Origin of the sequence: Massilia sp. DWR3-1-1, assembly GCF_049898325.1 — a bacterium.
Taxonomy (GTDB): domain Bacteria; phylum Pseudomonadota; class Gammaproteobacteria; order Burkholderiales; family Burkholderiaceae_D; genus JAFCUW01.
In genome coordinates this window covers 57,528-113,835 of sequence record NZ_JAFCXL010000004.1, presented here as the reverse complement: position 1 = coordinate 113,835, position 56,308 = coordinate 57,528, and the positions used below count along the sequence as shown (strand labels likewise).

At 66.3% G+C, this 56,308-nt stretch carries 49 protein-coding genes and 1 pseudogene; 14 read left to right on the top strand and 36 right to left on the bottom strand.

The window, feature by feature from the left end; genetic code table 11:
- Window positions 1-497 precede the first annotated feature (497 nt).
- The 4 genes from ACP7EY_RS05900 (at window position 498) to ACP7EY_RS05885 (ending at window position 6,449) form a co-directional block, all read left to right on the top strand.
- Window positions 498-1,322, top strand: a complete 825-nt coding sequence (locus ACP7EY_RS05900) for a universal stress protein (protein WP_426191439.1) — start codon at window positions 498-500, stop codon at window positions 1,320-1,322.
- A gap of 7 nt (window positions 1,323-1,329) precedes the next feature.
- The gene (locus ACP7EY_RS05895; protein ID WP_426191437.1) at window positions 1,330-3,417 is read left to right on the top strand and encodes a copper-transporting P-type ATPase; all 2,088 of its coding nucleotides are present in this window, start codon (window positions 1,330-1,332) and stop codon (window positions 3,415-3,417) included.
- 111 nt (window positions 3,418-3,528) lie between these two features.
- Complete coding sequence (locus ACP7EY_RS05890) at window positions 3,529-5,046, top strand: basic amino acid/polyamine antiporter (RefSeq protein WP_426191435.1); 1,518 nt, start codon at window positions 3,529-3,531, stop codon at window positions 5,044-5,046.
- A gap of 50 nt (window positions 5,047-5,096) precedes the next feature.
- The gene (locus ACP7EY_RS05885) at window positions 5,097-6,449 is read left to right on the top strand and encodes a DcaP family trimeric outer membrane transporter (protein WP_426191433.1); all 1,353 of its coding nucleotides are present in this window, start codon (window positions 5,097-5,099) and stop codon (window positions 6,447-6,449) included.
- Here ACP7EY_RS05885 and ACP7EY_RS05880 read toward each other — a convergent pair.
- From ACP7EY_RS05880 to ACP7EY_RS05855, 6 genes are all read right to left on the bottom strand, one after another.
- On the bottom strand, window positions 6,443-7,360 hold the full coding sequence (locus ACP7EY_RS05880; protein WP_426191431.1) for a carbamate kinase: 918 nt from the start codon (window positions 7,358-7,360) through the stop codon (window positions 6,443-6,445). The genes ACP7EY_RS05885 and ACP7EY_RS05880 overlap by 7 nt on opposite strands.
- Window positions 7,357-8,355, bottom strand: coding sequence for an ornithine carbamoyltransferase (argF, locus tag ACP7EY_RS05875; protein ID WP_426191429.1), 999 nt, complete (start codon window positions 8,353-8,355; stop codon window positions 7,357-7,359). Before argF ends, ACP7EY_RS05880 begins: the two co-directional genes overlap by 4 nt.
- Window positions 8,356-8,385: 30 nt before the next feature.
- A complete protein-coding gene (locus tag ACP7EY_RS05870; protein ID WP_426191427.1) occupies window positions 8,386-9,609 on the bottom strand; it encodes an arginine deiminase in 1,224 nt (407 codons plus the stop codon).
- 122 nt (window positions 9,610-9,731) lie between these two features.
- Window positions 9,732-12,437: a cation-translocating P-type ATPase gene (locus ACP7EY_RS05865; RefSeq protein WP_426191425.1), complete on the bottom strand. Its 2,706-nt coding sequence runs from the start codon at window positions 12,435-12,437 to the stop codon at window positions 9,732-9,734.
- On the bottom strand, window positions 12,434-12,580 hold the full coding sequence (locus tag ACP7EY_RS05860) for a hypothetical protein (RefSeq protein WP_426191423.1): 147 nt from the start codon (window positions 12,578-12,580) through the stop codon (window positions 12,434-12,436). The genes ACP7EY_RS05865 and ACP7EY_RS05860 overlap by 4 nt, the downstream gene beginning before the upstream one ends.
- 165 nt (window positions 12,581-12,745) lie before the next feature.
- Window positions 12,746-13,498 (bottom strand): siderophore-interacting protein, encoded by a 753-nt coding sequence (locus tag ACP7EY_RS05855; RefSeq protein WP_426191421.1) that lies wholly within the window; start codon window positions 13,496-13,498, stop codon window positions 12,746-12,748.
- Between the two features lie 57 nt (window positions 13,499-13,555).
- Here ACP7EY_RS05855 and ACP7EY_RS05850 point away from each other — a divergent pair, with 57 nt between their 5' ends.
- From ACP7EY_RS05850 to ACP7EY_RS05835, 4 genes and pseudogenes are all read left to right on the top strand, one after another.
- Window positions 13,556-14,011, top strand: coding sequence for a MarR family winged helix-turn-helix transcriptional regulator (locus ACP7EY_RS05850; protein ID WP_426191419.1), 456 nt, complete (start codon window positions 13,556-13,558; stop codon window positions 14,009-14,011).
- Between the two features lie 536 nt (window positions 14,012-14,547).
- Window positions 14,548-15,559, top strand: a pseudogene (locus ACP7EY_RS05845) (transporter).
- A gap of 79 nt (window positions 15,560-15,638) precedes the next feature.
- Entirely contained in the window at window positions 15,639-17,336 is a 1,698-nt protein-coding gene (locus ACP7EY_RS05840; RefSeq protein WP_426191417.1) for an alkaline phosphatase family protein, read from the top strand.
- A 53-nt stretch (window positions 17,337-17,389) separates the two neighbouring features.
- Entirely contained in the window at window positions 17,390-18,754 is a 1,365-nt protein-coding gene (locus tag ACP7EY_RS05835; protein WP_426191415.1) for a glycerophosphodiester phosphodiesterase family protein, read from the top strand.
- Window positions 18,755-19,146: 392 nt separating this feature from the next.
- Here the strand turns inward: ACP7EY_RS05835 and pcaF are convergent, their stop codons facing one another.
- From pcaF to ACP7EY_RS05820, 3 genes are read right to left on the bottom strand one after another with little or no spacing between them, the layout of a single operon-like run.
- Window positions 19,147-20,349, bottom strand: coding sequence for a 3-oxoadipyl-CoA thiolase (gene pcaF / locus ACP7EY_RS05830; RefSeq protein WP_426191413.1), 1,203 nt, complete (start codon window positions 20,347-20,349; stop codon window positions 19,147-19,149).
- A complete protein-coding gene (locus ACP7EY_RS05825; RefSeq protein WP_426191411.1) occupies window positions 20,346-21,002 on the bottom strand; it encodes a 3-oxoacid CoA-transferase subunit B in 657 nt (218 codons plus the stop codon). Before ACP7EY_RS05825 ends, pcaF begins: the two co-directional genes overlap by 4 nt.
- On the bottom strand, window positions 20,999-21,664 hold the full coding sequence (locus ACP7EY_RS05820; protein WP_426191409.1) for a 3-oxoacid CoA-transferase subunit A: 666 nt from the start codon (window positions 21,662-21,664) through the stop codon (window positions 20,999-21,001). The genes ACP7EY_RS05825 and ACP7EY_RS05820 overlap by 4 nt, the downstream gene beginning before the upstream one ends.
- A 183-nt stretch (window positions 21,665-21,847) precedes the next feature.
- Between ACP7EY_RS05820 and ACP7EY_RS05815 the strand changes: the two genes are divergently transcribed.
- From ACP7EY_RS05815 to ACP7EY_RS05795, 5 genes are all read left to right on the top strand, one after another.
- Window positions 21,848-22,672 carry an IclR family transcriptional regulator domain-containing protein gene (locus ACP7EY_RS05815; RefSeq protein WP_426191407.1) on the top strand — a complete coding sequence of 275 codons (825 nt, stop codon included), beginning with the start codon at window positions 21,848-21,850 and terminating at the stop codon, window positions 22,670-22,672.
- A 143-nt stretch (window positions 22,673-22,815) separates the two neighbouring features.
- Complete coding sequence (locus tag ACP7EY_RS05810) at window positions 22,816-23,970, top strand: thiolase domain-containing protein (RefSeq protein ID WP_426191405.1); 1,155 nt, start codon at window positions 22,816-22,818, stop codon at window positions 23,968-23,970.
- Window positions 23,967-24,401 (top strand): Zn-ribbon domain-containing OB-fold protein, encoded by a 435-nt coding sequence (locus tag ACP7EY_RS05805; protein WP_426191403.1) that lies wholly within the window; start codon window positions 23,967-23,969, stop codon window positions 24,399-24,401. Before ACP7EY_RS05810 ends, ACP7EY_RS05805 begins: the two co-directional genes overlap by 4 nt.
- Entirely contained in the window at window positions 24,398-25,813 is a 1,416-nt protein-coding gene (locus tag ACP7EY_RS05800) for a 3-oxoacid CoA-transferase (RefSeq protein WP_426191402.1), read from the top strand. The genes ACP7EY_RS05805 and ACP7EY_RS05800 overlap by 4 nt, the downstream gene beginning before the upstream one ends.
- 83 nt (window positions 25,814-25,896) lie before the next feature.
- The gene (locus ACP7EY_RS05795; protein ID WP_426191400.1) at window positions 25,897-27,207 is read left to right on the top strand and encodes an MmgE/PrpD family protein; all 1,311 of its coding nucleotides are present in this window, start codon (window positions 25,897-25,899) and stop codon (window positions 27,205-27,207) included.
- A 61-nt stretch (window positions 27,208-27,268) separates the two neighbouring features.
- Here the strand turns inward: ACP7EY_RS05795 and ACP7EY_RS05790 are convergent, their stop codons facing one another.
- From ACP7EY_RS05790 to ACP7EY_RS05680, 23 genes are all read right to left on the bottom strand, one after another.
- Window positions 27,269-28,339, bottom strand: a complete 1,071-nt coding sequence (locus tag ACP7EY_RS05790; RefSeq protein ID WP_426191398.1) for a maleylacetate reductase — start codon at window positions 28,337-28,339, stop codon at window positions 27,269-27,271.
- A gap of 51 nt (window positions 28,340-28,390) precedes the next feature.
- Entirely contained in the window at window positions 28,391-29,854 is a 1,464-nt protein-coding gene (locus ACP7EY_RS05785; protein WP_426191396.1) for an aldehyde dehydrogenase family protein, read from the bottom strand.
- 198 nt (window positions 29,855-30,052) lie between these two features.
- Window positions 30,053-31,057: a hydroxyquinol 1,2-dioxygenase gene (locus tag ACP7EY_RS05780; RefSeq protein WP_426191394.1), complete on the bottom strand. Its 1,005-nt coding sequence runs from the start codon at window positions 31,055-31,057 to the stop codon at window positions 30,053-30,055.
- Window positions 31,058-31,083: 26 nt separating this feature from the next.
- Window positions 31,084-31,584: a hydroxyquinol 1,2-dioxygenase gene (locus ACP7EY_RS05775; protein ID WP_426191392.1), complete on the bottom strand. Its 501-nt coding sequence runs from the start codon at window positions 31,582-31,584 to the stop codon at window positions 31,084-31,086.
- A gap of 134 nt (window positions 31,585-31,718) precedes the next feature.
- Window positions 31,719-32,021, bottom strand: a complete 303-nt coding sequence (locus tag ACP7EY_RS05770) for a Dabb family protein (RefSeq protein ID WP_426191390.1) — start codon at window positions 32,019-32,021, stop codon at window positions 31,719-31,721.
- A 1-nt stretch (window position 32,022) separates the two neighbouring features.
- Window positions 32,023-32,955 (bottom strand): dioxygenase, encoded by a 933-nt coding sequence (locus ACP7EY_RS05765; protein WP_426191388.1) that lies wholly within the window; start codon window positions 32,953-32,955, stop codon window positions 32,023-32,025.
- Between the two features lie 58 nt (window positions 32,956-33,013).
- Window positions 33,014-33,964 carry a LysR family transcriptional regulator gene (locus tag ACP7EY_RS05760; protein WP_426191386.1) on the bottom strand — a complete coding sequence of 317 codons (951 nt, stop codon included), beginning with the start codon at window positions 33,962-33,964 and terminating at the stop codon, window positions 33,014-33,016.
- Window positions 33,965-33,970: 6 nt separating this feature from the next.
- Window positions 33,971-34,471 (bottom strand): flavin reductase, encoded by a 501-nt coding sequence (locus tag ACP7EY_RS05755; RefSeq protein WP_426191384.1) that lies wholly within the window; start codon window positions 34,469-34,471, stop codon window positions 33,971-33,973.
- 125 nt (window positions 34,472-34,596) lie between these two features.
- The gene (locus ACP7EY_RS05750; protein WP_426191382.1) at window positions 34,597-36,006 is read right to left on the bottom strand and encodes a 3-oxoacid CoA-transferase; all 1,410 of its coding nucleotides are present in this window, start codon (window positions 36,004-36,006) and stop codon (window positions 34,597-34,599) included.
- Between the two features lie 112 nt (window positions 36,007-36,118).
- Complete coding sequence (locus tag ACP7EY_RS05745; RefSeq protein ID WP_426191380.1) at window positions 36,119-37,615, bottom strand: bifunctional 3-(3-hydroxy-phenyl)propionate/3-hydroxycinnamic acid hydroxylase; 1,497 nt, start codon at window positions 37,613-37,615, stop codon at window positions 36,119-36,121.
- Entirely contained in the window at window positions 37,612-38,145 is a 534-nt protein-coding gene (locus tag ACP7EY_RS05740) for a VOC family protein (protein ID WP_426191378.1), read from the bottom strand. Before ACP7EY_RS05740 ends, ACP7EY_RS05745 begins: the two co-directional genes overlap by 4 nt.
- A gap of 22 nt (window positions 38,146-38,167) precedes the next feature.
- Window positions 38,168-38,740 carry a carboxymuconolactone decarboxylase family protein gene (locus tag ACP7EY_RS05735; protein ID WP_426191376.1) on the bottom strand — a complete coding sequence of 191 codons (573 nt, stop codon included), beginning with the start codon at window positions 38,738-38,740 and terminating at the stop codon, window positions 38,168-38,170.
- A gap of 2 nt (window positions 38,741-38,742) precedes the next feature.
- Window positions 38,743-39,573, bottom strand: a complete 831-nt coding sequence (locus tag ACP7EY_RS05730) for an SDR family NAD(P)-dependent oxidoreductase (RefSeq protein ID WP_426191374.1) — start codon at window positions 39,571-39,573, stop codon at window positions 38,743-38,745.
- Between the two features lie 11 nt (window positions 39,574-39,584).
- Window positions 39,585-40,310, bottom strand: a complete 726-nt coding sequence (locus ACP7EY_RS05725; protein ID WP_426191372.1) for a dienelactone hydrolase family protein — start codon at window positions 40,308-40,310, stop codon at window positions 39,585-39,587.
- The gene (locus ACP7EY_RS05720) at window positions 40,307-41,068 is read right to left on the bottom strand and encodes a carboxymuconolactone decarboxylase family protein (protein WP_426191370.1); all 762 of its coding nucleotides are present in this window, start codon (window positions 41,066-41,068) and stop codon (window positions 40,307-40,309) included. The genes ACP7EY_RS05725 and ACP7EY_RS05720 overlap by 4 nt, the downstream gene beginning before the upstream one ends.
- Complete coding sequence (locus ACP7EY_RS05715) at window positions 41,068-42,318, bottom strand: acyl-CoA dehydrogenase family protein (RefSeq protein WP_426191368.1); 1,251 nt, start codon at window positions 42,316-42,318, stop codon at window positions 41,068-41,070. Before ACP7EY_RS05715 ends, ACP7EY_RS05720 begins: the two co-directional genes overlap by 1 nt.
- Complete coding sequence (locus ACP7EY_RS05710) at window positions 42,315-43,580, bottom strand: acyl-CoA dehydrogenase family protein (protein WP_426191366.1); 1,266 nt, start codon at window positions 43,578-43,580, stop codon at window positions 42,315-42,317. Before ACP7EY_RS05710 ends, ACP7EY_RS05715 begins: the two co-directional genes overlap by 4 nt.
- A gap of 189 nt (window positions 43,581-43,769) precedes the next feature.
- On the bottom strand, window positions 43,770-45,032 hold the full coding sequence (locus ACP7EY_RS05705) for an MFS transporter (protein ID WP_426191364.1): 1,263 nt from the start codon (window positions 45,030-45,032) through the stop codon (window positions 43,770-43,772).
- 39 nt (window positions 45,033-45,071) lie between these two features.
- On the bottom strand, window positions 45,072-45,668 hold the full coding sequence (locus tag ACP7EY_RS05700; protein WP_426191362.1) for a carboxymuconolactone decarboxylase family protein: 597 nt from the start codon (window positions 45,666-45,668) through the stop codon (window positions 45,072-45,074).
- A gap of 21 nt (window positions 45,669-45,689) precedes the next feature.
- The gene (locus tag ACP7EY_RS05695; protein WP_426191360.1) at window positions 45,690-47,018 is read right to left on the bottom strand and encodes an MFS transporter; all 1,329 of its coding nucleotides are present in this window, start codon (window positions 47,016-47,018) and stop codon (window positions 45,690-45,692) included.
- A 119-nt stretch (window positions 47,019-47,137) separates the two neighbouring features.
- Window positions 47,138-47,779 (bottom strand): NADPH-dependent F420 reductase, encoded by a 642-nt coding sequence (locus ACP7EY_RS05690; RefSeq protein ID WP_426191358.1) that lies wholly within the window; start codon window positions 47,777-47,779, stop codon window positions 47,138-47,140.
- A gap of 44 nt (window positions 47,780-47,823) precedes the next feature.
- Window positions 47,824-48,675, bottom strand: a complete 852-nt coding sequence (locus tag ACP7EY_RS05685; protein WP_426191356.1) for a fumarylacetoacetate hydrolase family protein — start codon at window positions 48,673-48,675, stop codon at window positions 47,824-47,826.
- Between the two features lie 163 nt (window positions 48,676-48,838).
- On the bottom strand, window positions 48,839-49,453 hold the full coding sequence (locus ACP7EY_RS05680) for a hypothetical protein (RefSeq protein ID WP_426191354.1): 615 nt from the start codon (window positions 49,451-49,453) through the stop codon (window positions 48,839-48,841).
- A 350-nt stretch (window positions 49,454-49,803) separates the two neighbouring features.
- Between ACP7EY_RS05680 and ACP7EY_RS05675 the strand changes: the two genes are divergently transcribed.
- Entirely contained in the window at window positions 49,804-50,610 is an 807-nt protein-coding gene (locus ACP7EY_RS05675; protein WP_426191352.1) for a helix-turn-helix domain-containing protein, read from the top strand.
- A gap of 68 nt (window positions 50,611-50,678) precedes the next feature.
- Here ACP7EY_RS05675 and ACP7EY_RS05670 read toward each other — a convergent pair whose 3' ends face one another.
- The 4 genes from ACP7EY_RS05670 to ACP7EY_RS05655 form a co-directional block, all read right to left on the bottom strand.
- Window positions 50,679-51,455 carry a helix-turn-helix domain-containing protein gene (locus ACP7EY_RS05670; protein ID WP_426191350.1) on the bottom strand — a complete coding sequence of 259 codons (777 nt, stop codon included), beginning with the start codon at window positions 51,453-51,455 and terminating at the stop codon, window positions 50,679-50,681.
- 136 nt (window positions 51,456-51,591) lie between these two features.
- Complete coding sequence (locus tag ACP7EY_RS05665; RefSeq protein ID WP_426191348.1) at window positions 51,592-53,643, bottom strand: TonB-dependent receptor; 2,052 nt, start codon at window positions 53,641-53,643, stop codon at window positions 51,592-51,594.
- A 286-nt stretch (window positions 53,644-53,929) separates the two neighbouring features.
- Window positions 53,930-54,607, bottom strand: coding sequence for a maleate cis-trans isomerase family protein (locus ACP7EY_RS05660; protein ID WP_426191346.1), 678 nt, complete (start codon window positions 54,605-54,607; stop codon window positions 53,930-53,932).
- Window positions 54,608-55,039: 432 nt separating this feature from the next.
- Window positions 55,040-55,969: a fumarylacetoacetate hydrolase family protein gene (locus tag ACP7EY_RS05655; protein ID WP_426191344.1), complete on the bottom strand. Its 930-nt coding sequence runs from the start codon at window positions 55,967-55,969 to the stop codon at window positions 55,040-55,042.
- Window positions 55,970-56,308: the final 339 nt, after the last annotated feature.

Genomic DNA, 56,308 nt, shown 5'->3' with positions numbered 1-56,308 from the left:
TCTATTTTGCATGCGGTCGACCCGCAGCGCGCATGACCCCGGGTCATCCCCGTTTCATCCCCGTTTCATGCGCAGTAGTGGCGTGGCTGGCCGCAACACATCAGTCTTGAGAGGGCCAGCCGAAGCGAACGGACGCCGACATTTGCGTCCCCGACCGTCACTTCAAGCCCGACGGCACATCCACTTCCTTGGCCCAACGGTGAGCGGACGTGGCGCTATCACGGCAGGTCCGCCGTCGCCGTGCGCGTAGGCGACATGCGCGTAGGCGACGTGCGGGTAGGCGACGTGCGCGTACGCGATGCACGGCAGCCGAGGGCAAGGCGCAAGGATGACGCATGGCGAGCCATGCGAAGACGAGGCAAGTCATCTATGACGGCCCGCCATCGCTTGCCAGGCGTCGCAGCGGCGTGCCCGGCAAGCCTAAGCGTGCATCCACACAGAAGTCGGCGGCGGTCGGGCCCATGCTGGGGTTTTCAGTCAAACCACCGAGGCCAGCCGTGACTTACAAAACCATCCTGGTACACCTGCAACTGGCCCATCCGCATGCGGCCTTGCTGGACCTGGCGGCCCGGCTGGGCGATCGCTTCGAGGCGCGCCTGGTGGGGGTGGCCGCCTTTGAGCCGCTGCAGACCATGATCGCCGAGGGCTGCGCCAGCGGCGCGCTGATCGCCGGGAAAATCGATCAATTGCGGCGCGAAACGGCCGTTGCCGAGCGCGCCTTTCACGCGGCCCTGGGCGCGCGCCCGGCAGGGGTGGCGTGGCACGCCAGCAGCGGCGGCGTATCGATCGCCGATCATGTCGTGCAACTGGCGCGCGGGGCCGACCTGGTCCTCACCGACACGGCGCCGGGCGGCTTGTTCGATACCCAGCGCCACATGCAGCTGTCGGAACTGTTGATGCGCGCCGGGCGCCCGGTGCTGATTGTGCCCGCACCCGCGGCCCCGCTGCCGCTCGCGCACGCGCTGGTGGCATGGGATGACAGCCGCGCATGCCGGCGCGCGCTCAGCGATGCACTGCCCCTGCTGGGCGCCGCGGCGCGCGTGAGCGTGGTCCAGGTCGCGCACAGCGAAGACCACGCCGCGCTGTCCGCGCAACTGGGGCAGGTGGTGGACTGGCTGCGCTCGCACGGCGTGATGGCCCGGGCGCTGCTGCTGCCAGCGGACGGCACCCCGCCGCCGCTGGTCGCCATCGCACTCGGACAGGCCTGCGACCTGATCGTGGCCGGCGCCTATGGCCACAGCCGCCTGCGCGAATGGGCGCTGGGCGGGGTGACGCGCGCCCTGGTCGAGCAGCAGCAACTCGCCGTGCTGCTGTCGCACTGAGCCTGGCATGCAGGCCGGCGCGGCGCTCTACACCTGCCCCATGCATCCGCAGGTGCGCCTGCCCGCAGCAGGCCCCTGTCCCATCTGCGGGATGGCGCTCGAAGCGCTCACGCCACCCGCCACCGGTGCGGCGAACCCGGAACTGGCCAGCTTTGAACAGCGTTTTTACTGGACGCTGCCGTTCACCGTGTGCGTGTTCGCGCTGGCGATGTTCGGCCACCTGCCCGGCCAGGCCTGGATCGAAGGGGCCTTGAGCACGCCCGTGGTCCTGTGGGGCGGCTGGCCGCTGCTCACGCGCTGGCAGCAGTCGCTGGCCAGCCTGCGGCCAAACATGTGGACCCTGACCGGCACCGGCGTGCTCGCCGCCTTCGGCTACAGCGTGGTGGCGACCGTCGCGCCGCACTGGTTTCCGGCGGCCTTGCGCAGCCACGGCGAGGTCGCCGTCTACTTCGAGTCGGCGGCGGTGATCGTGTCGCTGACGCTGCTGGGGCAAGTGCTGGAATTGCGCGCGCGCGCCCACACCTCGAGCGCGATCCGCGCCCTGATCGGCCTGGCGCCGAAAACCGCGCGCCGAGTCGGCCCCGATGGCGCCGAAGAAGAGATCGCGCTTGCCAGCGTGGCCGTGGGCGACAGCCTGCGCGTGCGACCGGGCGAAAAAATTCCCGTCGACGGCGTGGTGGTGGCGGGAGAGAGCAGCGTCGACGAAGCGATGCTGACGGGCGAAGCGCTGCCGGCCACCAAGCGCGCGGGCGATCGCCTGATCGGCGCCACCATCAATGTCGGCGGCAGTCTGCTGATGCGGGCCGCCAGGATCGGCAGCGACACCGTGCTGGCGCAGATCGTCCAACTGGTCGGCCAGGCCCAGCGCTCGCGCGCCCCGATGCAGCGCCTGGCGGACCGGGTGGCCGGCTGGTTTGTGGTGGCGGTGGCGGGCATCGCCCTGGCCACCTTCGTCGCATGGGGGCTGGTCGGGCCCGAGCCGGGCTGGCTGTACGGCCTGTTAAACGGGGTCGCCGTGCTGATCATCGCCTGTCCCTGCGCCCTGGGCCTGGCCACGCCGATGTCGATCATGACGGCGACCGGCCGCGCGGCGAGTCTGGGCGTGCTGTTTGGCGACGCCGCCGCCATCGAAGCGCTCGCCCGGGTCGACACGCTCATCATCGACAAGACCGGCACCCTCACCCAGGGCAAACCCGTCTTTCACAGCGTGGCGGCGGCGCCCGGCTTCACCGGCGAAGCGGTGTTGCAGCTCGCCGCGAGCATCGACCAGGGCAGCGAGCACCCGTTCGCGCGCGCCCTCGTCGGCGAGGCGCAGCGGCGCCGGCTGACCCTGACCGCGCCCGCCGCCTTTGCCTCGGCCAGCGGCATCGGCGTGCGTGGCGTGGTCGGCGGCCGCCGCATCACGCTGGGCGGCACGGCCCTGATGGACCATGACGGGGTGCGCTGGGCCAGCATGGCCGGCGCCGCCGAGGCCTTGCGGCTGCAGGGCGCGAGCGTCATGTTCCTCGCCGCCGACGGCGCACTGGCCGGCTTGCTGGCCTTGTCCGATCCGGTCAAACCGGACACCCGCGCCGCGCTCGAAGGCTTGCGCGCCGGCGGCCTGCGCGTCATCATGGCCACCGGCGACGGCACCACCACCGCGCAGTCGGTCGCCCGCAATCTCGGCATCGACGAGTTCCACGGCCAATGCACGCCCGCCGACAAGCTGGCCTTGGTCGAAGCGCTGCAAGGCCAGGGCAAGGTGGTGGCGATGGCGGGCGACGGCATCAATGACGCCCCCGCCCTGGCCAGGGCCGATGTCGGCATTGCCATGGGCACCGGCACCGACATCGCCATTGCCAGCGCCCACATCACGCTGGTCAATGGCGACTTGCGCGGCATCGTGCGCGCACGCCTGATCGCCCTCGCCACGGTGCGCAATATGCGCCAGAACCTCGCTTTCGCGTTTGCCTACAATGCGCTCGGCATCCCGCTGGCAGCGGGCGTGCTCTACCCGGTCACCGGCCAGCTGCTCTCGCCGATGCTGGCGGCGCTGGCCATGAGCCTCAGTTCCGTGTCCGTCATCGCCAACGCGCTGCGCCTGCGCAGGGGCTAAGTTCGGGGCCGAAAGCGCGCAGGCACACAGACCATGGACGGGCCGTGGCGCATGCTCGGCCTGCCTCGAATCAATCACCGAGCGCGTAGCCGCAACCACCAAGGATCCACCATGCCCGACGCCAGCATTGCCGCCACCGCGGCGCCAGCACCCTCGCCCGCCGCGCCCGGCCAGTCCAGCCAGGCACTGGGCCTGTTGCCGATGACCCTGCTGGTGGTCAGCGCCATGGTGGGCGGCGGCGCGTTCAACCTGCCGCAAAATATGGCGCAGCATGCACAGCTGGGCGCCATCCTGGTGGGCTGGCTCATCTCCGGCATCGGCATCTTCATGCTGGCGCGCAGTTTCCAGGCGCTCGCCGAAGCCCGGCCAGAGCTGAAATCGGGCATTTACATGTACGCGCGCCAGGGCTTCGGCAAGTATGCCGGCTTTCAGATCGCCTGGGGCTACTGGCTCTCTTCCGCCTTCGGCAATGTCGGTTTCGCGGTGCTGTTGATGGCCACCCTGAACTACTTCTTTCCGCCGTATTTCAAAGGCGGCAACACCCTGCCGGCGATCGTGCTGGGCTCGCTCCTGTGCTGGGTGATGAATGGGCTGGTCTTGCGCGGGGTGAAAAACACCGCCACCCTGAACGTGATCGGCACGGTCGCCAAGTTCGTGCCCATCGTCGTCTTCATCGGCGTGGTGGGCGTGTCGGCGCAGGCGGGCCTGTTCGGCGCTGACTTCTGGGGCCGGCTGGGCGACAACCTCGTCGCGGGTCCGGTGCTGGGCAGCGTGCTGACCCAGGTCAAGAGCACCATGCTCGTCACGCTGTGGGTGTTCATCGGCATCGAGGGCGCGGTGGTGATGTCGGATAACGCCGACGCCCGCACGGTCAGCCGCGCGACGCTGCTGGGCTTTCTCGTCACCGTGCTGCTCTACGTACTCATCTCGGTGCTGCCGTTCGGCGTCATGTCGCAGGCGCAGCTGGCGGGCATCGCGCCACCGTCGATGGCCCCCATCCTCGGCACGCTGGTGGGCAAATGGGGCGAGTACCTCGTCAACGGCGGCGTCATGATCTCGGTGCTGGCCTCGTGGCTGGTCTGGACCCTGTTGCTGGCCCAGCTGCCGTGGGCCGCCGCCAGGGACGGCACCTTTCCCCAGGCCTTCGCCCGCACCAGCAAGCGCGGCGCGGCGTCGTTCTCGCTGTGGGTGTCCACCGCCGTGATGCAGGCGGTGATGATCATGGTCTACTTCTCGGACAACGCCTGGAACACCATGCTCTCCATCACCGGCGTGCTGATCCTGCCGGCGTATATCGGTTCGACCGGCTTCCTGTGGAAGCTGGTGGCCACGGGCCGCTATCGGGCCGATGCCCAGATCGGCAAGGCCGAAGCGCTCGCGTACAGCGTGCTCGGCACCGTGTACGGCTTGTGGCTGGTGTATGCGGCCGGCCTCCAGTTCATGATTGCGGGCGCCATTTTCTTTGCGCTCGGCAATTTCGTCTTCATCCTGGCGCGCCGCGAGCATGCGCCCGGCGCAGCCGTCTTCACCCGCACCGAACTGGGCGTCGCCATCGTCGTCAGCGCGCTCGGCGTCGCCGCCGTCTGGATGCTGTTCACGGGTCGCCTGGCGCAGGTGATTTCAGCATGAAGCGCGCCGCCCTGCCCACCTATCTCCCCCCATCCAAACAGGTCCATCGCATGCAAGCTTTCCCCATCCTGACCGTCCTGGCGCTCGCGCTGGGCTTGATCGGCAAGCCCGCCCACGCCCAGAGCGACGCGGAACTGCGCACCGAACTGCGCCAGCTGCGCGCCGATGTGCAGCAGATGCACACCGAACTGGCGGCGCTCAAGGCCGGGCGCACGGTCGCCGCGGCGCTGCCGGCAATACTGGCACTACCGGCGCTGCCCACCGCCCAGGCCGCGGCCTCATCGACGAGCCGGGACGTCGGCGCGCCCGACCCGCGCATCAAGCCCAGGTACAGCGGGGCCGACGCCGTGCCCGAGAGCGCCATACCGGGCGGCATGGTGGTGCCGGGAACGCGCACCTCGATCCACCTGTATGGCTACGCCGAAGCGGACGCCGTGCACGACTTTCGCCAGTCGAGCGGCCCCGACGTGTTCACCGACCTGATGTTTCAGCCGCTCGCGCAGGCGGGCGGCCTGCGCGGGCGCACCCAGTTCACGTCCGAGACCTCGCGCATCGGCTTTGCCAGCTCGACGCCGACGGCGGCCGGTCCCTTCAAGACCACCGTCGAAGCCGACTTTTACTCGTACAGCGCCGACAACCGCAAGCGGATCCGCCTGCGCCACGCCTATGGCGAATACGGCGGCTGGCTGATCGGGCAAACCTGGTCGACCTTCATGGATGTGGACAATCTGCCGGAGACGATCGACTTCACCGGCTCCGTGGGGGCGCCGTTTTCGCGCCGCACGCTGGCCCGTTACGGCTTTGGCGACGCGCAAACGGGCGTGCGCGTGACGCTGGCGGCGGAAGATCCGGCCGACCAGTTCGGCGGCCCCAGCGCCAACGAACGGCTGCCGCAACTGGTGGCGCGCTTCGACCGCAGTTTCGCCCGCGGCGCCATCAACCTGCGCCTGCTGACGCACGAGAAGCGCTCGACGACGCAAACCCGGCGCGGCTACGGCATCGCCATCGGCGGCAACTACCAGCCGTCCCCGCAACACCTGTTCACGGCCCAGCTGACCCGCGTCGATGGCGATATCGACCAGCTCTACGGCTCAAACGGCTACGCCATCGCCATCGACACGGGCGCCATCAGCTTCGACCGCAACACGGGCCTGGTGCTCGGCTATGCGCACTTCTTCAACGACAAGCTGCGCGCCAACGCCTCGTTCGGCTACAACAACGGCAACAGCGCGCAGACAATCAACAACCGCACGCTGCGCGAGACGTTTTTCAACCTGATCTACTCGCCCATCAAGAATATCGACCTTGGCGGCGAGTGGGTCTATGGCAAACGCGAGCGCTTCGACGGCCAGGCCGGCACGCTGTCGCGGCTGGGCCTGATGGCCCGCTACAGCTTTTACTGATCGTCGGGAACGATCTCGGTGCCGGCCTCGCCGGCGAGCATGGCCTCGATCTGGTCGATCGCGCCGATTACAGCGCGCCGGCCGCTGCGTTCGACGAAGTCGCACGCCGCCTGCACTTTCGGTCCCATCGAGCCGTCGGGAAAACGGTACCGGGCCAGTTCGCGCGGCGTGGTCTTGCGCAGGGGCCGCTGCTGCGCGCTGCCCCAGTCGAGAAACACCGAGGCGACGTCGGTGGCGACGACAAAGCAGTCGACCGCCAGCTCGCGCGCCAGCAGCGCGCTGCAAAAATCCTTGTCGATCACGGCATCGACGCCCTCGAGCGCGCCGGTGGCTGTGGCGCGCGCCACCGGGATGCCGCCGCCGCCGGCGGCGATCACCAGCGTACCGTGCGCGAGCAGGCAGGCGATGGCGTCGAGCCCCAGCACGCGCAGGGGCCGCGGCGAGGCCACCAGGCGACGCATGCCGGCGCCGTCCGGCCCCATGGTCCACTGGTATTGCGCGCCGATGCGGCGCGCCTGTTCGGCGTCGTACACGGGCCCCACCGGCTTGCCCGGATGGGCAAAGGCCGGGTCGTCCGGGTCGACCTCGACCCGGGTGAGCAAGGTGGCGATCCGGCGCGAGGCGGGCAGCAGGTTGCCCAGCGCCTGCTCGAGCAGATAGCCGATCATGCCATCGGTCTGCGCCCCCAGCACGTCGAGCGGGTACACGGCCGTGGCGTCGTAGGCCATCTCCTGCAAGGCCAGCAGGCCCACCTGCGGGCCGTTGCCGTGGGTGACGACCAGCTGGTGCTGCATCGCCACCTGTGCCAGCTGGCCCGCCGCCACGCCGATGTTGGCCAGCTGGTTGGCCATGCTCAGCGCCTGCCCGCGGCGCAGCAGCGCATTGCCGCCCAGCGCGACGAGCAGCTTCATGTGAGCGTCGCCACCAGCACCGCCTTGATCGTGTGCATGCGGTTCTCCGCCTGGCTGAACACGACCGACGCATCGGACTCGAACACGGCGTCGGTCACCTCGACCTCGGTCAGGCCGAAACGCTCGTGGATCTGGCGGCCGATCTCGGTGTCGAGGTTGTGGTAGGCCGGCAGGCAGTGCATGAAGCGCGCGCGCGGCTTGCCGGTGGCCTGCATCAGCGCGGTGGTGACCTGGTAGGGCAGCAACTGCTCGATGCGCTGCTTCCACACATCCTCGGCTTCCCCCATCGACACCCAGACGTCGGTGTAGAGGAAGTCGGCGCCGGCGACCGCCTTGACGGGGTCGGTCTCGAGCGTGATGCGCGCGCCCGTCGTCAGCGCCAGCGCGCGCAGTTGCACCAGCAGTTCGGCCGGCGGCTGCAGCGCGGCCGGCGCGCCGATGCGCACGTCCATGCCCATCTTGACGCCGCCGATCAGCAAGGAGCAGCCCATGTTGAAGCGGGCGTCGCCCAGGTAGCAGAAGGCCAGTTCGTGCAGGGGCCGCTCGCCGAACTCGCGCATGGTCAGGAGGTCGGCCAGGATCTGGGTCGGGTGCGACTCGTCGGTCAGGCCGTTCCAGACGGGGATATGGGAAAAGCTGGCCAGCTCCTCGACCACGCTCTGGTGATAGCCGCGGTATTCGATGCCGTCGAACAGCCGCCCCAGCACGCGCGCGGTGTCCTTGAGCGACTCGGTGCGGCCGATGTGCGAGCTGGCCGAATCGATGTACGTGACGTGGCCGCCCTGGTCATGCATGGCCACTTCGAAGGCGCAGCGGGTGCGCGTGGAAGCCTTCTCGAAGATCAGCGCGATGTTCTTTCCTTGCAGGCGGGGCTGCTCGGTGCCGGCGTATTTGGCGCGTTTGAGTTCGCTGGCCAGGTCGAGCAGGAAACTGATGTCGCGCGCGCTGTAATCCATCAGCGTGAGCAGGCTTGGGTTGTGCAGGTTATAGCTCATGGGTTTGTTCCTTGCAGGGTCGATACAGGGTCAAAGGGGGGCGCGTTCAATCGGGCAGGACATGCAGTGACTGCCGCCGCGGCCGCGCCCCAGTTCGCTGCTGGGCAGAGTGATCACTTCCACGCCGGCCTTGCGCAACTGCGTGTTGGTATAGACATTGCGGTCGTAGGCCATCACCACGCCCGGCGCCAGCGCCAGCAGGTTGTTGCCGTCATCCCACTGCTCGCGCTGCGACTCCCAGGCGTCGCCGCCCGTTTCGACCACGCGCAGCGCTTTCTGACCGAGTGCCTCGGCCACCACGGCCACCAGCGGGCCCCGTTCGGCGCGCACGTCGAGCGTGCCTTCGCGCTCACCCGGCCGCAGCGAAAACACCTGCACCTGGTCGACCACCTCGGAAAACACCGTCACCAGGTCGACGTCGCAGAACGTGAACACCGTGTCCATGTGCATGGCGCCGCGCGACTTGGGCAACTGCACGGCCAGCACGCGGGTGGCGCCGCCCTGGGCGAACAGGGTGCGCGCCAGTTGGCTCACGGCCTGCGGCGAGCTGCGCTCGCCCATGCCGACCAGCACCACACCATTGCCGAGCACCATCAGGTCGCCGCCTTCGAGCGAAGCCAGGCCGTGGCCGGCATCGGGGTCGCCCCACCATTCGCGCACGCTGCCCGCAAACAGGGGGTGAAAGCGGTAGACCGCCGTGGTGAGCAGGGTTTCGGCGCGGCGCGCCGGCCAGAACATCGAACAGAGCACCACGCCGTCGCCGATCCAGCAACTGCTGTCGCGCGCGAACAGGGTGTTGGGCAAGGGTGGCAGCAGGAAGTCTGACGGCCGCGCGCAGCGCGCCAGCAAGCCGGGAATGTCGAACGGCAGCTCGCTGCGGGCCACGCCGCCGATCAGGTGTTCGGCCAGTTGCGCCGGCGCGAGCGCCTCGAGCCAGGGGCGCAGCAGTGCGGCGGTCTCGGCATCGACCAGGCCGGGGCCGAGCTTGCGATCGAGCAGCCAGCTGCGCGCCAGCGGATCGGCCATGGTGTCGGCCAGCAGATCGTGCAGCTCGAGCACGCCGACGTCGCGTTCCGTCATGGCGGTGGTGAAGGCGTCATGGTCGTTGCGCGCCTGCGACACCCACAGCACGTCGTCGAACAGCAGTTCGGCGCAATTGGCCGGCGTCAGGCGCCGTTGCGCCAGACCGGGCCGGCACACCAGCACGCGCCGCAGGCGCCCAATTTCCGAATCGATACCGCGTAAGGTCGTCATGAAGATGTCTCGCAAAAAGTGAATGGGGCAATCAAAGACGCGATGTTGCGCCCGCGCCCGCCTGTTCTGTGTGTGGCGCCGCGCTTAGGCACGTTTTTGCGGGAGGCCGTCAAGCCAGGCGATCACCAGGCACGCCGGCGCGCCCGCCACTTGCGCAGCTCTTCGGCCCAGAGTACGCAGCTGGCCAGCGCCAGCAGGGTCAGCAGATCGGCAGCGGCAATCGGCACCGTGTGAAACAGGCGGCCCAGCACGGGCCAGTACAGGACGGCGGCGTGCAGGGCCAGGCTCAGGACGAGGCCGGCGGCCAGCCAGGGATTGCGCAGGATGCCCAGGCGCAGCGCCGAGCGCGTCGCCGACTCGCAGTTGATGACGTTGAACCACTGGCACAGCACGAGGACGGTGAAGGTCTCGGTGCGTACCAGCTCGGCGGGTATGCCGCTGGCGTGGCGCCACAGGAACCAGCCAAAGGTGACGGTGACGGCCGTCGGCATCATCACGGCGATGCGCCACAGCATGGCCCGGTCGACCAGCGGGTCGTCGCGCGGCACGGGCGGGTGGCGCATCTCGTCGCCGTCGGCCGGCTCCATCACCAGGTTGACCGTCAGCGTGCTCTCGGTGACGATATTGACCCACAGGATCTGCACGGCCGCCAGCGGCATCGGCAGGCCCGCCAGCAAGGCCAGCAGCAGCAGGCACACTTCGTCGATCGAGGTGACGAACAGGAACAGGATGACCTTCTTCAGGTTGGCGTACACCACCCGCCCCTGCGCGATGGCGCCGACGATGGTGGCGAAATTGTCATCCGTGATGACGACGCGGGCGGCGCGCTTGGCGACGTCGGTACCGGTGATGCCCATTGCTACGCCGACGTCGGCCCGGGCCAGCGCCGGCGCGTCGTTGACGCCGTCACCGGTCATCGCGACGACCTCGCCGCGCTGTTGCAGCGCTTCGACGATGCGCAGCTTCTGCGCCGGCTGCACGCGGGCGAACACGGCAATGTGGCCCAGTTCCTGCGCCAGCTGCGTGTCGCTCATGGACGCCAGCTGGACGCCGTCGACGCCGCGCTCGCCGTCTCCCGCGATGCCCAGGGTGTGGGCAATGGCCAGCGCGGTCAGCTTGTGGTCGCCCGTCACCATGATTGGCCGGATGCCGGCGGCGCGGCACGCCGCCACCGCTGCCTTGACCTCCGGCCGGGGCGGGTCCATCTGGCCGACCAGGCCGAGCAGGGTGGCCGCCGTTCCCAGGCCGCCAAAGCCGCCCGCCGACGACAAGGGCGTGTCGGCCAGGCGCGCCACCGCCAGCACCCGCAGCGCCGCGCCGGCCATGCCATCGGCCGCCGCCGCCGCCGCCCGCAGCGCCTGCGGGCTGGCGTGCGCGCACAGCGCCAGCACCGCCTCCGGCGCGCCCTTCACATACACGGCGCCGGCGCCGTCCGCGCCGCGGTGGCGCGTCGCCATCATCTTCGTGCCGGCGTCGAACGCCAGTTCGGCCGTGCGCGGGTTGGCCAGCCGCAGCGCGCCCGTATCGATGCCGGCCTTGGCGGCGGCCACCAGCAGCGCGGCCTCGGTCGGGTCGCCCGTCACGCTCCAGTGGCCGGCGGGGCGCCGGGGGGCGGCCGGCCCGACCGGCGCCACCAGGCCGGCGTCATTGCACAGCACCGCCGCCTGCAGCAGCGCCGTCACCTCCGCGTGCGATGCGGCCAGCGCCGTGCCGGTCACCGCGCCGTGCGGCGCATAGCCGATGCCGGAGACGGCGAACGCGCGGCCACCGGGCAACCACAGCTGGCTCACCGTCATTTCATTGCGCGTGAGCGTGCCGGTCTTGTCGGTGCAAATGACGGTGATCGCGCCCAGCGTTTCCACTGCCGCCAGGCGCCGGATGATCGCCCTGCTGCGCGCCATGCGTCCCATGCCCACCGCCAGCGCAATCGTCATCGCCACCGGCAGGCCTTCGGGCACCAGCGAGACCACCTGGCTGATGGCCACCAGCAGCACGTCGGCGAGCGGCAAGCCGCGCGCCAGGCCCAGCGCCATGACGGCGCAGAACAGGACGGCGGCGGCCCAGGCAAGGTAACGCCCGAACTGGCCGATGCGCGCTTCGAGCGGGGTGGTCGGCTCGCGCGCGCCCACGGTCAGGCGGGCGATCGCGCCGACCTCGGTCTGGCTGCCGATGGCGGTGACGACGGCGCGCGCCCGCCCGGCCGCGACATAGGTCCCCGAAAACACCATGCTGCGCCGGTCCGCCAGCGCGGCATCCTTGGCCACGGGCGCGGCATCCTTGCTCACCGGCACCGATTCCCCCGTCAGCGTGGCCTCGGCCACGGCCAGTCCCTGCGCCTCGATCAGGCGCGCGTCGGCGCCCACGGCGTCGCCGGCCGCCAGCACCAGGATGTCGCCAGGGACGAGTTCGCGCGCGGCGACGGTTTGCTCGCGGCCCGCACGCAGCACCTGCACGTGCAGGGCGGCGAGCGCCCCCAGCGCGGCCATCGAGCGCTCGGCCCGTCCTTCCTGGAAGGCGCCGATGATCGCATTGGCGAGCACCACGCACAGAATGACGGCGGCGTCGCCCCAATGGCCCAGCAGCGCGGCCAGGGCGGCGGCAAGAAACAGGATATAGATCAGGGGGCTTTTGAACTGGCGCAGAAACTGCAAGGCCAGCGAGGGCCGGGCGGCCTGCGGCAGGCGGTTCGGCCCGTATCGGGCGGCATGCGCGGCCACCGCGTCGGCTGTCAGCCCCGTGCCGGCGTGGCTGCCCAGCACGGCGACGACCGCGTCGGCAGCGCATGCGTGCCAGGCGCGCGGCGGCGCCGGTGCCGGTGCCGCCCTCATTGCCCCTTGGGCGCCTTGGGCGGCGATTCGATTTCAATGGCCACGGGGTCGCTGGCGGGAAAGCGCTCTTTCAAGGCCTCGTCGAGCGCGACGGCGGCGCCAGCGGCTACGGCGGACAGGTGTTTGGCGGGTGGCTGGTGCATGGCGTTCCTCGATGATGTCCAATGCGCTGCGCTTTGACGGCGGCGGCGGTGGAAGGCGGTTCTTCCGTGTACACCATCTTCAGGCACGCGCAAGCCGGCCTCTGTGTGTCTTCGCACAGAGATCGTCCTGGAACGCTAGTGCTGCAGATTTTAATACTTCAGATCTTAATCCTGCAGATTTTCGTGATGGGCAATCGCACCCTGCTTCCAGTAGGCCGCTGCACGAACGGCGTGGCGATCCATGCCCTTGTCGTCGACCAGCACGGCCCGCAGCGCCGCCATGGTGCGCGCTTCGCCGGCGCACCAGGCGTAGTTGTCGCCGCCGGGCAGGCTGAGCGCGCGCACCCGTTCCAGCAACTGCTGCGCATTGCTGACCCACTCGACCTTGCAGGTGGCGCGACTGGCGAAGCTGCGCTGGTCGCGCGCATCGGCGACGCAGACGATGACGGTGGCCAAGCTGCCGGCAGGCAATTCCTCGAGCCGCCGGCTGATCGCCGGCAAGGCCGTTTCGTCGCCCACCAGTAGATGCCAGCTGTAATCGAGCGGAATGATCAGCGAGCCGCGCGGACCGCCCACCGTCAGGTGCTGCCCGGGCGCCGCCTGCCCGGCCCAGCTGGCGGCGGGCCCATCGCCATGCAGGCAGAATTCGATGGTCAGTTCTCCCCTGTCGCGGTCGAAGTGGCGCGGCGTGTAGTCGCGCATGACTGGCCCGTCCGCGCCATCACCGCCAACGGGTGGCAGGATCACTTTTACATGGTCGTCGAAAGAATCGCTGGTGAAGCCGGCCAGCGCGGCACCGCCCAGCACCACGCTGCGAAAATGGGCGCCGATCTGGTCGACCCGCAGCACGTCGAGCTCGCGCCGCGTGGTCTCGTGGCGCATGCGCTGCACGCGGCTTGGGTAGGGAGGATGACGCATGGCGTTCCGCTTCGATATGGTTGATAATATCCACTAGACTAATGATTATAGTTGATAATGTCAATCAAATTTCCTGCGCCGCAGCCTGGTGATGTCCTGGAACTGGTCCACACCATCATGCACAAGTACCGCGCCCTGCAGTACCGCTTCCTGCGCGACGGTCCGCACGAGATCACCCACATGGATGGCCGGGTGCTGCATTTTTTCGGCGCCCATCCCGGGGCGACCCAGAAAGCGCTGGCGCTCCGGCTGGGGCGCGACAAGGCGCAACTGGCGCGCCTGGTGAAGGGACTGCGCGACATCGGACTGCTCGAGGCGCAAGCCGATCTGGCCGACGGGCGCAGCGTCAAGCTGTCGCTGACGGCGGCCGGCCAGGCCGTGCGCGCCCAGTTGCAGCAGCAAAGCGAGCGCCTCGCTGGCGCCGCAGTGACCGGTCTGAGCGTGGACGAACAGGCGCAGTTGCGGTCCCTGCTGGGGCGCGTCGACGCCAATCTGGACGCCGATTGCCTGTAAAAGCGGCGGCGTCGATGGTGCATGGACGAGGACACACTTCGCCCGCGCCAGCGCCATGACATGCCAGCGCGGTGCCACCGGCGTCGTATTCGAGCCCGACGAAACCGCCCCCGGGCGCGACGATCACGGCCGTGCCGTTGGCGTGGCCGGTAGGAGGACGGAATAATTCGAGCGTGGGCGCGCTCACGTTGCGGATGCCGGAAACATTGACGAGCGCGTCGGCGAGAGTGCGCCGATCCTGCTCGGCGATCAGCGCACGGGTCACCACCTGGACCGACTGCGGCACCTCGATCAGCGGCGTGTCGGTGCGCGTGGCGGCATCCGCATTGGGCACGGCGTAGCGCTCGCGGCGCGCAGTGACGAACACTTGTTTGATCGCCCAGGTCGAGGCGCCGTCCTGCTGCTCGCCCGGCGCCTCCGCCTGGCCAGGCGCCGACTGGGCATGTAATAGTCGTGCGATGCGCGCTTGTTAGAACGTTTTTTGTGGCACACCGAAATAGCACTACAATCACGCTTGACTCATTGACGGGACGAACATGGCCTTACCTGCCTTCAGCTACGGTTCCGACGACTCGGGACTGGTGTGGGGATTTCTGATCGGCGAAGACGGCAGCAGTGGGCCGATTGACGCGTCCGCCGCCATCGCCCGCATGCGCCAGCCCGTGCCAGGCCAATTTGTCTGGCTGCATTTTAATTTGTCAAATACGGCCAGTGAGCGGTGGTTGCGGCTGCATGCCGGCCTGGGCGAGAATTTTTACGAGGCCCTGCACCAGGGCTCGCGCTCGACGCGGATCGAACTGGCCGACGATGCGCTGGTGGCCGTCGTGAACGATGTGCTGCACAATTTTTCATTCGACAACGCCGACATTTCCACGCTCTGGGTCCACGTCACGCCACACAGCGTCATCAGCGCGCGCCGCAAGCCGCTCGAATCGATCGAGCGGCTGCGCCAGGCCGTCGAGCGCGGTGAACTGCTGCGCTCGCCGGTGGCCTTGCTGATCCACCTGCTGCTCGACCAGGCAGACGTCCTGGTCAATATCGTGCGCGATGCGGGGGCGCGGGTCGATACGATCGAGGACCACCTGCTGGCGGGCAAACTGGCGCGCAAGCGCGAAGACCTGGGCGCCCTGCGCCGCGTGCTGGTGCGGCTGCAACGACTGCTGGCGCCGGAACCGGCGGCCCTGTTCCGCCTCCTGCAGCGCCCGCCCCCCCTGGATCGACCTCGACGACCGCCAGGACTTGCGTCAGGCCACCGAAGAATTTACCGTGGTCCTGACCGACCTGACTTCGCTGCAGGAACGCATCAAGCTGCTGCAGGAAGAAATCGCGGCCCAGGTCAGCGAGGACAATAGCCGTAGCCTGTTCCTGCTGACCATCGTGACGGTGATGGCGCTGCCGATCAACCTGATCGCAGGACTGCTGGGCATGAATGTGGGCGGTATTCCGCTGGCGCAGCATGAGCACGGTTTCTGGATCGTGTTGGCGTGCACTGGCGCCATCACCAGCACGCTGGCATGGCTGCTGCTGCGCCTGCAACGGCCACGCTGAGCAGCCGCGGGCTGCTGTCATCGTCCGGTAACACCGTGCGCCTATGCTGGGGAAATCTTCCACTGTCGACGACCACGCCATGTCTGCCTGCTTCGCACTATCGCCACGGTTTCGCTGCGCGCCGCTCCTGTTCCTGTTCCCGTTCGTGTCGGTGCTCACGGCGAACGCCGCGGCCGCTGGCGCACCGACCGCGGTGCCCGCACCCAAGCTGGTGCTGGTGCTGGTCGTCGACGGCCTGCCCGCCGAACAGCTCCAGCGGTATCGGGCGCAGTTCGGCCCCGGCGGCTTTCGTCGCCTGCTCGATCAGGGTGCTTCCTACAGCAATGCGCACCAGGCCCACGGGGTGACGGTCACTGCGGTCGGGCATGCGGCGGTCCTGTCGGGCGCCTATCCCTATCAGCATGGCGTCATTGGCAACAACTGGATCGATCCGCTGACCGGGAAGAGCGTCTACTGCACCGAGGACAGCAAGTATTCGTATATCGGCGAAGACACCAAGCCGGCCGACGGCACCTCGCCCATGCGCTTGCGGGTCGACACGCTGGGCGACCAGTTGCGTTACGCGACGGGCAACCGCGCCAAAGTCGTGGCCGTTTCCGGCAAGGACCGCGGCGCCATCCTGTTGGGCGGAAAATCCGGCACGGCCTACATGTTCATGGACAAGAGCGGCAACTTCGCCTCGAGCACCTATTATATGCAAGCCCATCCGCAATGGGTGCAGCGCTACCAGGCCGGCAAACCGCAGGACGCGTATTACGGCAAAACCTGGCGCCCCTTGCTGGCCGACAGCGCCTATGTGGCCGACGCCGCGGACGCGCTCTACCCGGCCACAACGGCGTCACCGAACCAGTTCCCGTTCAGCGTCTACAGCGACAACGGCAATCCCGACGCCGATTATTACAACCGGCTCAAGGCCAGCCCCTTCCTCGACGCCCTCACGCTCGACTTTGCCCGTGCCGCCGTCGATGGCGAACAGCTGGGCAACAATCCGGCCGGCGTGCCCGACCTGCTCGGCGTGAGCCTGTCGGCCCACGACTACGTCAATCATGCGTATGGCCCCGAGAGCAAGATGTCGCACGACCATTTGCAGCGGCTCGACCGCATGCTGGCCGACTTTCTGTCCTACCTCGATCGCAAGGTGGGCGCCGATCGCCTGCTGGTCGTGCTGACCGCCGATCACGGCTTTCCCAACACGCCCGAATTTGCGAACATGGCGCACCTCGATGCGGGCCGCGTCGACCACGTCAAACTGGTGGACGCACTTAACGGGGCCTTGTCGCGTCGTTACGGCATCGCCAGACTGGTGATTGCCCAATCGATGCCGAACCTGCACCTCGATGGCGCGGCCATCGACAAGGCGGGACTAGCGCGCAGCGAGGTGGAGGCGACTGCCGCGCGCTGGCTGTCGAACCAGGAAGGCATTGCCCAGGTCTTCACCCGCAGCCAGTTCGACAGCGGCGCCACGGGCGACACCCGCATGGGCGTGCTGATGCGCCGCGGCTGGCACCGGCAATTGTCGGGCGACCTCGTGGTCGTGACCAAACCTTACTGGTATTTTTCGACATCGGGCAGCGGCACCTCGCATGGCTCACCGTATGCCTACGACACCAACGTGCCGCTGGTACTGACGGGCCGCCCGTGGATCAAGCCGGGCAGTTACGGCCAGTACGCCGAGGTGGTCGACATCGCCCCCACCCTGGCGACCCTGCTGCGCCTGCGCCCGCCCGCCGCGTCCGAGGGCCGGGTGCTGACGGAACTGCTGAACGGGCCTCACTGAGCGTAGCGTAGTATACAAGGCGACATCGAAAGTTTTTCGGCAGCAGGAGCACCATGAACGCGAAGACCATGTTTGCCGCAGGCCACCATCAGCTCGCCGTCACTGCGCTGCTGGCCTTGTTGACGGCGCCTGCAAGCGCCGGCCTGCCCGCCGCGCCCTTGCCGACCCTCGATGGCAGGGCGCCGCTGGTCATCGGCCATCGGGGCCTGCCCGGCCTGTATCCGGAGCAAACCCGCCCTTCCTATGAAGGCGCGGCCGACGCCGGCGCCGATGCACTGGAAATGGACCTGCATCTGTCGAAGGATTGCGTGCTGGTCGCCCGGCACAACCCTTGGCTGAGCGACAACACCAATATCGCCACGGTGGCCCTCACAAATGCCGACGTCGCCGCGCGCCGGCGCACCGTCCCGGGCACACCGCTACCGGTCAAGTATGCCGTGGCACTCCATGGCGGCCCGGATCACTACTTGAGCGACCTGGGCGATCCGAACGATCCGACCTCCGTGCTCAAGTCGCTGGTTGTCGATGGCGCCGACCACACTGGCGACTGGGCCATTGCCGATTTTACCGTCTCGGAGCTCAAGCAGTGGATCGGCGGCACCACCTACGATGCCCGCGACGACCGGCCCACCGGGTTGAACGGCAAATACCCCATTTTGACGATGCAGGAAATTGTTGACATCGCCAGGCAAAAAAGCGCTGTCACGGGCCGGACCATCTCGCTGTACCCGGAGGCAAAAAATCCGTATTGGAACAATGCGCAAGCCATTGCCAACGGTTGCGGCAGCGGCAAGCATCCGTTCGAAGACGCCATCGTCAAGCTGATCAAGGACAACGGCCTCAATACCAGAAGCGCGCCCGTGCATGTGCAAAGCTTTGACCCCGCAAGCCTTCTTTACATGCGTTCGATCGGACTGCAGACGAAGCTCGTGCAGTTGATTGGCGGTAGCGGTGTCAACTACAACACGGGGGCAGTGACTTATCAAGGCGCCGCGTCTGGTTATTTTTCCGACGCGCGCCCGTATAGCTGGACCGTGGCGGGCGATGGTCGCAACTTTGGCGCGCTGTTGACGCCAGCGGGACTGGCCGCCATCAAACTGTACGCCGATGGCATCGGCGTCTGGAAGCCTGCCGTGATCGCCCTCGCGGTCGAACGCGCCGGCCAAACGGTCGACTCACTCGCAAACGCGACGGTGGCAACACCAACGGGCCTGGTGCAAGCCGCCCATCAAAGCGGTCTGTTTGTCCACGTCTACACGTTTCGGAACGAGAAACAATATCTTGCGGGCGCCTACCATGGCGATCCAGCCAAGGAATTGCGGCTGTTCTTCGAGGCCGGTGTGGACGGCGTATTCACGGACTTCACGCCGACCGCGATCGCGGCCCGCGCAGCTTATTTGAAGGCGCTGGAGCAATAGCAGCGCGCGCAGGCCATCAGGAACAGCGGACACAGTGACGCCGCCCCTCATTCTTTCGCCATCATCATGTCCTGATGTGGCAGTTGGCTGCCGTAGAAGCGATGCGCGCCCACACGACTTCGCCATGGCCGGAGTGCTTTACTTCGGGCGCATGGGGGTCGACAAATTGCCGGTGTCGTTTACGCCTTCGATCGCGAATTCGTGCGACATCCCGACAGGTTTCTGACCAGGGCGGCACATCAATTCATCCACTGTACAGCCCAGCCACACACCGCCATGAGCGCCACTTGCCATTGCGCGTCACTAACGCAGCCCCTAACAGCAATCGATCACGATATCTGGCGCGTCAGGGGCGCGCCGCTAGCCTGGCGGGCGTCGCGCCACAAGCTTGCTCACACTCGTTCGATCGCCAGCGCAATACCCTGCCCGACGCCGATGCACATGGTGCAGAGCGCGTAACGGCCACCGCTGCGCTGCAGTTGCCAGGTAGCGCTTGTGATCAGGCGTGCACCGCTCATACCGAGCGGATGGCCGAGGGCGATCGCCCCGCCGTTCGGGTTGACGCGGGGATCGTCGTCGCGCAGGCCCAGCGTGCGCAGCACTGCCAGTGCCTGTGACGCAAACGCTTCGTTCAGTTCGATCAGGTCGAACTGATCGAGCTGCATGTCCAACTGGCGCAGGAGCTTTTGCACTGCCGCCACCGGGCCGATCCCCATGACACGCGGTGCAACGCCAGCGGTCGCCATCCCTAAAACGCGCGCCCGCGGCGTCAAGCCATATTGCTGTACCGCGTCGGCATTGGCCAGCAGCAGGGCGCAGGCGCCGTCGTTGACGCCGGAGGCATTGCCAGCGGTGACCGTCCCGTCCGGACGCACCACCGGCTTGAGCTTGGCCAGCGCTTCCAGAGTGGTTACGCGCGGATGTTCGTCGCGCGCCACGGACAGCGGGTCGCCCTTCTTCTGGCCCACCGTCACCGCCACGATTTCCTGCTCGAAGATGCCGTCCTGCTGCGCCCGCGCAGCCTTGAGCTGGCTGGCCAGGGCGAACGCATCCTGGTCAGCACGGCTGATGAAATAGTCGTCGGCGACATTCTCGGCAGTCTCGGGCATGGCGTCTGTGCCGTACAGCTTCATCATCGCCGGATTCGGGAAGCGCCAGCCAATCGTGGTGTCGTAGATATTGGCATTGCGCGAAAACGCTGAATCTGCCTTGCCCATCACAAACGGTGCCCGCGTCATCGACTCGACGCCGCCGGCGATCACCAGGCGCGCTTCGCCGCTGCGGATCGCGCGCGCGGCGACGCCCACCGCATCCATGCCCGAGCCGCACAGACGATTGACGGTGGTCGCCGGCACTTCCTGCGGCAGGCCTGCCAGCAGCGCTGCCATGCGCGCCACATTGCGGTTGTCCTCGCCGGCCTGGTTGGCGCAGCCATAGACCACTTCGTCCACGGCGCGCCAGTCGATGGTGGGATTGCGGCGCATCAGTTCGCGAATCGGCACGGCGCCCAGATCGTCGGCACGCACGTCCCTCAGAACCCCGCCATAGCGACCGATCGGCGTGCGGATGGCGTCGACAATGAATGCCTCAATCATGCTTGTGCTCCTTCGACTGGCGGCAGCAGCACTGCGCTGGTGACTTTCTGCAGATCCTCGAACGTCATGCCCGGGACGATCTCGCGCACGCGCAGGCCGCCTTCGGTCACGTCGATTACGGCCAGGTCGGTGTAGATGCGGCTCACGCAGCCGATGCCGGTCAGCGCATAGCTGCAGTTTTCGACAAGCTTCGGCTCGCCGCTCCTGGTCTGGTGCTCCATCATCACGAACACCTGCTTGGCGCCAATGGCCAGGTCCATCGCGCCGCCCACCGCAGGAATCGCGTCAGGTGCGCCGGTATGCCAATTGGCCAGGTCACCCTTGCCCGACACCTGAAAGGCGCCCAGCACGCAGATGTCAAGATGGCCGCCGCGCATCATCGCAAACGAGTCGGCATGGTGGAAGTAGGCGCCTCCCGTGAGCAGGGTGACAGCTTGCTTGCCGGCGTTGATCAAGTCTTCGTCTTCCTCGCCGGGCGCGGGCGCGGGTCCCATTCCAAGCAGGCCATTCTCGCTTTGCAAGAAGACTTCACGTTCCGGCGGCAGAAAATTGGCAACCGTGGTCGGCAAGCCGATACCCAGGTTGACGTAAGCACCCTCAGGGATGTCCCTGGCGACGCGTTCGGCCATTTGCTCGCGGCTGTAGCGCTTCATGCTGCCTCCCTCACGACACGTTGAACGAAAATTCCTGGGGTAACGACCGCTTCCGGATCGATCGCGCCCAGCTCCACCACTTCCGTCACCTGGGCAATGGTGACCCTGGCCGCCATCGCCATGATCGGGCCGAAGTTGCGCGCGGTTTTTCGGTACACCAGGTTGCCCCAGCGGTCGCCGCGCAGTGCCTTGATCAATGCAAAGTCGGCATGGATGGGCGACTCCAGCACGTAGTGGCGGCCGTCAATCAGGCGGCTTTCCTTGCCTTCGGCAAGCAGGGTGCCATAGCCGGTCGGCGTAAAGAATCCACCAATGCCGGCGCCGGCGGCGCGGATGCGCTCGGCGAGGTTGCCCTGCGGCGTCAGCTCCAGTTCGATTGAACCTGAGCGATACAAGCGATCGAAATGGTGCGAATCGGCCTGGCGCGGAAACGAGCAAACCATCTTGCGCACCCGCTTCTCCCGTATCAATGCGGCCACGCCCGTTTCGCCGTTGCCTGCGTTGTTGTTGACGATGGTGAGTTCGCGCGCGCCCTGGGCTAGCAAGGCGTCGATCAGTGCTGCCGGCATGCCCGCGTTGCCAAAGCCACCGATCATGATGGTGGCGCCGTCCTCGATATCGGCGACCGCGCCCTCGAGCGTATCGCATGTTTTGTTGATCATTATTTTCCCTTGTTGGCCGCATGGCGGTGAAACTTCGAATATTCAATTTGGCGACATCGGTGTCCGATAACCGCACAAGCATCCGCTTAACGAACACCAAGAATAAACGCGAATTATCATGCCGGTCAAGTAAAACGGCGCACGACGACGGTCTCCCGCAGCTGATTCGATTAGAATTGCACCATGCCCATGCCCCCCAAGACCCCACCCGCAGCAGATGCGCCGCCAACCATCGCCGACGACATCGAAGCCCTCACCGATCCCGATTTCATGACATCACTGGCGCGCGGACTGGCGGTGATTCGGACGTTTTCCGACTCGCGCAAGCCGCAGACGATTGCCCAGATCAGCCAGCAAACCGGCATTCCGCGCGCCGCAGTGCGGCGATGCCTCCACACGCTGCGCAAACTTGGCTATATCGGCGCCGAATTGAGCAATTTCACCCTGCAGCCCAAAATCCTGACACTGGGCTACGCCTATCTGGCGTCGACGCCGCTGACCGTCTCGGCCCAGCCATGCCTTGATGCGATCAGCCGCGCACTCAATCAATCGTGCTCGCTGGCGGTGCTCGATGAAGATGCGGTGCTGTACGTGGCAAGGTCGGCGAGCGCGCGTTTCATGTCGGTGTCGCTCAGTGCCGGCAGCCGCCTGCCGGCCTACTGCACCTCGCTTGGACGGGTCCTGCTGGCCGAGTTCCCCGTTGCCGAACGTGAGCAGTATCTGGCGCGGGTGTCGCTCGACGCCATGACTGCGAACACCATCACCAATCCCGACACACTGCGCGAGCGGCTGGAGCAGGTACGCCGCGACGGCTACGCCATTAACAACGAGGAGCTCGAGCTGGGCCTGCGTTCGATCGCGGTGCCGGTACGTGGCGCCTCCGGCCGCGTGGTAGCGGCGCTCAATGTGGGCGCACAGGCAGCGCTGGTGACGCCGCAGCAGATGCGCAAGCAATTCCTGCCGGTGCTGCGCCAGGGCGCGCAGGAGCTGGCCGCGCTGCTGCCCTGACTGACGCTTGCGGCCCGGCCGCCGCAAGTGGCGGGCGTTGCCTGCAACGACGATTCACACTGCGGACACTTGCGCGGCGCAGCCGGCGCTGGCGGATCAATCTCGCTAAGCTACCGAGATCGAAACACCTCGCAGGGTCGCATATGAGCATGAACGGAAAAGCAGTGATCATTGGTGCATACGAGCACCCGGGGCGGGATTTACCCGACCTGTCGGCAGCGCAGATTCATGCGCAAGTGGCGCACGGCGCGCTGGCCGATGCAGGACTGGGGCTGGACGACATCGACGGCTATTTTTGCAACGGCCAGCTTGGCTTCGGCGCCATTTCGCTGGCCGAATACATCGGTCTCAAACGCCTGCGCTACACCGACTCGACGTTCACCGGTGGCTCATCCTACCTGTGCCACATCGGCCATGCAGCGCTGGCGGTGGCAAGCGGCAAGTGCCGGATCGCCCTGGTAACGCAGGGTGCGCGCGTGCGCGGCATCGTCCGCGCAGCCAAGCTGCCGCCCGATACCCCCGAATATCCGTTCGAAGCACCTTACGGCGAAACCAACATCGGGATCTATGCGCTGGCCGCAAAGCGCCACATGTACGAGTACGGCACCACCGCGCGCCAGATGGCGGAAGTGAAAGCCGCGGCCGCCTTCCATGCCCAGTTCAACCCGAATGCACTTCTGCGCAAAGCGGTGACCATCGATGAGGTGCTGGCCTCACCGTTGGTTGCCGATCCCCTGCGCCGGATGGACTGCTGCGTGGTGAGCGATGGCGGCGGCGCAGTGATCGTGACGACGCCAGAAATTGCAGCTGGCATCCGGCGCCGCGCCGTCAAACTGCTCGGCCACGGCGAAGCGATCAAGCACACGGCGGGCGGGCGCGTGGACATGACGTACACGGCAGCGGTGTGGTCGGGACCGGCGGCGTTCGAGGAAGCCAAGGTGACGCCTGCCGATATCGACTACGCATCCATTTACGACTCTTTCACCATCACCGTGCTGATAACCCTCGAGGACTTGGGCTTTTGCAAAAAAGGCGATGGCGGTCCATTTGCAGCGGACGGCGCCTTGCGGGTCGGCGGCCGGCTGCCGATCAATACCGATGGCGGTGGGCTGTGCAACAACCACCCGGGCTACCAGGGCGGCATGGTCAAGGTGATTGAAGCGGTGCGCCAGCTGCGCGGCGAAGCGCACCCGGACGTCCAGGTGAAGGATTGCGAACTCGCCCTGGCGCACGGCACCGGCGGCGGCATCTCCCGCATGTGCAGCGCCACCCTGATTCTCGGCCGGGGTGACGCATGAGCCCCATGCTGCCGGCGCCGGCGCCGCTGGTCGGCGCCGAGGCGCGGCCGTTCTGGCAAGGCGCCCTGCAGGGCAAGCTGATGCTGCCGCGCTGCTGCCGCTGTCGTTTCGTGATCTGGTATCCGCGCCAGTTCTGCCCCGAGTGCGGGCACGATTGCGTCGACTGGTTCGAGGCCAGCGGGCGCGGCACGATCTACAGCGCCACCGCCGTGCGCCGCGGCGAAGGCGCCTACCGCGAGGTGGCCGAGTATGTGCTGGCCCTGGTCGAGCTCGAGGAAGGCCCGCGGGTGCTGACCAACATCGTCGACTGCGAACCAGCACAGTTGCAGATCGGCCAGCCGGTGCAGGCGCTGTTCTGCCCGGCCGGCGAAGAAGCCGCCTTGCTGCGCTTTCGACCATTGACTACTTCCACCACGGAGCTGCCGCGATGACAAAAATCTTTACTTCCGCCGAAGCGGCCGTGGCCGACATCCCCGATGGCGCCAGCGTGGCGATCGCCGGTTTCGGCGTCGGCCACAGCTACCCCAACAGCCTCGTCATCGCTTTGAAGGAGCAAGGCGCACGTCGGCTGTGCCTGGTTGCCAATTCGCTCGGTGCCGGCGAGTACCGGCCCGAGTTGCTGCTCGAGAACGGCCAGGTCAGCAAGGCGATCCTGTCGTTCTCGGCGCGTCCCGGCCTGCCGTCGCTGGTCGAGGAACGGGCAGCGGCGGGCGAACTGGTCCTCGAGATGGTGCCGCAAGGAATCCTGGTGGAACGCCTGCGCGCAGCCGGCGCCGGGCTGCCCGCGTTCTACAGTCCGGTGACCGTGGGCACCCCGCTGGCAAAGAACAAGGAAGTGCGCCAGTTCGGCGGCAGGCAGTACGTGCTCGAACATGCGCTGGCGGTTGATTATGCGCTGATACGGGGCTTTCGCGCCGACACCCAGGGCAACGTCGAGTTCCGCGGCAGCAGCATGCATTTCCATCCCAGCTTCGCCAAGGGCGCGCGGGTGGCCATCGTCGAGGTCGAGGAAATCGTCGAAGCCGGCGCCATCGCGCCGGAACGGGTGGGCCTGCCCGGCATCTTCGTCGCCCGTGTCGTGCTCAGCACCAAAAAGGTGGCGGTGCCGAAGGGGGCCATGCGCCGCCGCGCCCCCGATACCCGGCGCAAATACTTCGGCAAGCCGGCGCTGTCGCGCATGGAACTGGCCGAGCGGGCCGCCGCGCTGTTGCCGGAGAACGCCTGCGTGAACCTGGGGTCCGGCTTGCCGACCCTGGTCGCCTCGCACGTGGCCGGACGCAACATCACGCTGCATGCAGAAAATGGCGCGCTCGGCTATGAACTGCTGAGCGAGTCGGGCACCCCCGACCCGGACCTGTTCGACGCCGCCGGCGGCTTCATCGAAATGCGCCCGGGTGGCGCCCTGTTCGACAGCGTGGTCTCGTTCGAGGTGGCGCGCTCGGGCAAGCTGGCCGCCGTGCTGCTGGGCGCCTACCAGGTGGCGCAGAACGGCGACCTGGCCAACTGGAGCGTGCCGGGCCAGGTCGGCGGCGGCATCGGCGGGGCGATGGACCTGATCGCCGGCGCCAGCCGGCTGATCATCGTCATGGAGCACAGCGACAGCAAGGGCCGCGCCAAGCTGGTGCGCGAATGCAGCTATCCGCTCACGGCGCCGCGCTGCGTCGACGTCATCGTCACCGACCTGGCGCTGCTGGTACGCCGCGGCGAGCAGTTCGTGATCGAGGAAGTCGCGCCGGGCTTCAGCGTCGACGAGGTGCGTGCCCTCACCGACATGGACCTGCTGGCAGCCGAACAGGTGGGCAGCATGCGGCCCGGCGCCGGAACGGCCAGTGTCAGCGCATGACACGAATCGACACGCTGGCCCGGGCAATCGCGGCCGCCGCGCCGGGCGACGCAGCGGCCGCAACCGAGGGGGCCGGATCAGCCTTGCATCTCCATCTGCTCGACACGGTCGGTGCCTGGATCGCCGGGACCGCCTCGAGCGAGGGCATGCAACTGCACCGGCTCGGCATGGCCGGGGCCGGGGCACCGCCGGTGTTCAGTCCTTCCCTGCTCGATGCGATCGCACTGGCCACCGCGAGCACCCGGCTGACCGAGGTGGACGACATCCACATGCCGTCCTGCACCACTCCCGGGGCAGTGGTCCTGCCTGCCGCCCTGGCGCTCGCCGCGCATACCGGCACGCCGGAGGCGGCCCGGCGCCTGGCCGCCGGCATGCGGGTAGGCTACGCTGTGATGACCGGCCTGGGCGAAGCACTGGCAGGCCGCGACATCCTGCACCAGGGCGTCTGGCCGACGCTGCTGCTGGCGCCCGTCACGACCGCAGCGGTGGTTGCGGTGATGCTCGGCCTGGACGCCGCGCGCACCGCCAACGCACTGGCGATCGCGCTCACCGCATCGAACGGCCGCCCTGGCGGCAGTGCCAGCGCCGGCGTGGCCGCCGGACCGGGCACGTCAGCCCGATGGTTGCTGCTGGGCATGGCCGCGAGGGCTGGCTGCGTGGCAGCCTTCAGCGCCGCCCAGGGCTTCAACGGCGACCACACACTGCTCGACGGCGACCGCCTCCCCGCCCTGCACGGCCTTGCCGTACTACCGGGTCGCATCGAGGACGTGCTGTGCGATGGCTGCGCAGTCGAGCGCACCAGCATCAAACCGTATTGCATGGCAAAGCACAATATGGCGGTGATCGACGCATTCCTGCATCTGCTCGACCAGGGCATCGCCAACGATGCCATCAGCCGTATCCGGGTGCGCTTGCCGCCGGCGCACGCCCGCATGGTCGGCCACTACGATATCGAAACGAGCCGCCTGTCGCGCATTACCAGCTGCGCCTACAACATCGCCCTGGCCGGCCTGAACCCGCGCCATTTGCTCGATATCGAGCGCCAGCAGCCATTGCACAGCGCCGCCATGGCCTGCCTTGCGCAAAAGGTCGAGGTGCTTGCCGACGCCCGGCTGCAGGAACTTGCGCCGCAAGCCTTTCCCGCTAGCGTAGAGCTATTTATTGGCGAGCGCATGGTGGCCAGCCGGACCGTCGTCGATGCCTGGGGCGATCCGGCCCGGCCTTTCGATCTGGCGGCCACGCGCGTGAAATTCATGCGGCTGGCGGAAGGTGCGCTTGATCGTGGCGCTGCCGAAACCATCGAAGCGCTGTGCAGCCGGGCTTTCGACGGTGGCGCCGGCGCACAATCCCTGTGGCGCGCCTTGAACGGGATCTTCGCTGCCCAGCAGCGCTGAGAAACCTGCCGGCGCAGGCATCGGCCGCAGTACCAGTCCTCTCAAGCCGCCCTCGCCGCTTTCAAGCGCCGGGGACGCGCCCATGCCAGGCATCGTCCAACAGGCCGCGAATCGCCGCCAGTTCGACCGGACGCGGGTTCCAGTACGCATTTTCGGTGGCCAGGGCGGCGCAGCGATCCAGGTCTTCTTCGCGCATACCCAGCTCGCGCAGCGCGAGCGGCGCACCCAGGCGGCGCGCCAGGGCTGCCATACCGCGCGCGGCGTCGTCGGCGCCGAGCGCGCGCGCAATGCGCTGCATGGCCTGCGGCGCCGCCGCGGCGTTATAAGCAAGCGCGTGCGGCAGAATGGCCGTGTGGGTTTCCGCATGCGGCAAATTGAAGCTGCCGCCGACGGTGTGGCACAGCTTATGGTGCAGGGCCATGCCGACGCTGCCGAGCACCGTGCCGCACAGCCAGGCGCCGTACAGCGCGTCGCTGCGGGCTGCGATGTCGGCCGGGTCGGCGACGATGCGCACGAGGCCGTCGGCCAGCGCGCGGATGCCTTCTTCGGCCAGCAACGACATGATCGGGTTGGCATCCTGCGCATACAGGCCCTCGGCCGCATGGGCAATTGCATTGATGCCGCTGGTGACCGACAGCCCCACGGGCAGGCTCAGCGTCAGCTCGGGATCGTAGATGACGGTGCGGGGCAGCACCCGCGCGTCACGCCCGGTTTTCTTGATGCCGCCTTCAGTAATCCCGTAGATCGGCGTCATTTCGCTGCCGGCGTAGGTGGTGGGAATGGCCAGGATCGGCAGCGCCGATTCCAGCGCGATCGCCTTGCCCAGGCCGGTCGTGGAACCGCCGCCGATGGCGATGGCGCAATCGGCGCCCAGTTCACTGGCAAGGGCGCGCGCGCTGCGCGCCGTTTCAATCGGCACGTGCATGACGGCGCGGTCGAAAATGCCGGCGCAGCGCGCGCCGATGGCATCGCGCACCGCTTCGGCGCTGGCGCGCTGTTCGGGTGTGCACAATACCAGCGCGCGCCGCGCGCCAAGCAATTCAATCTCCTGCCCCACCTGGCGCAGGCTGCCGGGGCGAAACACCACCCGCGGCAGGCGACTGTCGAATACAAAGTTGCTGGTACCTGTCATGCTGTTTCCTTTCATTCAACGGGCCGCAGCCGCGGCAGCAGTCGCAGTCGCTTAGCGCGGATAGTATGGCGCCAGTCCGGCGTCGACATTGACCCACACCGACTTGGCCTGGGTGTATTCACGCATCACTTCGAAACCCATCTCGCGACCATACCCGGACTTGCCGACGCCGCCGAAGGGCGACGCCGGATTGACGCGCTTGTAACAGTTGACCCACACCATGCCCGCCTTCATGTTGCGCGCAAGCAGATGCGCGCGGGTCAGGTCATTGGTCCACAAGCCGCCGCCCAGGCCATATTCGGTACCGTTGGCGATGGCCAGCGCTTCCTCGTCGGTCTCGAACGTTGCCACCGACACGAAGGGCCCGAATACTTCCTCCTGGCTGACGCGGTCGGTCGGTTTGGCCTCGACAATGGTCGGCTCGACGTAGCAGCCCCGCGCCAGTGTCGGGTCGGACGGCACCTTGCCTCCCAGGATCACGCGGCCGCCTTCGGACAAGGCGACATCCACATACGAGAGCACGCGATCGCGGTGCTCGATTGAAGTGAGCGGTCCCATCTCGGTCGATGGATCGAGCGGGTCGCCAATCCTGATCGAGGCGGCCAGCCGCGCAAAGCGCTCGATGAATTCATCGGCGATCGATTTGTGCAGGACCAGGCGCGAGCCAGCGATGCACGCCTGCCCCTGGTTGTGGAAGATGGCGAAGGCCGAGCCGTTGACAGCAGCGGCGATATTGGCATCGCCGAACACGATGTTGGCGCCCTTGCCACCGAGCTCCAGCTGCACTTTCTTGAGGTTGCCGGCAGAGGCATGGACGATGCGGCGGCCGGTCGCCGTCGAGCCGGTGAAGGCAATCTTGTCGACATCGTCGTGCTCGGCCAGGTACTGCCCGGCCACATGACCCAGGCCGGGCACGATGTTGACGACGCCCGGCGGAAAGCCGACTTCGGCCATCAATTCGGCGATGCGCAGCGTTGCCAGCGGCGTCAGCTCGGCCGGCTTCATCACGATGCAATTGCCAGCCGCCAGCGCCGGCGCCATCTTCCAGCTGGTAAACATCAGCGGGAAATTCCATGGCACCACCTGGCCGACCACGCCGATCGGTTCGCGCAGCATATAGTTGAGAAACCCCGCCTCGACCGGAATCACACTGCCCTCGAGCTTGTCGGCCATGCCGCCGAAATAGCGGAACGTCAGCGCCGTGCGCGGCACGTCGAGGTGGCGGGTGTCGCGCAGCGGATGGCCAGTGTCCATCGACTCCAGGCGGGCCAGCTCGTCGGCATTCGCTTCGATCGCGTCCGCCAGCTTGAGCAACAGACGGCCGCGCTCCATTGCCGCCATGCGCGCCCACTTCGGAAACGCCTTGCGTGCCGCGGCCACCGCCTTGTCGATGTCGGCCGGGCCGGCCATCGCCACGTTGGCAATCACCGAATTGTCGTGCGGATTGAGCACCGGCAGGGTCGCGCCGTCCTCGGCAGGGACGAATTTGCCGTTAATGAAAAGTTGGGTTTGCATGCAGACTCCGTATAGTTCGCACCAGCATGGGCGCGCGGCGCCGCGGCCGGGACGTCCCGGCCGGGCAATGACACGCGGTCTACGCCGCGCGTCGGGGAACAGGCCTTGCCTGGTGTGGCGAGGGCGAAATTGCCTCGATAAAGATGCCGGCAGTGGCACAGATCGCGCGGCCCGACTGCGCGTCAGGCACGCACCACGCTAGAAGGACACCGGATTGACCGGCGCACGGCCTTCGATGATGTCGTAGACGATTTGCGGCGATCCGTTCTCCCACACCAGCAGCATGGAGCGCTTCGGCGAAAAGCCCTGATGGCGTACATCGGCCGGCATGGCTGCCATATCGCCGGGCTTCATCACCACGCGCGCCCGGGGCTCGGCCGTGTTCTTGTCGCCGCAATCCCAGATGATTTCATCGGACATCTGGAAGAACCACTCGACCCGGTCGTTGCCATGCACAATAGGCAGTTTGTGCTCTTCGGTGGTCGGGCACATGTAGCTGTGCTTGACCACCGAGGTGAATGAGGGATTCCACACCACGTCCGAACGCGACAGGTAGGCGAACAGATTGAAGGCGTGGACCTCGTTTTCGAAGCCCGGCTCGGGATGCAGTTCCGGTGCATCCTGCGGTATGTCGGCAAAGGCCCGGTTGACCGGATACCCGCCGGCATCGGTGCGCATCGCCAGATCGTCCTTCAGTCCGACGCAGCGCTCGGCGAGCTGGCGAACGCGGCGCACGGCGTCGAGGTTGCTGCCATTCTTGCGGCCGTAGGGCGCTCCGGTCTCCTGCGGCGCGGCATAGGGATCGAAGCCTGCATTGGTCCAGTCTTCCAGCATGTCGACGAAGGTCACGCGCACTTCCTCGGTCGGGAAGTTCTGCAGCAAGTCGACATTCGATTTTTTATAGCTGGCGTTGTACGTGCCGGCAAACACGTCCACCGACTTGTAATGGTTGGTGGTGCCGAACACGTTGTCGAAATTGACCCATCCGTAAAAGAAGCCCCAGCCGACGTCGCGCATCAGGGCGCGCAGGAAGTCGCCGGCGTCCATGGTGTGCGAAGCTGGCTTGCCGTCGGCGGTGCTCCAGCGGATATGGGCAAAATATTCGTCGCGTTCGAACGCAAAGTCGCCCAGCTGATAGCCCTTGTAGCCATGCACCGGATGCGGGTCGGTGGCCACGGAGCGGAATGTCGTTGCGATGTCCATTGGGATGATCCTTTAAGGTGAGAGTCTCAGGCTGCCTGGCAGATGTCCGCCCATTTTTCGACCGACAGCTCGCCCTGGCAGGTCTGCAGGACGATGACGCCCGCTTCGGGCGCCCGAAACTGGTAGGCGGTACGGGCCGGCAGCATGGCCTGGTGGCCGCGCTTGAGGCGCATCCAGCCCATGCGCGCGCCCCGGGGCGGGCCGTCCAACAGAACGGCGCCGTTGTGCTCCGCATCGGCGACCTGCTGGGCCGCTTCAAGCTTGACCAGGTGGATGTCGACGTCCTTGTCCATGCACAAGGCGAATTCGTCGTGTGCACAGGTGTACCACGGCGACTCGCCTTCGGCGCGCAGCACCTCGAGCACGTAGATCTGGTTGATGCCGAACACCACCTTCTCGTAGGGCCTGGACCGGCTCGCGATATCGAAGCAATTCGAGAACGCGTAATTCTTGACGTCGTCGTTGATGACCTGGACGCCGCCCTTTTCGTAGCTCTCCAGCGAGCCGAACTTTGTTGTATATCCCACCTTGCTCTCCTCTATCGCTGCAAAAAAATACCGCCGGTTCACCGGTCGAACGAAAACGAGTGTAGCCATTGCGCCAGCAACGCAGTAGTGCCTGCCTGCCGACCACTTTGTTCGCATTTTCAGAACAGTGTGCATCACACTTCGTAGTCGAAGCAGTGCCTGGCATCGCACAACGGCGCCATACGCTGCTTGAGGCGCTGGTGCAGGGGATGCGCCAGATACGCCTCGAGCGCGGCGCGCGATGGGAAAGCCGCATACAGCATGACGTCACAGCTTGCCGCCATGCCCTCCTGGGTGAGCACGGCGTCGAAGCACAGGATGTCAGGAATGGCGTCGCGGCACGCCTCGAGCCATGCCTTGACCAGCCTGGCGTTGCCGGCGCGGGTGCGGCCCGCCGCTTCCTCTTTCAACTGCCACATCACGATATGCTTGATCATCTCAAGCGCTTTCGCTCACGCCTGCGCTGGCATTGAGGACAAAATCGAAGTCGAGCGTGTAGAACGGCTGCGCAAGCGTCACGCCACCGGGACCCGGCCCTGGCGGGTGCAGGCGCCATTCGGCGATCAGCGACTGGCGCACGCCGAACACGGCGTCCGCATCAAGGTAGGGGGCGCCGGCGCGAAACACATGGGTGATCAAGGGCTCGCATGCGTCGGCCGTGATCATGAAATGCAGATGGGCGGGCCGCCACGGATGGCGTCCCAACGCTGCCAGCAGCCGGCCGACCGGTCCGTCGTGGGGAATCGGATAGGGGCTGGCGACGATGCTGCGGAAGCGGTAAGCGCCGTGGGCGTCGGTGCGCAAGGTGGCGCGGGCGCGCGCCTGTTCCAGGCCGGCATACTGGACATCGTAGCAACCTGCCTCGTCGGCCTGCCACACTTCGATTTTGGCGCCAGCGACCGGTGTGCCGTCGAGCGTCCTGACCACCCCGCGCACGAAGCATGGCGCGCCCGGGGCGCCATTGGCGATATCGTCGCCGGGCGCATGCTCGGGCGAATCAGGCACATGAAACGGGCCGAATACGGTGGCCTCGGTGCACCCGGCCGGCTTGCGCCGGCTTTGCGCCGTCACCAGCATCGACAGCCCCAGTACGTCGGACAACAGGATGCATTCCTGGCGCCGGGCATCGGACATCTGTCCTACCTCGGTCATGAAAGCGATTGCCGCCATCAGCTCGTCTTCGTCGAGGCGCACCTCGCGCGCAAAGTCGTGCAGGTGGCGCGTCAACGCCGCGACGATCTGCGCCAGGCGCGGCGCCGCCGTGGCAGCAATCCGGCCGTTTACCAGTGCGGTGATCGTGTGTTCGTCGACGTCGGCTAGCTCGCCGGCCGCACCAGCGCCGGCCCGATTCTGTATCGTGTCATGTTCCATCGTCGTCCTCCTTACCCTGTCGTTGTTGATGCCTGCGTGCGCCAGCGGCGCCCGGCATTCATGGCGAATCGATCAGCGTACGTGGCAAGATGCCACTGTCGGTGAGCGCGCGGTCCCATGGCGGCTCGCCGGCATAGCGCTCCTGCAGGGCCTGGGCGAACAGTCTCAGCTTGGCGCCGCCGCGGTGGCTGCGCGGGTACACGATCGACAGCCAGAACGACGATAACTGCCAGTTGGGGATAATCACGTGCAACGCGCCGCTCTGGATGCTCTCGGATGCGACCAGGGTCGGAATGCAAACAATGCCGGCGCCCTCGAGCGCATACTCCTTGAGCAAATGCACGCTGTTGCTGCGCAGCGCAGGCTTCAGGTCCAGCACGATTTTTTCCTCTTCGCGGTGGAACAGCCAGCGGTCGCGCGTCGGATAGCCGGAATACAGGCCGATCCGGTGCCCGTGCAGATCGCGGGGATCGGCGGGGACGCCATGGCGCTCGAGATATGCGGGCGAAGCGCAGAACACGCGCCGTACCGGGAATATCTTCCTGGCGATGATGTCTTCCGATGGGGTATGGAATATCTGCAGCGAACAGTCGACCCCTGCCTTGATGGGATCGACCACCATATCGCTGACGAACAGATCGAGCACGATGTGACGGTACTGCTCCTGGAACTCGCACAGGTAGGCCGCGAGATGTCCGAGCACAAAGCCGGGCAGCGCATGGATTTTTAGCTGCCCGACGAACAGGCCCTGGTGTTCACGCATCTGGTCGACCAGACAATCGGTCTTGCACACCAGTTCGCTGCAATCGTGGAAGAAGGCCAGGCCGAATTCGGACAGGCGCACGTTGCGCGTATTGCGATGAAACAGCGGCGTGCTGACGTAGTCTTCGAGCTGCTGCACCCGGGTCGTGATCACCGACTTCGACACCCGCATCTGCCTTGCAGCCTCGGCAAAACTGCCGCTTTTCGCTACCGTGACAAACGCTTCGATCGAAAGGAACCTGTCCATATCAGCTCATTGCGCGCAGGTGGCCTGCGCGCCCACAGGATGGTACTGGCGACCAAAGTAAGCCAGGCCCAGATTGGCTTGCGCATCCATCCTCACCGTCACTATGTTGCAGAGAAAAATGCTGTGGGTGCCGGCCTCGATGGTCTGGGCGATGCGGGTATCGAAATTGACCAGCGCCCGTTGCAGCGCCGGGGCGCCAGTGTCGAGCACGCTCCACTGGCCCAGCTGAAAGCGCTCCGGCACCGTGGCGGCGCTGGCAAACACCTTCGACAAGAGCTCCTGCTCGGCCGTCAGCACGTTGACGCACAGAACGCCATTTTCGCTGAATACCTGGTGCTGGCGGCTGTTGCGGTTCATGCACACGACCAGCATCGGCGGGTCGTCGGTGACGCTGCACACCGCCGAAGCGGTAAAACCGCCGGCGCCAGCCGGGCCGTCGGTGGTGATCACGGTCACTGCGCCGACCAGCCGGGACATGCCCTCGCGAAACTTAAATTGATCGGTCATCTTGAACTCCTCGAATAGTAATGGGACGAAGGGGCAACAGGCACACCCGGACAATTCATCTTAGCGCGCCGTCATCTGGCGATCCGCCACGCGCATCGAACTGTCCGATCTGTGTATCCCGGCCCTCAGCAAACGCTGGAACCGGCGCCGGGCCGCATGCTGCCCACCTGTTCGGCTGCCAGCAGGTCCATGCCGGTGAGGGCACGCACCTCGTCGACGCTGAAGCCCGGCGCGACTTCCTCGATCACGAACTGCTCGCCGCGGCGTACCAGCAGCGCCAGGTCGGTGACGATGACGTCGACGCAGCGCGGCGCCGTGAGCGGATAGCTGCATTCGCGCACCAGCTTGGCGCGGCCCTTGCTGTCGCTGTGCTCCATGACGATGATCAGCCGGCTGGCGCCGGCGATCAGGTCCATCGCCCCGCCGATGCCGCCGCCGACCTGGCCCGGCACGCTCCAGTTCGCCAGGTCGCCGTTCTGCGCCACCTGGTAGGCGCCCAGCAGCACGGCGGCCAGCTTGCCCGAGCGCGCCACCTCGAACGAGACCACGCTGTCGAACAGGGCGCCACCCGGGCGCATTTCGATGAAGCCGCCGGCGGCGTCGAACAGGTCCGGGTCGGGGGTGCCGGACTCGCTCAGCAGTTCATAGCCGAGCGCGCCATTTTCCGCATGCAGCGTGATGTTGCGTCCGGCCACGTGCGAGGCGACCAGGGTCGGCAAGCCCGACCCCAGGTTCACGCAGGCGTTCTCCGGCAACAGCGCGGCGGCCCGCTCGGCCAGTTCCATGCGCGACAGCGCCGGCTTGCCGAAGTATTCGCGCCGGGTATCGGGGGCGCGGCGGCGCATGGCCCCCTTCGGCACCGCCACCTTTTTGGTGCTGAGCACGACACGGGCGACGAAGATGCCGGGCAGGCCCACCCGTTCCGGCGCGATGGCGCCGGCTTCGACGATTTCCTCGACCTCGACGATGGCCACCCGCGCGCCCTTGGCGAAGCTGGGATGGAAATGCATGCTGCTGCCGCGGAACTCGACGTTGCCCTGGGTGTCGGCGCGAAAGCCCCGTATCAGCGCATAATCAACCGCCAGCGCATGTTCGAGCACGTACTGCTTGCCGTCGAACTGGCGCACTTCCTTGTTCTTTGCCAGCGGGGTGCCCACGGTCACCGGACTGTAGAAAGCGGGCAGCCCGGCGCCGGCCGCGCGCAGGCGTTCCACCAGGATTCCTTGCGGCACCATCTCGAGGGCCAGTTCGCCCGCCGCTGCCCGTTCCTCGACCAGCGACGGCAGGCCGGGACGCGCCGAGAACGACAGGATCGCCTTGCTGACCTGGCCGTTCTCGAGCAGCAACTCGGGCCGGTACTCGCCGGCACCGAGCGAATTGGCAACCAGGCACAGCCGACGTGCGCCTTGCTCCTTCAAAGCGATGACGAGGCTGTTGGGGTAGCTGTGGCCGACGCCGAAACCGGCGATTGCCACGCTGGCGCCATCGGGGATGTCGGCCACGGCCGCTTCGGCGGAAGTAAAGATTTTAGTCATCGCGGCAGCTCCGTGGTGGAAGTAGTCAATGGTCGAAAGCGCAGCAAGGCGGCTTCTTCGCCGGCCGGGCAGATCACGAAACGACAGCGGCAGCAGTGCGGCAGCATGGCGCTCATGCCTCACCCCGCGCCAACACGGGTATCAAGGCGCTCGCCTCGTCGAGCTGGGCGGCACTGTCGAGCGCCGCCAGGATGTAACGGTCGGGACGAATCAGCAGGCCCTGGCAGCCCAGCTGCGCCAGGTAGGCGCTGCCCTCGCCTGCCAGCACCAGCACGCCGGCGCGCTGCCAGATGTCGCGCGTGGCCTGGCTGACGCCGTCCAGCAAGCCGGGCGCGGCCAGCACCACAAAGCGCATGCCCGCCTTGTCGTCCATGCGTGTGCCGTCGGACAACACGGGCTGTTGCGCCAGGCTGCCGGCAGGGGCCGGCCAGTGTGCGTGCAGGCCGGCACCCAGGCTCGGGCGGATCGAACTGAGCATTTGCGGACGCGCGACCAGCGCCTCGTCGCGCCGCGCAGCCGACTCGGGGTCGCTCACCTGGAGAATGTCGCCAATACGCACCGCCTCCTCGATAAACGCGCGCACGTGGGCCATCTGCTCCTGCTGGTAGCTCTCCAGCAGCGACTGCGGGGCCAGTCCCTTGACAATCCAGTCGAGCTTCCATGCCAGGTTGGCCGCATCGCGAATGCCTGCGCACAGGCCCTGGCCAAGGAAGGGCGGCGTCTGGTGCGCGGCGTCGCCTGCAAGCAGCACGCGGCCGCGGCGCCACTTGTCGGCAAGCGCGGCGCGGAAGGTGTAGACCACCGCGCGCTCGATCCGTGCCTGTTGCGGCGTGAGCCACGGCGCCAGCAAGCGCCACACCATGGCCGGCTCGGCGAAATGCGCCACATCGTCGCCCGGCATCAGCCTGATTTCCCAGCGGTGCCGGCCGCCGACGCATTCGATGCTGGTGATCGGCCGTGCCGGGTCGCAGATCTGCACGGTACCGGGCGACAGTGTAGCGACCGGCGCGGTCAGCGCGACGTCCACCACCAGCCACTGGGCCGGCTCGGCCAGCACCTGCAGCGCCGCGCCCATCACGGTCCGCACGCGGGAATTGGCGCCGTCGCAACCAATGATGTAACGCGCGTGCACTTCGCCGCTGCTGCCATCGGCGGCGCGCGTGTAGCGCGCCACGGCGCAGTTTGCATCTTCCGCGATGTCATCGAGTTCGCAGCCGGACAGCACCACATGCCGGGGAAAACGGGCGACGCCGCGCCGCAGGATCTGCTCGAGCTGGGGCTGGTGGAAGCGATTGTTGTCGCGCCAGCCGTTCGGCCCCGGCTCGGTCGGGCGCACCCAGTCGAGCAGCAGGCCGCCTTGCGCATTGATGAACTGCATGCGCGGATGCAGGCCCAGCGTCTGCGCCACTTCCTCGGCCAGCCCGGCCGTTTGCAGCACGCGCATCGCTTCGCCGTCGATATGGGTGGCGCGCGGCATGCCATAGGCATCGGGATGGCGCTCGATGATCGCCACCGACAGACCGGCCACGCCCAGCAGATTGGCCAGGGTCGCCCCCACCGGGCCGTACCCGATGATGGCGATATCGACCTGCACGGCGGGCCCGCTCATGCGGCTGACGCCAGGGTGAAGCGCGCCGCCAGTGCGTGCTGGTAGTCGCCGATGTTCAAGAACCCGGGCTGGGCCCGGCACAGGGCTTCGGTCTGCGCCCGCAGTTCCGCTTCGGTCTGTTCGAGGTCGATCGGCGCGCGAAACGGCTGATCGATGTACCACGGGGTGTCGACGAAGGCCTCCATGCGGTTGCCTTCCGGATCGCGAAAATAGATCGACCACGAGGTGCCGTGGGTGATGATGGCGACCTCATCCACCGGCTCGGTCCGCAGCGCCGCGCCGATGCGTTTGAGTTCGGCCAGGCCGTCCACGCGAAACGCAATCTGGTTGATGACGCGCGAGCTGTCGCCGTCCTGCCTGCCGCTGGCGAGGACGAACTGGTGATGAATCTCCGGCTGCGAGGTCAGAAACGCGATCGAACGGTCGCTGCCGCGCTTGATGTCGCTGATGATAAAACCAAAAACGCGCTGGTAGAAGCCGAGCATGGCGTCGAAATCGCGCACGTGAATACCCACATGGCCCAGGTCCATAATAGTTACCTTTAAAGAAAAATTAGCGGTGATCGCCTGCCGCGGCACGGACAGGAAGGGGGAAGCGCTCCAGATAAGCCTGGAATTCGGGCTCGAGATCGACCTCGAGCGCTGCCATGATGCGCACCATGCCGTTGTATTCGCCGATGGCGATCAGCAGGTCGATCAGCGCTTCGGCGTCGAGCGCCGCGTTGAGCACGGCGAAGCAAGCATCGCTCAGGCGCAGCTGCTCGGTCATCTCGCGCGCCGCCTGCAGCACGGCGCGGGCGACGGGATCGAGCGAGCTTGCTCGTCCTGCGCTGTCGTGTGCGATCGCCAGGATGTCCGCTTCACTGACGCCGAACGACAGCGCGACGTCGACATGGTGGGCATATTCGTACTCGCTGCCGGTGGTATACCCCACCTGCAGGATCGCCAGCTCGCGCAGGCGCGGCTCGAGCCTGCTCTCGTGGCGCAGGTACATGCCGAGGCCGGCCTTGTGGCGCGCCCCGCGCGGGCTGTGGGCCAGCGCGCGCGTGATGTTCGATTTCATGCGCGGCATGTCCTGATATTCAGGCGCCAGGTCTTCCACGCTGAGGTAGCTTACGCGGGCCACGATTACGCACCTGCCCTGCGCACCAGCGACAGCGGATCGAGGCCATCGCGCGCGAACTCGACGATCTGTTCTTCGTAACCGACCTGTGAACTGATCAGGAATTTATCCTCGCGCAGCCCCTCGATCAGCACCGAAGCGGCAAACTCCGCGCTGGCCGGCTTGTCGCGGCGCGGATCGACGCCATCGAGAAACTGCAGCATGGCCGGTATCTCGGTACCGGACGTCGTCAGGCTCTGGCCACCGGGACGGTCCGAGGTGGCGGTGATGCTGGGGCAGAACACGGACACCTGGACCCCATGCGGGCGCAGCGCGTGCGCCAGGCCGTACGCCATGCCAAGCTGCGCGGCCTTGGTGGTGGTGTAGGGAATCTGAAAACGGGTCGGCGGATCGGGCAAAATGGCAAGCGATGACGCCGTATTGACCACGCAGCCGCTGCCGCGCGCCATCATCGCAGGCAGAACGGCGCGTATCATGCGCACATAGCCCAGCACATTGACCTGCAGGGCATCCTCCCAGGCCGCGAATGGGATGTCTTCGATGTTGCCGGCGATCGGCGGCATCGAGGCGTTATTGATGAGGACGTCGACGGCACCGAAGCGGGCGCCGACCTCACGCATCAGGGCCGCCACCTCGTCGTCGCTGGTGACGTCGCAACGCATACCCAATGCCTCGTTTCCCTCGGCGCGGATCGATGCCGCCGTCGCTTCTGCCTTCTCGCCGTTAAGGTCGGCGATGACGATGCGCGCCCCCATGCCGGCCAGTTGCCTGGCGGTGGCGCGCCCGATGCCGGTAGCGGCGCCAGTGATCAGAACGGTTTTCTGTGTAAATTCCATCTCAATTCCTATCAAACATTCTTTGGAAAAACTTCATCGAGAAACGCAAGCAGCGCCGCCCATGAACGCCGGTCGGACGATGCCGAATAGCCAAAACCGGGCCGTGGATTGCTGCCCGCCTCCTCGCTGGTGAAACCGTGGCCGGTGCTGCCATACAGGTGGACCTGCCAATCGACGCCGGCGCCAGACATTTCTTCGCTGAACTTCGTCACCTGGCCCAGCGGTACCAGCGGATCGGCCGCGCCGGTGCACACCAGCAGCCGCGCCCGGATCCTGCCGGCATCCTGTTCCGATGCCAGCGCGCCGTGGAATATGCCGGCACCGCCCAGCGCCGCGCCGCTGCGCGCCAGCTCCAGCGCGCACCAGCCGCCAAAGCAATAGCCGATCACGGCGATGCGCTCGGGGTCGACTTGCGGCACGCGGGCGAGCGCATCGAGGGCGGCCTGAAGGCGCTGGAGCAGCCGCTGCGGATCGCTCTTTATTTGCTTGATGCTATCGAGCATGCTGACCGGATCGTCGAACAGCTTGCCGTCGCCGTGGACGTCGGCCGCCAGCGCCACGTAGTGCATCCGCGCCAGCGCCTCGGCGCGCCGGATCACGTGGGGACCGACCCCCGGCGCCTCGGGAAAAATCAGGATGCCAGGCAATTTGGCCGCGCCGTCGGACAGCGCCGGCATGGCCAGCTGGCCGCGAAAGTCCAGACCGTCGGCGAAATACAGCAATGGCGTGGTGCTCAAGATTGCGTCCTCCATTCGTTCATCAAGACAGGCACCGGCAGCACGACGGCATGCACGCCCATACTGGTAATGAGCTTGCACACATCGCTCACTTCGCCCGGTGTGGCGCCGTGCGCGAGTGCGGCGCGCATATGCTGCTTCACCCCGGTGCCGGAGAGCTGGGTGCACTGCGCGTAGGCGGCCAGCGCAACCAGGTGGCCCTCCTTGGGCGAGAGCGGGCCATCGCTGGCGAACGCGGCGCCTGCAAAATTCAGGCAAACCTCGTAGAAGGCCGGATCGACCCGGATCGCCGCCGCCACCTCCGGCACGGCCGCACCCAGCATCTGCACGTGCCTGTTGTGCACGGCCCTGGCGTAATCCTCGTGGGCGCCCGGCGCGAACGCCTCCGGCACCAGTTCCTCGAGGGCGGCCGCGCCGAGCAGGTAAGTCTGCACGCCGACCGTACTGACGACCATTGCGACCGCGATCAGTTGCTCGAGCGTGGCGCCGTATTCCCGCGCAAAGCGCGCATGCTGGCGCAGTCCGCGTTCGAAAAAATGGGTGGGCGAACAATTCGTCGCCACATAGATCAACTCGCGCATCCTGGGCGACAGGCCGCCGCGCTCGGCGGTGTAGGCGGAAAGTTCCAGGTAGGCGGCGACATAGGCGGGATTAAACTGCAGCAGCTGTTCCCAGTCGGCGTTCCAGTACCCGCGGCGCTGCTGGAAGCCATCGCGGATGGCCTGCAGCGTCGCTTCGGAAGAAATCGGCGCGCCCATCAGAACGGCGACAGCGGCGCGAAACCGAAGTGCAGGCGCGCGAAGTTCACGGCCGTCCGGTCCATCTGCTGGGTAAAGTGGGTACGCTGAACGGCGATGTCGCGATAATAGCGGCCGAGCATCGACGCCGTTTGCCCGCTCTGCGTGCCGGCCGTGGTAAAGATGCGGTCGACCGCTTCGAATGCCAGCCGGGCAGCCTGCTGCACCATCAGAAAGATGCGCCGGTCCTCCACTTCAGGGAACTCGATGCCGTGCTCGGCCTGCGCCGTGCATGCGTCCATATAGTCCTGGGCCGCCTTCAGCAGCGCGGCGTCCGCGTTGTCGAGCAGCGCCTGGGCGACACCGAAGTAGTGCTGGAACTCGTGGTGCTCCATCAACTTGGTCTTGGCCGCAAAGCGCATCGGCTTGGCGCGCAGAAGCTCGTCGTACAGGTCGAGCATGCCGCGCGCCGATCCCATCAGCACGGCGCCGCCCTCGATCATGAAGAAGCCCGCCTTGCGGCCGTTATACATCGGGTTGGCATGCACCCTGGCGGCTGAAACGCCGCCCCACATGGCCAGCGGGGCCACCCGGTGCGCCGGGACGAACAGCTGATCGACGGCGACGCGGCGCGAACCGGTACCCTGCATGCCCAGCACCTGCCAGTTATCGATGATCGTGAAGTCCTTGCGGTCGATCAGCATCAGCACAGGCTTGGGCGGTCCGCCATCCTGCGGCACCAGTCCGCTTGCCATGATGTGGGTGGCGACATCGCAGCCGGAGGCATAATCCCAGCAACCCGATACCAGGTAACCGCCCGGCACCACTTGCACCGGTATCGGCGATCCCACCGAGGGACAACGGTATTGACCGTCGTTGCCGTAGGCTTCGATCTGGGCCTGTTCGGGGTGATCGGCGAGGATGATCGGATGGCCCGACGTCAGGGCCAGCACCCAGCCGCTCGACGGACAGCCGCGCGCGACTTCGCTCATCACCTTGACATAGGTGGTGAGGTCGAATTCGTGGCCGCCAAAGCGGCGCGGCTGCACCACCCGGTAAAACCCGGCCTCGATGAATTGCTCGTTGGTTCGGTCCAGGATGCGGCCGGCCGCTTCGGTTTCGGCCTGTCGCTCGCGCAGCGTGCTGCGCATTGCGGTGGCGCGGCGCAGCATTTCCTGCGGCGTCAGACCGGCCTCCGGTGGCGCGATGGCGCCAGCTGCGGCTGGCGGTCGCAGCGCGTCCAGGGCGGGCGCTTGCAGGGCCGCGCTCATGCTGACTGGCCCGCTGGCGACTGCGTGCGTTCGCTGAACAACTGGCGCGCGAGGTCGGCCGCCTTCAGCTCGAACTGCAGTCCGGGATTGGTGCGCGCCATCGAGATGTCGCGGAAATAACGCTGCATGCGCGTGCCGTTCTTGGCCGATGCGCTGGTGGCGGCGGCGCGGTAGAGCATGTCGACGGCTTCGAACGATAATTGGGCGGCCTGTTGCATGCCGGCCTGCAGCCGCATGTCGTCGGAGCGCAGGTAAGTACGCTCGCCTTCCATGCACAGGCGCGCAAGATCCATGTACTCCTGGGCCGCACCGAGCACCGCGTGGCGCGCCGCTTCGAGCTTGCCCAGCGCAATGCCGTAGGGACGCTGGTAATCGGGGTGCTGCGATTGCAGCACCGCATTCGGACCGAACGCCTTGCGCGCGCTGATGATTTTTTCGTACTCGTCGAGGGCGGCGTAACCCAAGCCCACGATGATGGAACTGATCTCGGTCTGGAAGAAGCCGAGGGTGCCGCCGGCGTACATCGGATTGCCATGCAGGCGCGCGCCTTCGGTACCCTGCGACAGGTCGGGCGCGAAAAAATCTTCCCTGACCAGCAAGTGCTCGGGTATCCAGGCCCCATCCATCACCACGCTGTTCGAACCGCTGGCGCGCATGCCGATATAGCCGCCCCAGTTGTCGAGCATGGTCCACTGGTCGCGCGGCACCAGTGCAACGGCGACCTGCGGCGGGCCATCCTCGCCGACGATCCGCACGCCCACCATGACATGTGTCGAGTACGGCACGCCGGAACAGTAATCCCAGGTCCCCTGCAGGCGCCAGCCGCCGTCGGCGTGGGTCGCCGTCCCCGAAGGAATGGCGCGCGCTGCCGCGGCAAAATGGCCGTCCGGTCCGAAAGCCTGTTCCTGGGCACGTTCGCCGAACAGCTGCGCGACATTGAGCGAATGACCGGATGACAGCGCCAGGCACCAGGCGCTGCCCGGGCAACCGCGCGCCACTTCCATCACCATCCGGGCGAAGGTGGGCACACCGAATTCATAGCCGCCGTATCGACGCGGCTGCAAGGTCCGGTAGAAGCCGGCCTTCTCGAACGCCGCATGCATTTCAGGCGAATAGGTGCCGCGCTCCTCGGCCGCTGCCTGCCCTTCCAGCAAGGCGCCGCGCAGCGCGACCGCGCGCGCCACCAGCTCGTCGGCAGTCAGGTCTGGCTCCGGCGCCGCCATCGTATTCGGTACAATCTTTTCCTGCAGCTTACTGACCATGGTATCTCCTGTGTAGTCTGTGCATTGCTACTGTGCACACAAACGATAGCTTCCTTGTGTCCACGCTACAAGCCGGTGGTGACGCCTGTCCGACCTGTGTATCTGCTGGCGCCGACATGGCAGCGCGGCCTACCTGGGCGCAGCAAAAACTCGATCGAAAGCAAGCGACGCTGCCGGCACTGGCGTATTTCAGCGCTGTACGGCGAGGGCGTCCACCGGCGCGTGCATGCGCTCCACCCGGCGCAGGGACGGCACAAACAGGGCAAGCGCACAGACCGCCGCCAGCGTGGCCGTGCCGCCGAACACGATGGCCGGCGCCGTGCCGAACCAGTGTGCCGTCAGGCCGGATTCAAAGGCGCCGATCTGGTTCGAGCTGCTGATGAAGATGCCGTTGACGGCGCCCACGCGGCCGCGCAGGCCGGCCGGCGTGCGCAATTGCACCAGGGCGCTACGGATGTGGATGCTGACCATGTCGGCGCCGCCTATGGCGGCAAGCAATATGAGACTGAGCGGCAGACTGCGCGACATGCCGAAGGCGATGGTCAGCGCGCCGAACAGCGCAGTGGCGGCCAGCAGCACCGCCCCCACGCGCCGTACGACGGGGCGCCAGGTGAGCCAGAATCCCAGTGCGACCGCGCCGAGGCCAGGCGCCGCGCGCAGCATGCCCAGTTCGATCGGCCCGGTCCCCAGCACGTCGAGCGCGTAGACTGGCAGCAGCGCGGTGGCGCCGCCGAGCAGCACTGCCAGCAGGTCGAGCAACATGGCGCCGCCCAATACCCGGTCACGCCAGATCACGTGCAGGCCGGCAAAGGCGGCCCGCACGCCGGTGCCTTTCGACGCGGCGCAGGCGCGCCCTGGCAGGCCTGCCGCCAGCATCGCGGCGGCGGCAAAGAACGCCAGCGCCCCGCCATAGGCTGCCTCGGGGCTGAGCGCATACAGCAGGCCGCCGATCAGCGGTCCCACCAGCGTCGCAGTTTTCGCCAGGGCCGTGACCCAGGCAACGGCGCGCGCCACATGGTGTTCGGCGACCACGCTGGGCAGCAAGGCAGTATTGATCGGGTGTTCGAATGCGCGCGTCGCGCCGGTCACCAGCGCCGCCGCATACAGGCCGAAGGTGAGACTGGCGCCGGCAGGCAATGGCAACCGGGGCAGCAGCGGCAACAGCAGCAGGCTGGCCGCTGCCGCGGCATTGACCAGTTGTGCGATGGCCGCCACCCGGCCTGGCGCAAACCGGTCGAGCAGCTGGCCGGCGGGCAGCGCCAGGGCCAGGCTGGGAACGAACTGGACCAGGCCGAGCAGGCCGAGGTCGAGCGCCGAGCCGCTGACCTGATACAGGCGCAGCCCCAGCGCAAAGGCGAGCAGCTGGCTGCCGAGGGTCGAACACAGACGCAGCAGCCAAACCGACCTGAAGGCGCCGTGGAACGGCGAAAACGGCGCGCTTGCGGGCGTCATGCCGGAGCGCGCCAGCGCTGCTGGGCGGGCCGGGCCATGTCAGTGCGCGATCTGCAGCGCGACCAGAAAGCGCGAGACCATATTGTAGGCGGCCACGGTAGCGACCAGTTCCACCAGCTGCTGGTCGTCGTAGCGCTGCTTGAGGCCTTCCATCAGCGCGTCCGGCACGGCGACGTCGCGCGTCATCGCATCGGTCAGGGCCAGTACCAGCGCTTCTTCCGGATCGAACAGCTCGGCGATGGCGACGGCGGACAGCGCCGCGATTTTTTGCGCGCTCACACCTTCGCGCAGGGCGATCGGCGCATGCGCCTCATATTCAAACGGTGCATCGTTGAGCACGGCGACGCGCAGGATGATCAGTTCGCGCAATGGTCCCGGCACACCGGTCTGAAGGCGCACAGCGCTGAGCATGCTCTCCCAGCCGCTGACGATCGCTGCGCTGTTGAGCAGCACCTGGTAGAGCAGCGAAACACGGCCGCGCTGCGCCATGATGCGCGCTTCGATATCGGCAAGCGCCGGCCGCGTTCCGGGCACCACCAGCCCAACCCGCACGGGCCCTGTAGTGCCCGCCGGGCGCCGGGCGCCAGCGGCCAGGGCTGCCGGCAATTCTTGCAGCGGGTCCGATCCATTTTGCATGTCATGCATCGCCTGCCCCCTTCAATGACTGGGCTGGGCATCGGAGACCCCGCCCGTGTTGCCGTCTGCCGGCGAGCCGTGCTTGCGCGGCTGCGGCGGGCCGATCAGGCGCAGCAGGACCATCGTCACCAGTGACATCACGACGATGACGACAATCACCGGCTCGTAATGGCCGTAGCGGTCGAAATAGACGCCGGCGGCGACGGGACTGAGGGCCGCGCCGGCGGTCTGGATCAGCAAGCCCACGGCAGTGAGCATCGGCAGCGCCTTGACGCTCCAGTAGCTGCTCAACAGCACCATCGGCCCGACCTGTACCGCACCGAAACCCAGGCCATAGATCAGCGCGTAGCCGTACAGGCCGACCGAACTGCGGGCGTAGACCAGGGTGATCAGCCCGAGGACGAACAGCATCATGGCGGCAAAATACGAGCGGCGCGGACCGATGCGCTGGGCGATCCAGCCGATGCCGATATTGCCGAACACCAGCGCTGCAGAGACGATGGAAATGGTGCCGGCCGCCGCCATGGCGGAATGGCCCATATCGCGCAAATGCGCCTGGGCGTGCGCAATCACGAACGCGGCGCCGCAGGTGGTGGCGAACATGCTCAGATAGATCGCCCACAGCGCCGGCGAGCGCAGCAACTCGGGCAAACGCAGGTCGAGCGCGTTCGTCCCGGCGACCAGCGCCGGGCTGAGCGCCTCCGACCGCACCGGATCGGCCGGGCGGCGGCGCGCCTGGCGCGCACGGTCGGCGCGTTCCCAGGCCTCGCGTTGTACCGGATCGGGCGTGTCGCGCACGATGAAGACCGCTACCATCAGCCCGAGCACCGCGAAGCCCAGGAACAGCCAGCACCCCATGCGATAGCCGATCGCCGCGTTTTCCAGCGACCAGCTCATCAACCAGACGAAAATGAATCCGCCTATTCCCACGGCGGCATACAGCACGCCCAGCGCCATCGGCCGGCGCTGCCCGAACCAGGCCGTCGCTGCCGTCTGGCAGGGAATCACGCTGATAAAGGCGGCCGCCACGCCGAGCAGCGCAAACGACAGTGCCGCCTGCCATGGCGTGTCCACCCAGTTCGCCAGCGCGAGCGCCGCCACCCCCATCAGCACGCAGCCGATCATCAGGCAGCGGCGCGTACCGATCCGGCCGACCAGTGCGGCAACCCAAGGGGCAGCCAGTCCATCGGCGGTCATGTTGGCGGCGATCAGCATGCCGAGCGCACTGCGTTCCCAATGCAGGTCGGCAGCCATGAAAGTGCCCAGTACGCTGCCGCCATAGATGGGCAGCGCCATGCCGACGCACATCATGAAACACAGAGCGCCCAGGACAATCCAGCGTGATTGCATACTTGTCGTCATAAAAACCCGTCAGTCAAAATGAAAGTCTCCAATCACCGCCAGGGTGGCTGAGCGATTGATGTGAAATCAGCGACCCGGCGCTGCCTGCTGCCCGCGCCGGCGCCGCGTCAGGCCAGGCGCGCCGCGGCGAGCAGCGCCCTGGCTTCTTTCGGCGGCAGCAAGCTCAACTTCAGTGACAATGGCCCGCCCATGCCGTGCAGCTTGCCGCCCTCTGCCAGCGTGCCGGCGTCGATCGGCTCGCCGCCGATATCGCGAATCAGCTCGGCGACTTTGGCCTTGGCGCTGGCATCGTCGCCGGAGAAAAAGACCGCACCACTGTCGCCTTCCGGCGGCAGGCCGGCGGCGAAGACGGGAATCGGCTCGTAATTGAAGCTCTTGACCACCTGCGCACCCGGCAGCAACTCGCTGACGATCTCGCTCGAACCGCGGCTGCCGATATCGATCAGATCGACCGGCCGCGGACCGCGCCGGTTATTGGTGGTGTCGATGACGGTCTTGCCCGTCCACGAGCCGGCCGCCGCTACCGCCGCAGCGGTCTTTTCCCATGGCGTGGCAAGAAATACCAGGTCGGCATCGACCAGCATTTGCGTCGACTCGGCCGCGCTAACGCCGGGGCCGAGCTGCTCGACCAGAGCCTCGAGCGAGGCTGGGCCGCGCGAGTTGCTGAGGATGACGCGGTGGCCGGCCGACACCAGCTTTGGCACCAGCATTTGGGCCATTTTTCCGGCGCCGAGAATTCCTATGATCATGATGTTATTGTTCCTTCAGGTTGGAGGTGATGGGAGCGCAAGGCTTACGCTTCCCGTTCGATGACGTTGCGCAGAACGCCAATTTGGGAGATTTCCACTTCGACCACGTCGCCATGGCGCATGAACAGCTGCGGCTTGCGGCGCGCGCCAACGCCGCCCGGGGTGCCGGTGACGATGACGTCGCCCGGCTCGAGCTCGGTGAAGGTGGAGCAGTAGGCGATCAGTTCGGCGATCGAAAAGATCATCTGGCGGCTGCTGGCGCGCTGGACCTCGACGCCGTTCAGGCGGGTACTGAGATGCAGTTCGGGATCGGGGCCGAATTCGTCCGCGGTGCTCATCCAGGGTCCAAATCCACCGGTGTGGACAAAGTTCTTACCAGGCGTCCACTGGTGGGTGTGTCCCTGCCAGTCGCGCACCGAGCCATCGTTGTAGGGCGCATAGCCGGCGATGTGGCCCCACACCCGGTCTGGTGCGATGCGCCGGCCGCCTTTGCCGATGATGACGGCGATCTCGCCCTCGTAATCGAGTTTTTCCGATTCGGGCGGCAGGACAATCGCGCCCAGGTGGCCCACCTGGGAGTTGGCGAAACGGGCGAACACGGGCGGCTTGAGCGAGGGCTCGCGGCCGATCTCGGAGCGGTGCTCTTCGTAGTTAATGCCGATACAGATGATCTTTGGCGGATTCGGAATGACCGGCAGGAAGCCGATGCTGTCGGCGCTGTAGTCAGGGGTGCCATGGCGCGCGGCAGCGGCAATCTCGGCCAGCGCGCCCGCTTGCAGGACGCTGAGCAGATCGGGATATTTCCCCGCCAGCCGCTGCGTCATGTCGATCACCCCGCCGTCCACCCACACGCCGAACTTCGGCGTACCCGCAATCTCAAAACTCAGCAGCTTCATGGTCTCGTCTCTTTCTTATGGTTGATATAAATAGTAGTGCGCGGGCGCTGCCTCGAACAAGGATGCCGCCCGCCTTGTCCGGCCTGTGTATCGGTCCGGCGGATGGCCCGTGGCGCATCTGCTTCGCGCATGCCGATGCGGCTTCCTGCCTGTTTTCACGCAACTAGCCAAACAGTTGCGCCCTTGGCTTGCGCCCTTGGCTTAGCTCTCGCCCGAGCAACTGCTCGGCCGTCGCAACATCGCCCCGGGCCAGCGCCAGGCGGATCAGGGTGCTGGAGATACGCGCGCCCTGGGCCGGAAACGCCGGCATGGATTCGGCATCGAAGCCAGTCCGGTGCCCGGCCGCGGCCAGCGTGTCGAAATTTCCCGTGCGCCCGGCGCCGAACTGAAAATCGTCGCCGACGATGACGTAAGCGGCGCTCAGGCCGCGCACCAGCACGGCATCGATGAAGCCCTGGCTCGAACAACTGGCGAGCCAGCGGTCGAATGGCAGCACCAGCACTTGGTCGACGCCATAGCGCGCCAGCGCTGCCAGTTTTTCTTCACTGCTGGTGATGCGCTTGACGGCGCCGGCGGCGCGACCGGTAAGCTGGGCAAAGTAGTCGCGCGGGTGCGGCTCGAAGGTGAGCACGCAGCTCGGCATGCAGCGCCTGGCGGCTTCGGTGTTGAGCTTTTCGATGATGGCCTGGTGCCCGCGGTGGACGCCGTCGAAATTTCCGATGGCAAGCGCACGCCCAGGCAGCCGTTCGACTTCTGGCAAACCGTAAAACGCCTTCATATAGTCTCCTGTGTCCCTTGTGCGCCGGGCGCGGCAGCGCCGGTGCATCTGCTCTGGCGCCGACGATAGCCTCCTCGAGGTGCTGCGGCAAGTTGGCGATGACGGCTGTCCGACCTGTGTATCGGGCCTTGCAGCGCGGCGCCACTTTGGCGATTTCCCGCTTGCGGTCCGGGCAATCAAGGCCCGCTGACAGCGCGCCGATGCTTGTATAATCATCAGCACGGGCGCCCCATCCGGTCTGCCTGTTTTCCCGACGGACGGCATCTGCGGCGAAGCGCGAGCGCCTCACCTGGCCGGCTTGCCAGAACACCTGATCGACGTTGAAGCGAGACCACGGCATGACCTACAAAATGATTTGCTCGCTCGAGCGCGGACTCAATGTGCTTGAATACCTCAATACCGTGCGCGCCTCGACCGCGCACGAAATCGCCAGGGAGCTCAAAATTCCGCGGCCGACTGTGTATCGCATCCTGGAGACGCTCGAGAACCGTGGCCTGCTCTATCGCAGTGTGTCGGACAGCGTATTTCGCCTGACCGGCGCGGTGCGCCACCTTGGCGAAGGATTTATCGACGAAGAATGGATCCGCAACCTGGGCGCGCCACTGCTGCAGCGACTGGGCGAGAAGGTACTGTGGCCGACCGACTTGGCGACCTTCAAGGACGATGCCATGATCATCCGCGTCAGCACGCACAGCTTCAGTCCTTTTTCGGTCGATGTGGGCATGATCGGGCGCAAGCGCCATCTGCTGAAAAGCCCGCTCGGGCGCGCCTACCTGGCGTTTTGTCCAGAGCAGGAACGCAGGGAAATCCTGGCCTCGCTGCGCAGGTCCCCGGATCCCGACAACGCCTTGAGCCGGGACGAGGCCTTCCTGGAGAAAATGATCGCCAGCTCACGCGCGAACGGCTACAGCAACTGCCGCGAGCTCGATCATGCAAAGTGCGCTAGCATCGCCGTGCCGATCATGCTGCACGATACGGTTTTCGCCTGCATCAATATCGTCTGGGTGGCTGCGACGGTGGACTATGAAGAGGTGATTACCCGCTATCTGCCCGATTTGCTGCAAACCAAGCGCGACATGGAAGCCGGCCTGCTCAAGATGGGATACGAGGGCATGACGCTGGCGCCGCCCGACGGCGCCGTTGCCGTTGCCGCCTGAGCCAATGGCCGCAAAGGTGGGGCGGGAAGCATTACGCCGGCAGCGAACCGCACGGCCACCTTGGCGCCTTACCAGTCGATGGCCACCGATTCGAGCTGCTGCTCAATTTCCGCTTTCGCTTCGCGCAGCACCGGCAGCAATCGCGCGATGGCGGCGTCCTCGGCAATCAGCGACGACGGCCACGCGGTGCTGATGCAGCCGAACACCCTGCCGCGCGACAGCACGGGCAGTGCGATGCTGCCGCAGCGCTTGTAGGAAATCTCGTCCGAAGCGCAGTAGCCGTCCGCCTGGACAGTACGCACCATGTGGGTGATGTGATGGGGATCGCGCGCCACGCGATTCTCCGGCGCTGGCGACCTGCGCAGGTGGGCCACGATCTCGCGGCGCTGCTCGTCGGGAGAAAACGCCAGATAGGCCCAGCCCAGCGGGGTTGACAACATGGGAATCCAGCGGCCCACCGCGCGCAGGCCAATCGGCTGGGGACTGAAACGGTCGGTGCTTTCGCGCACGACCATGCTGTCCGCCTCGAAGGTCGAGACTGCGCTCGGCCACTTCAGTTGTTCCCTGCGCCCAAACAGGACCGGCGTCGCCACCGAGACGAACACCGACTCGCACGTCATTCCCCCACTCAGGCGGCGTACCGCAATGGTCAGCCGGTAGACGTTTTCATCGGGGCTGACGCGTTCCACGAAACCGCCATGGGCAAGTGTTTCGATGATCCGGTACACGGTCGGTAGCGGCAAGGCAAGCGCTTTGGCAATGTGCTGCGGCGCCGCGAAACGGGCTTTGTTCAGATAACCGAGGACGTTCAGGCCCCGGTCCAGGGTGCGCAATGATGCTGTCATGTCTCCTCCAGGTTCGATGATACCGATCGACTCTTGTCTCTTTGGACAAGTTGCAGTTTATCAATATACACCCGACTGCAAGCGCTGTGCAGGGGATATGAGCGTAGGTGCGCGTGAGTACGCGCACCGTGCCGTGTCAGAAATTGACGCTGCCGATCAAACCGTAGGTGCGCGGCGGGGCCAGATTGCTCCAGCCGGCGATGAAGTTGGTCTTGACGGCGACATCGTTGACGTTTTTCACATAGCCAGTGAGCGACCAGTCACCCTTGGCCGGACGATAGACCAGGGTCGCATCGCCCGTCGAGTAGCCTTTCTGGTAAGACAGCGGCTGCGCGTTCGGTGAAACGTACTGCGCCGAGACATGGCGGGCGCTCAGGCGGGCCGTCAGCTCGGCGCCGCTGGCGAATTCGACGTGGCGCTCGTAGTTTGCCGAGACCGTCCAATTCGGCGAGTGCGGCACCGCCCGGCCGTTCAGGTTCATCGCCGGCGCGCCGGGATCGGCATGGATCGTGGCATCGCTGCGGAAGGTGGCGTTGACATAGCCGACTGCAAGGCCGACCTTGTCGTCGACGCTGACGCGCCAGCTTGCCTCGACTTCGCCGCCGTAGTTTCTGGCCTTGGCAATGTTCTGGAACGTCAATACGACGCGTCCGACCATCGGATCGAAGAACAGATCCGCAATCTGGTAGTTCTTGTAGTCGTAATAATAGAAGGAGCCGTTGACGCGCAGGCGATTGTTCAGGAACTGGTTCTTCGAGCCGAACTCCAGTGCATTCACGGTTTCCATCTTGACCGGCTCGTAAGGCGGCATCTGCGACCAGGTGCCCGGCCGGTAGCCCGTCGAGGCGGTGGCGTACAGCATCGACTGCGCTCCCGTATCGACCTCGATACCTAATTTGCTGTCAATACGCTTGAAACTATCGGAGAAATCCGCATGCGGCACGAAGTTATCATTCGCATAAGATTTGTCGTCTTTGGTAGTGCGCAACCCGGCAAGGACGCGCAAGCCATCGGTCACGGGATAGCTGATATTGCCGAACAGCGCTTTCGAGCGCGCGGTGGTGTGCTGGTTGATTGCCACCGATCCAGGATTGTTCGACAGCTGCGTCACGGCCATGTCGTTGTCGTAGTAATAGGCGCCCAGCAACCATTTGAGCTGGCTGGTTGAAGGCGACGACAGGCGCACTTCAAGCGAGTTCTGGTCCAGGCGCTTCGGATCCATGCCGTCGTCATTCGAAGGGCTGGTGCCCGGTGGAACAAATTGCTTGTTGCGTGCATCGGCCGTCGATACCAGTACAGTCACGCGGGCAAATCCGATATTGGCGTCGAGCTGGGCCCAGTATTTATTGCTGCGGTAGCGGTCGTACTGGCCTGGCGATGGCACGGCCAGGTAGGGATCGTCTGGCGCTTCGACGTAGGCCGGCACCGCGCCACTGCCGATGCCGCCGATCTTGAGCGCCTCGACGCCGATCAGCAGCGACATATCCTCGCTCGGCTTGTACAGAAGCTTTACCCGTCCAGCCACCGATTTCGCATCATTGGTGCCATTCGACATGTAGCCATCCCGGTTGACGCTGCTGAAGGCGGCGCGCACGGCGACTTTCTCGCTCAGCGGCTGATTGAACATCAGCTCGCTGCGGAACAGATTGAAATTGCCCGCTTCGAAGGTGGCGGAACCTTCCCGTTTGAAACTCGGGTCGTTGCTGATCACGTTGACAATGCCGGCCGGGCCGGAACGGCCGTACAGGGTCGACTGCGGCCCGCGCAATACCTCGACGCGAGCGATGTCGTACACAATCTGCGAACCTTCGGCGCGCACATTGTAGATGCCGTCGAAATTGGTGGCGACGGCGCCGTCGCCGATCCCCGGCGGCAGGTCGGTGCCGAGCCCGCGAATCGATGGCGTCAGGCCGCGCGCGGTCGCCTGCATGACCACGCCGGGCAAATCCTTGAGGACGTCGTCGAGTGCGTTCTGGCCGAACTCATTGATGGCGCTGCCGTCAATGGCGGAAATCGCGATCGAGGCTTTCTGCACGCTTTCAGGGCGCTTTTGCGCAGTGATGACCACGGTCGACAGTTCGCTGCCGGTGCTGGCGCGCGCTGTCGGCGCCGGCGGCGCAGCCTCGGATGCGGCCTGGCCCGGCACGGCCTGCGCCCAGGCGTTGAAGCCGACGAGCAGCCCCGACATCAGGAGCGAATAGTTAAAGCGCTTGCATCCCGCAAGGGGCGGCGGGCGAACCGGCGACGTCACCTTGCGCGTTCTGGCTGTTCTGGTATTGGCGGTCATTTCTTTGTCTCCATCTTTTATATTTAGAATTTTTCCGGTCCTGCAGAATTACGATACTTTTCCACTCCCACACTGTATGTTTCGATCGGCAACGCAATCGCGGCTGCGTTGCCGCCCTGCTCTCCTTCTCGTTATTGGTCGGCCGCGCCTCCAGCGCTGCCATCGCGGCAGCGATGTGGCGCAAACATCACGCAGCCACGCTGGCCGGGACTGTCCTGCTCAAGGCTCCCAGGGCATCAATGGGTGCGGTCCTGCCCAGCAACTGCAGGCAATGCCACAACATGGCCTGGTTGCTCGTCACAACCGGGCGCCCCAGTTCACGTTCGAGCGTTTCAATGACCGACAAGACATTGATCGCCGTGCAGCTGAGGAAATACACATCTGCGCGGTCGTCGCGATGGCGGCGCGCCAGGTCGACCCATTCGGCAGGGCTGACCGCGGCCATGCTGGTGCCTTCCAACAATCCCAAGCCGACGTCGCCGATGACCTCGTAACCATGGTGCGCAAGAAAGGCGATCTCGCGCTGGTTGACGGCATCGATGTAGGGCGTGATCAGGACGATGCGGCGCGCTTTGAGGGCGGCGAACGCGGCCAGCAAGGCGTCCGAAGTGGTCGTCGCCGGCCGCCCGCATGCCGCGGTGATCCGGCCGGCGATCTTCGCCCCCATTGCAGGATCGAAGGTGGACACGGCGGTGCAGTTAAAGACAATCAGATCGGCTGCCGCGTCCGACAGCAGGTCGCAGCCTTCCTCGATCTTGTCGGTCATGCCCAGCAATGCTTCCGGCGTGGAAGCGGCGTGTTTCAGGCGGGTCGTGAGCACGGTGACGTCGGACGGCAGCACGCGCTGGAGTTCCGGCTCCGCCATGGGGTTGCTCGAGGACAGGAGCATGCCGATCCGTAAGGGACGGCTAGCGGGACGGGTCGCTGCAGGGTTGGCGTTGACGCCATCGCCTGCCTGTACAAGGTGCGCACGCGTATTCATGCCGCGTCCCGCTCCACGCGATGATGGTGATTACTTGTCTTCATGGCTCCTCCAAGGTGGCCATGGCGGCCTTGCCATTCGGTTCATGCAAGGGCAACGGCACGCCGGTTTCGGATGTCTTCGCCGTGCGACTCTGCGGTCGTTCAGGCGCTCTTGGCACCGACCGGGTCGGTCAGCGCATGGCTGGCAAGTCTAGGCAAGTCCGGCCACGCTGAGTAGCCGAGGAAATGCAACCAGAATGTTTGCGAATCCAAAACAGTCAAGTGGGCCATGCAACACCGGCGCGCGCATCCTGACGCGCGCGCCGTGCAGCGCTCAGGCCGGCGTGTATTTCCCGGACAGCTGAGGCGACAGCGCAGGCAGGCCCTTTGACTGACGCTCCAGCCGCGTTTCGGTCGACCAGGTCCGTTGCAGGTCGTCCTGGACCGCGACCGATAGCGTACCGACCCCTTCGACCGTCAGCGCCAGGTGGTCGCCGTGCTGGATGGCGCCCAGCCCGCGGTGATTGGTCCCGGTAGCGACGATGTCGCCCGGCTCGAGCGGATGAATGTGGCTAAGCCACGCAAGCGACTTGGGAATGTCGTGCGCCATATCGCTGGTGTTGAAGTCCTGACGCAACACGCCGTTGACGCGCATCGCAATATCGAGCTTGTGCGGATCCTCGATTTCGTCCGCCGTCACGATCCATGGCCCGAGCGGCGCGAACGTCGCGCGCGATTTCATCTGGAAGAACGTATTTCTGTCGGGCTTGACGCCTCGCGCGGAGCCGTCGATAAAGCCGACGTAACCGAATACGTAATTTTGCCAGTCGGCAGCGTCAATCCGGTCGGCGCGGCGACCGATGACCAGCGCGATCTCCGCTTCCGCCTCGAACACCGTGGCCGGCATATCCGGCAACACCATCGTGTCGCCGTTCCCGATGACGCCGACCGATGCCTTGTGAAACGCATTGATCGGCGGAGCTTCGGCCAGCGTGCCGTTCTCCATGTAGTTCACCGCCATGCAAACGATGTTGCCGGGTTTGGGCAGTGGCGCCCGGAGCCTGACGCTCGTCAGGGGGATGCGCTCACCGTTTTGCGCGGCCAGCGCCAGGGCGGGCTTTAGCGCGTCGAAATGTTCGATCAGCCAAAGCATGGCATTGTTGGCAGAAGCCTCGGTGTATACCGGTACTTCGCTTGAAATATCGACGATGTCGTTGCCGACGACAAGTCCGAGACGGTAAGAATCGAAAAAAGCCAGTTTCATGTGAAAGGGTCTTTCAAATTAGAGCGATGTATTGAATGGGTTTACCGCGGGAGGAACCAGCCATGCGGGCATGGCATTTGGCTTGCGCGATACTGCCGCCACCGCGCGGGGCGCCAGCGGCATAATTGCAGTCACGCTGAGGCACTGGCCGAAGCCGGCTTGCCGGCTGCCCTGGGCGGTGTCGAGAGTCTGTGCGAGCCGATCGGGCGAATGCCTGACCCTGCGCGCCACTGGCCAGTGGCGGCACGGGCGCCCGATCAATAGCCGGGTCGGTGCCCCTTGTTGGGCCGGGGCCCGAATGCCGCCGGACCAGCCTGGCGCTGGCCGAAGTGGGCTTGC

Coding starts and splice junctions, on each gene's coding strand:
- ACP7EY_RS05895 (WP_426191437.1), top strand. CDS start 1,330: ATGCAGGCCGGCGCGGCGCTCTACACCTGCCCCATGCATCCGCAGGTG.
- ACP7EY_RS05890 (WP_426191435.1), top strand. CDS start 3,529: ATGCCCGACGCCAGCATTGCCGCCACCGCGGCGCCAGCACCCTCGCCC.
- ACP7EY_RS05885 (WP_426191433.1), top strand. CDS start 5,097: ATGCAAGCTTTCCCCATCCTGACCGTCCTGGCGCTCGCGCTGGGCTTG.
- ACP7EY_RS05880 (WP_426191431.1), bottom strand. CDS start 7,360: ATGAAGCTGCTCGTCGCGCTGGGCGGCAATGCGCTGCTGCGCCGCGGG.
- argF (WP_426191429.1), bottom strand. CDS start 8,355: ATGAGCTATAACCTGCACAACCCAAGCCTGCTCACGCTGATGGATTAC.
- ACP7EY_RS05870 (WP_426191427.1), bottom strand. CDS start 9,609: ATGACGACCTTACGCGGTATCGATTCGGAAATTGGGCGCCTGCGGCGC.
- ACP7EY_RS05865 (WP_426191425.1), bottom strand. CDS start 12,437: ATGAGGGCGGCACCGGCACCGGCGCCGCCGCGCGCCTGGCACGCATGC.
- ACP7EY_RS05860 (WP_426191423.1), bottom strand. CDS start 12,580: ATGCACCAGCCACCCGCCAAACACCTGTCCGCCGTAGCCGCTGGCGCC.
- ACP7EY_RS05855 (WP_426191421.1), bottom strand. CDS start 13,498: ATGCGTCATCCTCCCTACCCAAGCCGCGTGCAGCGCATGCGCCACGAG.
- ACP7EY_RS05850 (WP_426191419.1), top strand. CDS start 13,556: ATGTCAATCAAATTTCCTGCGCCGCAGCCTGGTGATGTCCTGGAACTG.
- ACP7EY_RS05840 (WP_426191417.1), top strand. CDS start 15,639: ATGTCTGCCTGCTTCGCACTATCGCCACGGTTTCGCTGCGCGCCGCTC.
- ACP7EY_RS05835 (WP_426191415.1), top strand. CDS start 17,390: ATGAACGCGAAGACCATGTTTGCCGCAGGCCACCATCAGCTCGCCGTC.
- pcaF (WP_426191413.1), bottom strand. CDS start 20,349: ATGATTGAGGCATTCATTGTCGACGCCATCCGCACGCCGATCGGTCGC.
- ACP7EY_RS05825 (WP_426191411.1), bottom strand. CDS start 21,002: ATGAAGCGCTACAGCCGCGAGCAAATGGCCGAACGCGTCGCCAGGGAC.
- ACP7EY_RS05820 (WP_426191409.1), bottom strand. CDS start 21,664: ATGATCAACAAAACATGCGATACGCTCGAGGGCGCGGTCGCCGATATC.
- ACP7EY_RS05815 (WP_426191407.1), top strand. CDS start 21,848: ATGCCCATGCCCCCCAAGACCCCACCCGCAGCAGATGCGCCGCCAACC.
- ACP7EY_RS05810 (WP_426191405.1), top strand. CDS start 22,816: ATGAGCATGAACGGAAAAGCAGTGATCATTGGTGCATACGAGCACCCG.
- ACP7EY_RS05805 (WP_426191403.1), top strand. CDS start 23,967: ATGAGCCCCATGCTGCCGGCGCCGGCGCCGCTGGTCGGCGCCGAGGCG.
- ACP7EY_RS05800 (WP_426191402.1), top strand. CDS start 24,398: ATGACAAAAATCTTTACTTCCGCCGAAGCGGCCGTGGCCGACATCCCC.
- ACP7EY_RS05790 (WP_426191398.1), bottom strand. CDS start 28,339: ATGACAGGTACCAGCAACTTTGTATTCGACAGTCGCCTGCCGCGGGTG.
- ACP7EY_RS05785 (WP_426191396.1), bottom strand. CDS start 29,854: ATGCAAACCCAACTTTTCATTAACGGCAAATTCGTCCCTGCCGAGGAC.
- ACP7EY_RS05780 (WP_426191394.1), bottom strand. CDS start 31,057: ATGGACATCGCAACGACATTCCGCTCCGTGGCCACCGACCCGCATCCG.
- ACP7EY_RS05770 (WP_426191390.1), bottom strand. CDS start 32,021: ATGATCAAGCATATCGTGATGTGGCAGTTGAAAGAGGAAGCGGCGGGC.
- ACP7EY_RS05765 (WP_426191388.1), bottom strand. CDS start 32,955: ATGGAACATGACACGATACAGAATCGGGCCGGCGCTGGTGCGGCCGGC.
- ACP7EY_RS05760 (WP_426191386.1), bottom strand. CDS start 33,964: ATGGACAGGTTCCTTTCGATCGAAGCGTTTGTCACGGTAGCGAAAAGC.
- ACP7EY_RS05755 (WP_426191384.1), bottom strand. CDS start 34,471: ATGACCGATCAATTTAAGTTTCGCGAGGGCATGTCCCGGCTGGTCGGC.
- ACP7EY_RS05750 (WP_426191382.1), bottom strand. CDS start 36,006: ATGACTAAAATCTTTACTTCCGCCGAAGCGGCCGTGGCCGACATCCCC.
- ACP7EY_RS05745 (WP_426191380.1), bottom strand. CDS start 37,615: ATGAGCGGGCCCGCCGTGCAGGTCGATATCGCCATCATCGGGTACGGC.
- ACP7EY_RS05740 (WP_426191378.1), bottom strand. CDS start 38,145: ATGGACCTGGGCCATGTGGGTATTCACGTGCGCGATTTCGACGCCATG.
- ACP7EY_RS05730 (WP_426191374.1), bottom strand. CDS start 39,573: ATGGAATTTACACAGAAAACCGTTCTGATCACTGGCGCCGCTACCGGC.
- ACP7EY_RS05720 (WP_426191370.1), bottom strand. CDS start 41,068: ATGGGCGCGCCGATTTCTTCCGAAGCGACGCTGCAGGCCATCCGCGAT.
- ACP7EY_RS05715 (WP_426191368.1), bottom strand. CDS start 42,318: ATGAGCGCGGCCCTGCAAGCGCCCGCCCTGGACGCGCTGCGACCGCCA.
- ACP7EY_RS05710 (WP_426191366.1), bottom strand. CDS start 43,580: ATGGTCAGTAAGCTGCAGGAAAAGATTGTACCGAATACGATGGCGGCG.
- ACP7EY_RS05705 (WP_426191364.1), bottom strand. CDS start 45,032: ATGACGCCCGCAAGCGCGCCGTTTTCGCCGTTCCACGGCGCCTTCAGG.
- ACP7EY_RS05700 (WP_426191362.1), bottom strand. CDS start 45,668: ATGCAAAATGGATCGGACCCGCTGCAAGAATTGCCGGCAGCCCTGGCC.
- ACP7EY_RS05695 (WP_426191360.1), bottom strand. CDS start 47,018: ATGCAATCACGCTGGATTGTCCTGGGCGCTCTGTGTTTCATGATGTGC.
- ACP7EY_RS05690 (WP_426191358.1), bottom strand. CDS start 47,779: ATGATCATAGGAATTCTCGGCGCCGGAAAAATGGCCCAAATGCTGGTG.
- ACP7EY_RS05685 (WP_426191356.1), bottom strand. CDS start 48,675: ATGAAGCTGCTGAGTTTTGAGATTGCGGGTACGCCGAAGTTCGGCGTG.
- ACP7EY_RS05680 (WP_426191354.1), bottom strand. CDS start 49,453: ATGAAGGCGTTTTACGGTTTGCCAGAAGTCGAACGGCTGCCTGGGCGT.
- ACP7EY_RS05675 (WP_426191352.1), top strand. CDS start 49,804: ATGATTTGCTCGCTCGAGCGCGGACTCAATGTGCTTGAATACCTCAAT.
- ACP7EY_RS05670 (WP_426191350.1), bottom strand. CDS start 51,455: ATGACAGCATCATTGCGCACCCTGGACCGGGGCCTGAACGTCCTCGGT.
- ACP7EY_RS05665 (WP_426191348.1), bottom strand. CDS start 53,643: ATGTCGGGGCTGCTCGTCGGCTTCAACGCCTGGGCGCAGGCCGTGCCG.
- ACP7EY_RS05660 (WP_426191346.1), bottom strand. CDS start 54,607: ATGGCGGAGCCGGAACTCCAGCGCGTGCTGCCGTCCGACGTCACCGTG.
- ACP7EY_RS05655 (WP_426191344.1), bottom strand. CDS start 55,969: ATGAAACTGGCTTTTTTCGATTCTTACCGTCTCGGACTTGTCGTCGGC.